Consider the following 57,671-nt stretch of genomic DNA (forward strand, 5'->3'; position numbering starts at 1 on the left):
ACCTTAGAATACAACACAGGCTCCGGTTGGGTTGCAGTGCCAAACGATGGTGTGGTGACCGTGCCAGCAGGGCAAACTGAGTTTGATGTGCGTATTGCTTCCATTGATGACGCTGTTTATGAAGGCCCTGAAGATTTCAGCGTGACAGTAACCGGCATTGGTGCAGTGCAAGGCAGCGATACCGGTACGGCAACGATTATTGATAATGATGCTCCTCCTTCTATTTCAAATGTTGTGAATGCAGTTGTTTCGGAAGAAGGTTTAGCTAATGGTATCCCTGATAATACAGGAGCACCTTCAGACACCACTAACTCCGCAAGTTTCTCAGGAACATTCACAGTTGCCGATCCAGACACGGCGAATGTTTCAGTGGTATTGGCAGGCCCTAACAACCTAACATCAGGAGGGGAGCCTATATCGTGGACGTGGGACAACAGTACTCAAACGCTGACTGCGAAAACTGCTCACCTGAGCGTTGTTGCTACCGTTGTGCTGAGCGAGCTTTCAGCTTCAGGTCAAGGCTCTTGGGACTATACTATTACTCTGTTTGAGCCACTTGATCATCCTGTTAATGATGTGGAAGACATCATCAACTTTGATTTACAGATTTCTGTAAGTGATGGACAAACAACAACATCTCAAAGCTTAAATGTGGCCGTTGAAGATGATTGCCCATACGTGCCTGTTGTTGTTCAACCCGTCGATGTGTCGCTTACTGGTGCACCTAACGTTCTGACAGGGCGCATAGATTTTGCAGGAAGTGAGGCAGATGCAACCAGTCGAACATTTGGGGACGTTGTTGTGACTGCAAACGGTTTTGTGTCTGACGAATCTGTGATGCTGGGAACAGCTGAAATCAATCAATCATCAGAAGGGATTGGCGTTAAAAGTTCTGGTAACAACGGCTTCCAATTAGAAAACGAAGTCGATTATCGATTCGCGGGTAATGAGGGTGTATCAGAGCAGTTAATCATAGACTTAGGCAATAAAGTTGCTTACGGAGCAGAAATAGAATTTGAGAAAATGTTTGGTGGTGAACTTGAGAAAGGAATCGCATCTTTTTATAGAGATGGTGTATTAATTGCTCAGCAATCGTTCAGCTCTGACGCAAGCAGTGGTGATTACGCGGCAAATTTCAATGTTCAACAGGGAGGCTTTGATAAAATCATCCTCGAGGCGACCAGTAATGGCAATGGCCCGGATACTGAAGACAACAGTGACTTTACCGTTAAATCAATAACCTTTACAGGTGCGTACTCTGGCGTGCCAATTGCTAGTGCGGATGGGAACCTCGGTGCTGTATATGGAGCTGATGGCCCTGGTTCTATAGTCTTAAATGGAGGTGAGGCTGGTTTAGAGACTCTAGATGGTAAAGACGTGTTGATATACGTCGATCCACAAAACTCTAATAGACTGATTGCAGAGGCTGATGGAGAGCTTGCATTCGAAGTTCAACTTACACCTAGCACTGGAAAATGGGAGTTCTTCCAATACTTGCCTTTGACCTCACCTTATGGCGATGGGGATATCGATTTTAACTACACTATTACTGATAATGATGGCGACAGTAAAACGGGGTACTTTTCTGTCAACCCTTACGCCCCACCAATCGTAGAAGGTGTAACTCTAAACGTTTCTGAGGAAGGCTTAAGCAACGCCATTGCTGATGACTCTGCTCTAAACGGCTTTGATGACACAACTGACTCGAGTACTGATGTAGAACAATTGACGCTGGGTCAAACCGTTGATTCTGTTACGCTCAGTGAACCATCTACAGCTCTTACTAGTAACGGTATCTCTGTAACGTGGACGTTATCAAATAACGACCAAATGCTTATCGGTTCAGCGAACGGTGAAGAGGTTATCAAAATATCAGTCAATGATACTGGAGTGGTATCTACGGAGCTTCTTGGTCCGATTGATCACTCCAACCCATCTGGAGAAGACACCTTAAATATTGAGGTGCCTGTGCTTGTCTCGAATGCTCGTGGTCTTACTAACTCCACAACGGTCAACGTTATTGTGGAAGATGACTCACCAGATTCTGCATCTATTATTCACGATGTAGTTGCAGAAACTAAAGAAAGTGCCAACGTTCAGCTCATAATGGATGTCTCGGGTTCTATGCGAACGGATAATCGCTTGCAGATAATGAAAGATTCAGCAACTCAGTTATTGAATCAATATGAGTCTATCGGTCAAACGCGAGTTCAAATTATTACTTATAGCAGTACAGCATCCACTTACGCTATAGGTGCTGCGACGTGGCTGACGGTCGAGGAGGCCAAAGCGTATATTGATACGCTAACTGCGGGTGGCGCGACTAACTATAACAACGCGCTAAATGAAGCAAAACAGTCATGGGATGATGTAGGTAAGTTAACCAGTGCGTCGAATGTTAGTTACTTCTTGTCAGATGGTCAGCCAAACCCTGCGTCATCATTTATAAACGACGCTCGCGAGCAGAGTTGGATTGATCACCTAACCGATCCTGATAATCAGATAACAGCCCTAGCGTATGGTATGGGCGTTAATCTTATGCCGGAGCAATTAGATCGCGTAGCATATGATGGCTTTTTGAATCAAGACCTTGATGGTGTTGTGGTTCCTGACGTAACTCAATTACCTCCGGTTATGTTGCAGTCAGTGATTCAACCTGTTGGGGGGAACTTGATGTATACCACTTCTCCAGATACAGGTATTGGTGCAGATGGTGGTTATATTAGCGAAATAGAACATGACGGTGTCACTTATTCGTTTGATGGTTCAGACCTAATAGTAACTGACAATAACGATGGTATTTCGCATGCATTTGACGACACAACGATGCAGCTTACTATCTATATCGACAGCAAACATACTCTGGAAATCGACTTAAACGACGGTGCGTATGCATTTTATGGTGCGGTGGGTGATACAGTTGAAACGTTAGACTTCGATTATGTATTGACGGATAACGATGGTGATCAAAGTGAGAACACCCTGCAATTCGTTATTGATGAAAACGGAGGAGTAAATGCTTCAAGTAATGGCTCTGCAAATATTATTGAAGCTGAAGTGGACGTAAGTCATGACATCTTGATCGGTAATGATAACGAGGCAGATGTCTTTAAATGGGTCAACGACTCCTTGGATACAGGAACAGATCTAATTAGAGGTTTTGAGAGAGATTTGGACACCTTAGATCTGAGTGAAGTCGTTGAAGATGCAGGGCACAATACGATAGAAGAACTTCTCAATAGTATTGACTTGAACATTGATGGCGATGACTTATCTCTAGAAATAACCCATAACGATGGAAACTCAATTCAAACTATCGTAATAGAAAACGGGGCGACAGAGTTTAGTGATTTAATCGTGGGAAATGCGGACTTTGAGAGAGATGTGTTATCCGCACTAACTAAGGTTAACTTAGAGCCATAATGAAAAAGGGCCAGTAGGCCCTTTTCTTCTGCTTTGTCTTACTTATTCGTAGCCTAAAGCACTTTACATGCAAAACCTTTTAAGTAGAAACCTTCTGGATATGCGGTATCGGTTGGGTGGTCAGCGGCTTGTTCAAAACGCTCCACAAACTTTACTTGGCGGTTAGCATCTACGGCTGCATCAGCGATGATTTTCTGGAACAGAACTTGATCCATCAAGCCAGAGCACGAGTAGGTTAGTAGCGTGCCGCCCGGTTTTAGAATTTGCATTGCTAGCATGTTGATGTCTTTGTAACCACGACATGCGCCGTTTAGTTGTGCTTTGCTCTCTGCGAACTTCGGTGGGTCCATGATCACAACATCGAACTGAGTTCCTTGATCACGATACTCACGAAGCAGCTTAAACACGTCTGCATTTAGGAACACGGCACGCTTCTTCGAAATATCAAACTCGTTTAGCTCTGCGTTGAATTTTGCGGTATCTAAAGCAGGTTGCGACACGTCAGCGTTAATCACACGCTTTGCATCACCTTTTAGAGCGTAAAGTCCGAAGCCACCTGTGTAAGAGAAGCAGTTAAGAACTTCTTTGCCTTTCATATATTTCATCGCTTGCTGGCGACTATCACGTTGATCTAGGTAGAAACCTGTTTTGTGTCCGCCAACGATATCTACACTAATCTTTACGCCATTTTCTTCGATGACGACCGATTTAGGTGGCTCTTCGCCGTGCAAAACGCCCGTGCTCTCTTTTAAACCTTCTTTTTTACGAACGGCCACGTCAGAGCGCTCGTACACATTACAATCAGGGAAGCTCTCAACCAGAGCGTCAACAATAGCCTGCTTATTGTGTTCTGCGCCAGCACTGAGAAGTTGGCACACAAAGAAATTTTGGTAACGGTCGATCGTAACGCCTGGTAAGCCGTCAGACTCTGCTGCGATAAGGCGATAACCCGTAAGGCCATCACGTTCGATAATGTCTTCACGAAGAAGTTGTGCGTCTTTAAGTCGTTTAACGAAAAACGCGGTGTCGATTTCTTCTTTATCAAAACTCCAAATACGAGCACGAATTTGTGAAGCTGGCGAATATGCCGCCTTAGCTAGCCATTTACCGTCGTGAGTGAATACATCAACCGTTTCGCCAAGAGCAGGTTCGCCCTCAACTTTGTTGATGCCTCGAGAGAAGATCCAAGGGTGCTTGCGCTTGACCGATTTCTCACGACCTTTAACCAAATAGATAGCAGCTGTCATTTCATTTGCTCTTGTTGAATTTTGAAAGGGGCGTATTGTCCGGGATGTTGAGGGCAAAAGCAATATCCCTCAACAATCCAGTCATTTGCTAAACGGTCGGTATCGTTAGTCATTATCGTCGGCATAGCTGTTAGCTGGCATAAAAAAGGGCCACTTGCGTGACCCTGATAAACTGATATTTGCTTATGCTCTCAAACCTGTGAGGAGAGATTCCATCGTATCGCTTTGCTTACGCAACTGCTCGACGTTTTGCGAGGTCGTGCTGATCATATTGCACACATTATCTGCTTGAACTCGGATTTCTTCGACACTTGCGGCGATGTTATCTGCAACGACACCTTGTTCCTCAGCTGCAGTCGCAATTTGAATACTGCTGTCTGAGATGGTTTGGTTTTTATCGGCAAGCGAGCCAATCTCTTGGTTTACTTCTGCCATCAGGTTTTGACCTTCGTTGGCATTGTTTACCGTAACTTCCATAAGTTTGGTGAGGGACTGGCTGTTACGCTGTAACGATTCAATCATCGCTTGGATTTCAACGGTTGCTTGCTGAGTACGGCCTGCAAGAGCACGGACTTCATCAGCAACAACCGCAAAGCCACGACCTTGTTCACCTGCACGAGCCGCTTCAATTGCAGCGTTCAAGGCGAGTAGGTTAGTTTGCTCAGAGATACCGTTGATGGTTGTCACAACTTCATCAATTTGCGCTGCATTTGCATCTAGCTCTTCAACCGCTTGAGAAGCAGATTGAATCTCATTCGACAGATTTGAAATCGAGTGAAGCGTGTTTTCGACTTTCACTTGGCCTGATTGAGCCACACTACGTGCATCATCCGTCTGTGTGCTTGAGTCGTGAGCCAGTGTCGCAACTTCACGAATCGTTGACGCCATCTGCTCCGTTGCACTTGCAAGAGAGTTGAGGTGTTCTTGTTGCGTCGCAGAAATTTCAGAACTGTGGTGAATCGATTGGTTCAAGTCTGAGCTGATTTGCTGCATAAGAGCGACAGACTCTTGGATGGATTGAACCATTTTTTGTTCACGCTCCGCGACTTTATCAATCGTGATGGCGATTTCACTGAACTCATCACGGACAGGGAAGAAATTCATCCGCGCGGTTAGGTCGCCATCAGCAAGCGTGTTTAGCGCCTTGTTCATGGTGAACATTGCGCCACCGATGAACGTCATGATGTAGTAAACCCCTAACGCGAGAACAAACAAGCTCACGCAGATGATGCTCACTTGAGTCATTGATAGGGCAGTCCACAGAGAAAGATCATGATTCGCAACCAAACTGAATGCGCCATTCAATACCGATACAGATTGTGATCCTGTACCAATAGAGACCGTCTCTGAACCCGCAATAAGGTTGGCTACTTGAGCTTGAGAAAGATTACCAGCCTCTATCAGCCCTTTCATGAGCATCAACTCTTCCTGATACATACCTGAGATCAGAGAATTAGCCGCGCTATTGAGGACGAGAGTAAGAATGACTAGAGCAAGAAGAGGGAGAATGAAGAGCAAGTAGAACTTTTCTTGAATCTTTAAGTGAATGAGATACTTATCAATCCAGCGGAAAGGAATTTCTTTCATAATTATTATAACCATACGAAAACCCACTATCCTTAGTGGGGTGAATAAGACAAAACGAATATATCACTCAATAATCAGATGCGGTACAAAGATGAACGTAAAGTGTGAGAGATTTATAGTTAAAGGTCACGTTCAAGGGGTTGGCTTTCGTTACCATACTTCGCACCAAGGTTTAAAGCTTGGTTTAACGGGCTACGCGAAGAACTTGAACAATGGCGATGTAGAAGTGATGGCTTGTGGGCCTAAAGAGAAAATTGACCAGTTTTGTGAATGGTTACAAGAAGGTCCGCGGACGGCGACAGTAGAAAGCGTTACGCGAGAGAGCGTATCGTACAAACCATTCCGCGGATTTAAAATTCTATAATATTACAGGCACTTAGCTGGTTTAGGTAAACCTGCTAGCTTTGTTGCTTGTTTTGCTGGGCCTTTTTTGAACAGCTTGAACAAATATTTGCTGTTGCCTTTTTCTGGGCCGTGCGCCTTTTCCATTGCTTTGACAAGCATTCGCACTGCTGGAGAGGTATTAAACTCTTCATAAAAGTCGCGCACAAAATGCACAACTTCTAAATGAGCATCAGTAAGTTCGATGTCTTCTTCTTTTGCTAAAAGCTCAATCATGCCTTCTTCCCACTGAGTATGATCCAGTAGATAGCCTTGAGCATCAGTTTCAATTTCTTTGCCGTTGTAAACGAACATAACGTCTTATCCGTTAAGTGAACATGGATGTTTATAGATTAGCGCACACGTTAGGAAGTTCTCAACAAAAGAATCCTGAAGTCGTACTGAGCGAAGCAAAAGCATACAAAGTAGCAGGGCTTTAATGGATGCTGATGATGTGTCCAAAACTCACTACTATGCAGAAAAATAATAAATTATTCAGCTTGTTAAAAAATTTACCGGGGTAATACCAAGACATTTGCATTTGTATTCGGGTTTATTCATTTTCATTATCGTTTTTTGATAGTCAGCTGTCTAATTAATGAAATTTTGTTTAAGGATGAGTCGGTTACGACGTTGTGTTTATTCCTTTGGGTCGATATTCTCTGGGTTTGATAACCGACCTGTGCTCAGGTTAGAAGCAACACTCATGACAAGGAGTCAGTCATGTCGACACAACGTTACATTGAGATTAATGACAACGTAAAATCCACTTGGTCTATTGAGCGTATTTGGAAGCTTGCAGAATCCTTACCCGTAGAAGAAATTTCCATTGATGACATTAAAGGTCCGAATGAGGTGACCTGGTTTAGTGATGAAGGGCCGCAGCCAACCTGTCGTGAAATCGCGAAACATTGCCAACGCATTAACAATGCCGATGTATCGTATCCCGTGATCTTAACTAGTGACTACCGAGTCTTTGATGGTATGCACCGAATCGCCAAGCAAATCATGTTAGGAGAGGAAACGATCAAAGTGAGACGCTTTAGAGAAAATCCAGAAGCAGACGAAGTTATCGAGTTGTCTGTAGAGCAGGCGTAATACACTGAATTGCACACAAAGAAAAAGCCCGAAGGAATTACCTTCGGGCTTTTTGATTTTACTTAACGAGAAACGATTAATCGTCGTTCATGATGCCTAGAATGCTTAGTAGGCTAGTGAACAAGTTAAGGATGTTTAGGTACATCGAAATTGTTGCACTGATGTAGTTTGTTTCTTCGCCACGAACGATACGACTTGTATCGAATAGGATGAAACCAGAGAACACGAGTGCAGAAACACTGCTGATTACTAGGTGAGCCATTGTTGAACCAACGAAGATGTTAATCAGCGCTGCAACGATCACAATGATCAAACCTGCCATCAGGAAGTTGCGCATGAAAGAGAAATCTTTCTTGCTTGAAATGGTGTAAGCCGATAGGCCAAGGAACACCATACCAGTCAAACCTAGAGCTTGAGCAATGATAGTAGGACCGTTTGGAATTGATGCGTAGTAGTTAAGCATTGGACCTAAAGCACCACCCATTAGAGTCGTGAAAACGAATGTCCAAACGATACCAGATGATGAGTTGATTGCCTTTGGCATAACAAAGAACAAAATACCAATCGCGGCAAGCTGCATCACAATCGCCATGATTGGTGAAATTTGCATTGCCATAGTCGCGACTGCTGCGATAGCACTGGTCATCAGTGTCATCGACAGTAGGAAGTAAGTGTTTTTCAGTACTTTGTTAGTTTCAAGTGTATTAGGAACACTTGTTGAACGAGTAAACATTGGACTGTTCATAATTATCCTCAATAAGGGAGTTTACTATTGGTACATTTATGGGGCTGAAAGTTCAAAAAATCAAGCCCTTTCCATGCATATCCTAGATAAAATGATAATGGAAATAAGATGTTATGTATGTGGCAACTTGTAACACAATATTACCACCAAGAATTTTTGCGTTGATGCTCACAATGATTGGTGATGTAAATGACAAAAAGCACTGACTTCATTCGAAATCAGTGCTTTTAAAGCGTTATCTGCGTTGATGATTAATGATGCAGGATTTGCGCTAAGAAGTTTTGCGTGCGATCCGATTGAGGATTCTCAAAGAAGTCGACCGGGTTGTTCTCTTCTATGATTTCTCCTGCGTCCATAAATATCACGCGATCGGCGACTTCTTTAGCAAAGCCCATTTCATGGGTTACACACAGCATGGTCATGCCTTCTTCCGCCAATTCGACCATAACGTCCAACACTTCACGCACCATTTCAGGGTCGAGCGCAGAGGTTGGCTCATCAAACAGCATGACTTTAGGACTCATACACAATGAACGGGCAATCGCTACACGCTGTTGCTGACCACCAGATAACTGACCTGGGTATTTATCGGCTTGGTCTGGGATTTTAACGCGTTTGAGATATTTCATCGCAACCGCTTCTGCTTCCTCTTTCGGCATCTTTTTCACCCAAATAGGTGCAAGTGTGCAGTTTTCCAAAACCGTTAAGTGTGGAAAGAGGTTGAAGTGTTGGAAGCACATTCCGACTTCACGTCGCACTGCTTCGATGTTTTTCAAGTCTTCCGTAAGCTCTGTCCCAGAAACAAAAATGCTGCCTGCTTGATGTTCTTCAAGGCGATTGATACAGCGAATCATGGTCGATTTCCCTGAACCTGAAGGGCCACAGATAACGATTTTTTCGCCGCGCTTAACGTCGAGGTTAATATTTTTTAGTACGTGAAACTCACCATACCATTTATTCATGTCCTTCAATTGGATCATGTAGTCTTGTTGTTGCGTCATAATACGTCCTTGATCTTGATGAGTTATCGTTTGTGACCGGTATGAAGTTTGTTTTCAAGCCATATCGAATAGCGCGACATGCCAAAACAAAATACCCAAAACACTAACGCGACAAATACATAACTTTCTGTAGCAAAACCTAACCATTCAGGGTCGGTGTTTGCTGCTTGCCCTATACCGAGTACGTCAAACATGCCAATGATGAGTACTAAACTGGTGTCTTTAAACAAACCGATGAAGGTGTTCACGATAGAAGGAATAGTAATCTTTAGCGCCTGTGGCAAGATAATCAGCCCAGTCTTTTTCCAGTAACTTAACCCAAGCGCATCAGCGGCTTCATATTGACCTTTCGGAATGGCTTGTAGACCACCGCGTACCACTTCTGCCATGTAAGCGGAGGCAAACATAACCACACCGATAAGGGCGCGAATCAGTTTATCTGTCTCTGAACCTTCAGACATAAATAATGGAAGCATAACCGAAGCCATGAACAAAACCGTAATCAGCGGAACGCCACGCCAAACTTCAATGTAGACGGTACAAATGCTGCGAATGATCGGCATCTCTGAACGTCTACCAAGCGCAAGCACCACACCAATTGGCAATGAAACTACGATACCAACTAGCGCAATAATGAGCGTAACGAGTAGTCCACCCCACTTGTGTGTATCTACCACTTCTAGTCCAAAGACACCCCCGTATAACAGTCCAGCGATGATGAATGGGTAGATGTTTACGAAGAAAAGCCAAATCCACATCCGTTTCGGTGTCTTCTCATACGCGAGTAAAACAGTAAATATGGCTAATGTGATATAGAACAGGCGAGGGCGCCATAGTTCGGACTCTGGATAAAAACCATACATGAACTGCTCCCAGCGCACGCTGATAAATACCCAGCAAGCACCATCTCGGCTACAGTCGTCACGCGTTGAGCCAATCCAGTCTGCGTTAATAAACGCCCAATCCACGATATACCATATTGCAGTTACGACAATATACGCAAGAATGACAGTAACAATGGAATTGATAGGGCCATTAAATAGATTTTTCCGCATCCAACCAACGAAGCCTACAGTATTGGCGGGTGGCGGGAGATCCGGTTGAAATTGATGAGTACTCATATTATCTCTCCACCAGCGCGACTTTACGGTTATACAAGTTCATTAATGCAGACGTAATCAGACTTAATGTCAAGTACACGCCCATCGTCATCGCAATGATCTCAATCGCTTGTCCCGTTTGGTTCAGGGTAGTACCAGCAAACACAGAGACAAGATCTGGGTAACCAATCGCCATCGCTAACGATGAGTTTTTGGTGAGGTTGAGATATTGACTGGTTAAAGGTGGAATAATAATTCGTAACGCTTGAGGAATGACAACAAGCTTTAAAGTTTTCGAGCGTGGTAAGCCTAGCGACATCGCTGCTTCGGTTTGACCATGGCTAACCGCATTAATACCAGAGCGCACAATCTCAGCAATGAAAGAAGCTGTATAAACACTCAATGCCAAAAGTAGCGCAGCCAATTCAGGAATAATGCTAATACCACCTCGGAAGTTAAACCCTTTTAGTTCAGGATAATTCAGTGAAATTGGCATACCAGCAAGGAAGTACACAACCAATGGAAGGCCAACAACTAAACCCAAAACTATTCTTCCCATTGGGGTTTGTTGCCCAGTGAGACGTTGCTTATTATTCGCCCATACATTAATTAATAAGCTTGCGATTACCCCGAAGATTAACGCGGCAATAACGTAGCTACTGCCAGGTTCCATAGTCGGTGCAGGGAAATATAAGCCACGAACGTTCAGGAAAATAGCTTCACCAAGACTTAAGCTTTGGCGTGGTGAGGGTAATGCTTGAAGAACAGCGAAATACCAGAAGAATATTTGCAGAAGAAGGGGGATATTTCGGAAAGTTTCGATATAAACTGCCGCTAAACGACTAACTAACCAGTTAGAAGAAAGGCGGGCAACCCCCATGGTAAAGCCAATCACAGTAGCCAGAATAATACCTAATACAGAGACTAACGCCGTATTAAGAAGGCCGATGATAAATGTTCTACCGTAAGAGTACGTTTCATCGTATTCAATTAATGTTAACCCAATACCAAACCCGGCTTCTTGATTCAGAAAACCGAAGCCCGTTGCAATACCACGAGCATCTAAGTTATTGAGAGCGTTGTTTACAATCGTGTAAAAGAAAAATACCAGTGCAGCAATGGCAATGATCTGGAAAATAGCAGAACGAAAGGCAGGATTATAAATCAGGCTCTTGCTTCCGCTTGGTTTGGACATCGTACTTGGCGATGCATCTTGTGTCGGTTTCATACAGCGATAACCTCAAACCTTAGTTATAGATATCGGCCTGTATAAAGAAGTTTCGTCCTTGCTGGCTAAAGAATAACGCTCTCATGTCTAGCGGCTTACGAACCTTTAAAGCCGTTCCACAAAGCGAGCGCTTTTCGCCATCCAATGAGCGATCCTTACTCATACAGTGAGATATAATCAAGAAAAAGGGCGGCATGAACCGCCCTGATTAACTCTTTCTATCGGATTGGTGGCGCGTACATAAAGCCGCCTGCATTCCATAGCGCATTAACGCCACGAGAGATTTCTAATGGCGAACCAGTACCGACTGTACGTTCGAAGCTTTCACCATAGTTACCAACTTGTTTGATAACCTGGTAGCCCCAATCGTCACGGATACCCAACCCTTTGCCTTTAGGGCCATCAACACCGAGGATACGTTTGATGTTTGGATCTGTTGACTTCAGCATTTCATCCGCATTCTTCGAACTAATACCGTATTCTTCAGCGTTAATCATCGCAGACAATGTCCACTTAGCGATGTTAAACCATTGATCATCGCCTTGACGAACGACTGGACCTAGTGGCTCTTTAGAGATGATTTCTGGAAGAACGGCCGCAGAGGACGGATCTTTCAAATTCAAACGCAGTGCATAAAGGCCAGATTGGTCAGTTGTTAATACGTCACAGCGTCCCGCATCAAAACCTTTCGAAGTTTGCGCAGCTGTGTCGAATACCACGGGTTTGTACGCCATGCCTTGGTTGCGGAAATAATCTGCAAGGTTTAGCTCGGTTGTTGTACCTGATTGAACACACACCGACGCACCATCAAGCTCTTTAGCACTTGAGATACCAAGTTCCTTCTTCACCATAAAACCTTGACCGTCGTAGTAGTTCACACCTACGAAGTTTAGGCCCAGTGCAGTGTCACGGTGGAGAGTCCAGGTCGTGTTACGGGAAAGCACATCAATCTCACCAGATTGAAGCGCAGTGAAACGTTCTTTTGCGGTTAGGGGTACATATTTAACTTTCGTTTTATCCCCAAGAACGGCTGCAGCCAGTGCTTGGCAATATTCTACGTCGATACCTTCCCATTCGCCTTTTGAGTTAGGGTTAGAGAAACCAGGTAGACCGGTACTTACGCCACAAGTAAGAAAGCCTTGTTTTGTGACTTTGTCCAGAGTAGTGTCTGCTGCTTGAGCTGATGTTGCCATCATCGCAGTAGAAGCCGCTACGACGGAAGCAAGAACTGTGAGTTTATTTGCCATTTGTATCCTTCCTGTATGATCCATGTTTAATCAGGAGTGACCTGAAATAACGTGTCCAATTCGTTAGAGTTATCGTCCTACGTGATTGATTTTCGAAGAAACGGCATTCGATAGATCAACCAGTTATAAGCGTAGGAAAGGATCTGTTAATTCTCAAATATATAATTTAAATGAAGTTTTGAGAGAACTTACAAAGTGCCTTGAGATTTAGAATGACGAAATGTTAATTGTTTGTAAATAGTGCAATTCATGGACAATTTGGTGCATCAGAACAATCAATAGAAGAGTGAACAATACAAAAGAATAAAAAGTTGTTATTAAAACTGTCATTAGCTGAGCAAGGTGAAGTTCAGTAAAAATTCAAACAAAAATTATTTGTGATACCGAAACAGGGTGATGAGCTTGCCCCATTTTTGGTAGCATGGTCTACAACAGCTAATTAGAGTAATCATGGATTGAAATGCGATATTTTCCTCTGTTCTTAGATTTAATTAATAAACCCGTTCTCGTCGTGGGTGGCGGTGAGGTGGCAAGCCGAAAGGTGGAAGCGTTGCTAAAGGCTGGGGCGGATGTGACTATCGTTTCTCCGACGTTGGTTGATTTTCTGTCTAAGCTTGCTTCTGAGCGTCAACTGCGCTGGGTACAACGTTTCTATTCGAGTGACATTGTCACTAAAAGCTTTGTTCAAGTGTGGGCGACGACAGACAATCCTGAGCTAAATCACCAAGTGTACAAAGATGCCAAAGAGCTAGGCATCTTGGTTAACGTTGTGGATGATAAGCCTTATTGTGATTTCATCACGCCGTCAATGATTAATCGTGGCCGCATCCAAATCGCTATCTCTAGTGGTGGAGCTTCGCCAGTTTTAATTCGAAACATCCGTGAAAAGCTTGAATCGATACTGCCACAAAACATGGGGTTGATGGCGGATTTTGCTAACTCAAAGCGAAACTCAATTAAAGAGGCGCTGCCTAGCGTCGATTTACGCCGCAAGTTTTGGGAGCAATTCTTCTCGAATCCCGAGGTGGAAAACGCGCGAGATAATCGTGAGTTAGAAGCAATTTACCAAGCGACCATGGCAACACCCTTAGATGAAAAGGGAAGTTGTACTTGGGTTCATGTTGGGAAAGATGTTGAGATGTTGCCAATAAAAGCCGTACGCTATATGCAACAAGCGGAGCTGGCTCTGTACTCAACTCGATGTGAAGCGAATGTGTTAGAACTAATACGCAGAGATGCAGAAAGAGAAGCTTTCTCGAGCGCTGCTGAGCTTTCGGATATGCTGGCCAAGGCTAAAGCTGAAAAGCTTCGAATTTGCGTGTTCATACCACAAGGAACGAGCGAATTCGTATTGCTGCAAGGGCAGGACTTGGTTATCTAGCAATGCCAAATGCTAAAAGTGGATACGTAGTTCGTTACACAAAAGCCAATAAAAAACGCCAGCGGATTATGCGCTGGCGTTTTTATTTACTTCTCAGATTGATTAATCACGGAAGTTGTTAAACTGGAATGGGATACCCATCTCTGCTTCACGAATCGCTGCCATTGTCGCTTGCAGGTCGTCGCGTTTCTTACCAGTAACACGTACTTTGTCGCCTTGAATAGAAGCTTGTACTTTTAACTTTGCGTCTTTGATAAGTTTCACTACTTTTTTCGCCGTTGGAGTATCAATACCTTGACGGAAAAGCAGAGTTTGGTGCCAGTTTTTACCAGTAACGTCTGGGTCTTGTGCATCCATTGCGTTCGCGTCAATGTTACGCTTCGCTAAGTGGCCGCGTAAAATGTCGCGCATTTGCTTAAGTTGGAAGTCACCTTCCGCAGACATTTTTACGTTTTCTTCTACTAGCTCAAAGCTCGCATTTACGTTGCGGAAATCGAAACGAGTAGACAATTCACGGTTAGCGTTATCAACGGCGTTACGTAGTTCAACCGTATCGATTTCAGAAACAATATCAAACGATGGCATGAAGATTCCTTGATTATTTTGTTATAGGGACTTTCGGGACTTAACAGCGCTTGCCAGCATATCTAGCATTGTAGCAGTGTCTTCCCAACCTAGGCATGGATCTGTAATAGACTGACCATACGTTAGGTTATTGATGTCAGTCATTGGCTGATTGCCTTCAAGAATAAAGCTTTCAGCCATGATACCCGCAATACGAGTGCTGCCTGACTTAATTTGGTTACAAATGTCTTGAGCTACGTCGATTTGTTTTCTGTGTTGCTTCTGACAGTTTGCATGGCTGAAATCCACAACCAAACGTTGTGGCAATCCAAACTCAGCTAAAGCATCACATGCTTGTTTGACTGATGCTTCATCAAAGTTAGGGCCTTTTTCTCCACCGCGCAGAATAATATGACCGTAAGGGTTGCCACTTGTGCGGTAAACCGTCATTCGACCGTTCTTATCTGGCGAGTAGAAGTAATGCGATGCTTTCGATGCGCGAATTGCATCAATTGCAATTTTTACGTTGCCATTTGTGCCATTTTTGAAACCAACTGGGCAAGATAGTGCCGACGCCATTTCACGGTGAATTTGTGATTCCGTTGTGCGAGCACCAATCGCGCCCCAAGTGATCAAATCCGCGATGTATTGACCAGTGATCATATCAAGAAACTCAGTAGCAGTCGCAAGACCAAGCTTGTTGATATCCAGTAGTAGTTTACGAGCTTTATGAAGACCAGCTTCAAGTGCGTAAGAACCATCTAGGTTAGGGTCCGTAATCAAACCTTTCCAACCAACTACTGTACGAGGCTTTTCAAAGTAAGTACGCATCACGATAAATAGCTCGTCTTTGTACTTGTCTTGGATTTCACTCAGGCGAGTGGCGTAATCAATGGCAGCTTCAGTGTCGTGAACAGAACACGGACCTACAATCGCAAGAAGGCGATCGTCTTCACCCGATAAAATGTTTTCAATCTGACGACGAGATTGAGCGATACGGTCTGCAACGTCATCCGTAATAGGATGTACACTACCTAGCTCTGCTGGGGTAGGCATTGGACCCAAAGGCTGGGTTCTCAATTCATCTGTTTTTATAGGCATGTTATAGCTTTATTCTCTATTGCGAAGGGGTAAAGATAACGGAATTACAGGCAGGAATAAACCGTTTCACGGGAATCTTCGCCAGGAAATACCGAATTGTATACAAAGGTGTAGGTATTCATTTAAATGACTTATGTATAAATGACAAAACTTGATCATTAAATCAATATATATACATTTGAATTTATAACCATTTTATCTATCTCGCTGTAAGGTAATCTAAGTAACTGCGATAAACTTCATACCTCACGGGTGACGCCGTCACTTCATGAGGGTTAAATAACTCGTGAGATCGAGCTTTTGTTAACATTTCTTTGACATCTATTTCTTTCGTTGATTAACTGGTCTGACTAGATTGGTAAGGAGACCAAAAATGTTATCAGCTCTACGTCGTGCGAATTTGTATCTAAATCTGTTTGGCTTTTCGAAAGTGCCGCTGATTTGGCTTTGCCACCCTAAAATCATTGCGATAGATAGCAAGCATGTTGAGGTTCGTATCCCATTGCGCAGAAGAACGAAGAACCACCTGAATAGCATGTATTTCGGCGCTTTAGCCGTTGGCGCTGATGTTGCTGGTGGTTTTCTTGCTATGAGTAAAGCGCAAGAAAAGGGAGAAGCGATCTCGCTAGCATTTAAAGGTGTGAAAGCCGAGTTTTTAAAGCGCCCGGAAGCCGATGTGCACTTTGTTTGTAACGATGGTCATGTCATTGATGAGATGCTCGAGCACACCTTGGCAACGGGTGAACGAGTAAATCGTGACGTAAAAATTGTCGCGCTGTGTCCTAACTTACATGGTGACGAGCCAATGGCTGAATTTTCGCTTACTCTTTCGATAAAAAAAGCAGCCCAACAAAGAAAAGAGGCTGCCTAGTGGTTTGTGGCTCGTTTGTTTAAAGGCGTTGGCTTAATTGAGTTCAATCTTCTCGATAGAGACGATTTTGGAGCGATTTAAGACCACTTTCCAGCGGTAATAAACAGGCTCATCGGTGTGGTTGTCCTCTTTGACAATCACATTGAGCAAATGACGTTTCTCTACTGACTCTTTGGTTACTTGACCTTCATTTAAACGGTAAACTCGGTTTGAGCTTTTATCCATCAAGCGGATGATAGGGCGCAAACTGATGTTCAATGTTTCTCTCGTTTGTTCGTAACCACTCAAGAAAAGAGAGGTCGCCATTTCGGTTTTCTCGTGATAATGAAGAATCTGCTCTTCACGTTGAACGACGCGTTTTTTACGTATTCTTTGAATCTTATCCGGCAAGCTACTTAAGGTACGATAATCGAGCCACTCCAATTTTTTGCCAACCACTTTTTTCGTCGTTGGATCAACGTACTTCTTACGCCATTTTGGTTTGCCTTTACGGATCCATCGCCACATGGCATCGCGTAAATCATCTTTAAAGATTTCTCGTAAAGCGTAAATAAAAGACATCGCGATAATGAATGAGGCAGAAATTTCCCCCAGATAATCGCGAGCGAGAATCACGGTCGAGGTCACGACAACCATCACTAAACCGGTTGCAATACCTTTGATAGCGCGCTTAATGTTGTTACCCATCGATATGGTTTCTTCACGAAGCACGATAGGGTGTTCAATCAATCGCCTTAGCAAGCGCATTTTGTTAGATAGGCGAGTAACGTCTTCAACGACTCTTGATGAGTTGTATTTGTTGAGTTTACGATGGGCTTGCTCTTTCTCACATAGCGTGATCAGACGCTTTTTGATCGTGCCATAGTCGCCTTCACGTGGTAGATGGGCCACCAGTGACAGGAACTTTTGCTCGGTATACCAAGACAGATAGTTATCGATGTTAACGTAGTAGCGTTTTAAGTTCTCTTCATAAGGAATAGAACGCCGCAAGCGCTTTAAGATCTCAAGCGTGAGCTCGATAACTTCGTCCACTTCATCTTCCGTTACGGAGTTGTTCTCATGCTTGTTTAAACTTGCTACCGCTTTGTCTAGCGCGATAACGTATTGGTAAGCGAACAAACTCAAACTTACTCGGTATTGCTGATTCGACAGGCGTCCACGTTTGGCAAGTCGACTGTGTACTAGCGGAAGAAGGATTTCAGTACTGTAATAAGATCGTTGCTGTGTGATTGAGGTGTAATAAAATTCGGATTCACTGATGATATCGGCGTTTAAACCAAGCTCACCAGGTATAAAAAAGTAAATATCTAGGTCGACACTTTTGCTCTTTGCGAGTGCATGACTGATTTTTAATGTTATTGAGTCTTGTTTATCGACGGTGACCAAAGAAAGCTCCTGACTTTGCTAAAGCATTCTTAACTTATGCGTTCCGTTGAGCAGGTAAGTATAAGAGTGCTAAAAGAGTGACTGGGGCATATAGCTGAACGACAACAGCATAACAGAGCACTATGCTTTTCTCTCTGATTTTCTTGTTAGTTTAGGTATAATTCCACGTAAATTTAAAAAGAGACAAAATCAATGATTAAAATTGGTCAAATTAACAGCTTAGAAGTCATTAAAAAGGCTGATTTTGGCGTATTTCTGGATGGCGATGATTACGGTTCTGTTCTACTACCTAGTAAGTATGTACCAGAGGGTACTGAAATTGGTGAGCATGTAGACGTATTTCTGTACTTCGATTCAGAAAGCCAACTTGCTGCGACCATTGAAAGACCAATTGCCCAAGTGGGTGAATGGGGTTTAATGAAGATTGAGGGTGTGAATGCGACAGGTGCTTTTGTAAATTGGGGCATCAAAGAAAAGGACTTACTGATTCCTTTTAGTGAGCAACGCACTCGCTTCTCTGCCGGACAAACCATTTTAGTGTATGTTTATACCGACAAAGCGTCAGGTCGCATTGTTGGTACGACTAAGTTCAATAAATGGTTAGATAAAACTCCAGCGAATTATGAAGTTAACGAGCAAGTTGATTTGATCATCGCAGAGCGTAGTCAACTTGGTTATAAAGCTATCGTTAATGGTAAGCATTGGGGCATGATTTTCCCATCGGATGTTTTTGGTAAGCTTTACATCGGTAAAAAGCTGAAAGGCTTTATTAAGCACATTCGTGAAGATGGCAAAATCGACCTTGCTCTACAAAAAGTCGGTGTGGCGAAAATGGACGATCTTTCTAGTAAGATCCTTGACTTGCTAGAGAAGAAAGGCGGATTTTTGCCTTTGAATGACAAGTCTTCTCCTGAAGCGATTTTTGATGCTTTCCGCACAAGTAAAGGGACTTATAAAAAGACCATCGGTGGCTTATACAAGCAGGGTAAAATTGTCATTGAGAAAGACGGTATTCGTCTAGCGTAGTCCAAACTCACGTATAGTGGAACTACAGCCAAAAAAACGGCCCAAACTTTTCCTTTTTTTGGGCCTAGGGGAAACGGCTCCGCAGAGCCTGCGCTAAACTTGTCCAACAATAATTTTGTTGGTGAACATAGAGAGAAATGCCACATCAAAGCATTACTTTGATACAACTAGTTTAGTACAGCGTGTCCGGATCGCTAGCGAGCCCACTTGCTTTCATACTTACGAATTAAAAAGCCATCGCAAATACGATGGCTTTTCATTTATTTATGGTTCGTTACGTCTTTTAAAATAAGTTCTTATCTCGTACTAATTCGCGAGGGAGACCATTCTTTATTCGGTTGCTTACCCACTTGCCAAGGCCAATAACTGCGCCTTGATAGGTGACAAGCACTTCGCCTTTACCTGTTTTCATTCCCTCAGGAATGGTTTGTGGGCGAACATCACGCCCCATGTACCATTCGCGCGCTTCTTCAATACTGAGTTCAATGGCGTTGCTTTCAGAACCTGTCGCCAGGGCAGTCGCGACTTGGTGTTGCCAACGGTAGCCATTTTTATGGGCTTCCGCGATCTTTATACCCATACGGGAGAAGCGTAATTCGCCGATCATCGGTTCTAAAGCATTAGGGAATAACCAGACATCTTTATCGCGAAGCCATACAGAACTGTCATTTGGAAGTTTAATACCTAACGCGCTTTGGAGTTGTTGAGCAATTTCTGTCGATTCTTTTTTTGAAGTTTTAGCAAAGGGGAATTTCCCCATGCGCTTTTTGACTTCTGGCGCCTCAACAGCAGCCAGTTTGCGAATTCTTGCAACAAAGAACCCTTCACAGTCGTAGACCTGCGGGAAAATATGCAAAAAGCCTTCTTCAGTTAGAGCTGCCTCTGCGTTCTCAAACAAGTTCTCAAGGCTTTCAAACTCTACAGCATCCCCAAAGGTTTCTTTCAAGTGATGACAAACTTGTTGGTTTTCTTCTGTACTGAGCGTACATGTTGAGTAAACCATCACACCACCGGGCTTTAATGCATGGAAGGTGCTTTCAATAAGATCTTTCTGCGTGTCAGCGATGTCGAGTACGGAAGCTTGCGTCCAGTTTTTCATCGCATCTTCGTCTTTGCGAACGGTGCCTTCTCCAGAGCAAGGCGCGTCGAGCAAAACCGCATCAAATTGTTCTGGTAGCCAACCGCCAAAAACGCGTCCATCGAAGTTACTTAGTGCGGCGTTACGTACCCCACAACGTTCCACATTAGCGTGCAGTACTTTTACACGACTTGCGGCGTATTCATTGGCCACAAGTACACCTTCGTTGTTCATTAAAGCTGCAATTTGAGTGGTTTTTGAGCCTGGAGCGGCTGCGGTATCTAACACGGCATCGTAAGATTCATCATTCATAAACAGAGCAGATACCGGCATCATCGAACTGGCTTCTTGAATGTAGAATAAGCCAGACATGTGTTCTGCTGTGTTGCCTAATGGTACAACTGACTCGTCCGCTTCAATCCAAAACCCCGTGTCACACCAAGGCACAGGAGAAAGCTTCCAGCCTTTTGTTTCTGCTCGTTCTAAAAACGCTTCAACGCTGATCTTCAACGTATTAACTCGAATACTCTTGCGCAGTGGCTTTTGGCACGATGCGATAAAGTCTTCCATGTTGAGGTGAGCTGGAAGGATAGTTTGGATTTTTTCCAGAAACGCGTCTGGGATGTAAACATTAGGATGCAATGTGGGATCTCGTTTGCAGAATTTGTGGCAAATAATATACGAAAGCGAAGCAGAAACGAATAGTGACAAGGGCCGAGCAATAAAAAAGAGCAGCGATTGCTGCTCTTTTAAGGTACTCAAACTTCAATTGTACCTGAATTGAGCTTTATTCTACGGCTTAGGAATCGCAGTACGCCATTGAGTCCAACCTTCTTCAGCTTGTGGATACAAAAAGAAAGATTGCCCACTTTTTGCCGCTGGTGGAATAGTCGATTGCTCTGGCGTTGAAAACGCAATTCCTCCGCGAACTAAACTATCAAATGTGCCTGCTTTGATGTTCGCGCCAGTAAGCCCGATGGAGACATCTACTCCTGAAACATTCCAAAACACGCTGTTTTGACGAACGAGGTAAGCATATTCAGGCTGTATTTTGATAGTCGTGACGATGCGATCAGCAAATTCTCCTAGGCTTACGTCGGTCACTTGGCCAACTTCCATCTGGCGGTAAAGAATAGGGGTACCGACTTGTACTGAGCCTCTTTGTTCACTTTGTAACGTAAACATGATTCCATGCACGCGTTCTGAACTATTTTCTAACTGAAAATCAAATTTGGCTTTACCTTTACCTGGTTCAACACTGATGGATTTCGACACCAACGCTCCGAGGTTTTTAACGCCACCTAAACCAATTTCTGGTTCAGTTAGCCAAAAATGTGAACCTTCAACTGCAATGTTTTCTACGTATTCAGGTAGGATTCTTGCAGTGACTTCAACCATGTTACGACGAAAATTCGGTACAACCAGAGTGATTTCACCAACTTTAACACCTTGATATTCAATCGGCATTCCTTTAGCAATCTCTTGCGAACCGTCGGTTTCTAAAGCAATGACGCGCCCAAACTTGCGAGCGGTTTTTTGATCAGAATACAGCTTCCAGTTTTCTCCGATTTTGTTTTCAACGCCTGGTACGGAGTCAAAAGCGATGCCACCTTCGATTAACGATTTTAAAGGGTGCGCTTTCACACTAACTCCGGCTAATGATGCATCTATCTCGATCCCTGAACGATTCCAAAAAACGGTTTGTGGCGTTACAAGATAAGCGAAGCGGTTTTCGATGGTAGCCTTAATTAGTACTCCGCCATCAACTAGTTGGAAATCGGAGACGTTACCAACTGGAAGATTACGATAGAGTAGAGGACTGCCTTTGGAAATCGGCGGCAATTCAGAAGCAAATAGTGTTAGCGCCCTAGAGCCACTTTGATTGTACTGCGCCAATTCAGCCAATGATTCATTTTGGAACAGCTGATACTCTTTTTGAATATCCTGCTTGCCTTCGCTCACAAAACTAATTGACCCGGTTAACAACTGCTTTGCTGGAGGAACGGTAACGCTGAGCCCGGATTCAGTTAACTCTGCTGATGCACTGCCGGTTACATAAAAACGATTGTTTGATTTGATCAGATGTTTGTATTCATGGTCAATCAATACATCCATAAATACTTCGTGTTGTGATTTTTTATCTTCCTTAACTAGGCCCACTTTGATGATTGAACCAACAACGATGCCTTTATAAAGTACATTGGCACCGCTATCTAGGCCAAACGAATTGTCGGACACCAACCGAATCGCGATGGACTTTTCTTGCTGTTGGTTAAACACGTTTTTACGAATGGCAGTAAAGCGGCGAGAGCGTTCACCCGCGCCCGGCACGATCGTTAAGAAGTTTCCTCGCACTAAATTAGCAATGTTTTCAACACCAGAAAGGGACACTTTTGCTTCTTCTAAAACAAATCGAGTACCTGTCGTCAGCATGTCACTAAAAGCGGGTTGAATTGCCGCTGACGCCAATATCACTTCTCGGCCTTCGGAAAGGCTCAAGTCCGTAACTTGGCCAATTTCGATTCCGCGATACATAATTGGAGCGCCTTCTCCGCTGATCTTGCTGTCATCAGGTAGGACGATTTTAACCGCGATGCCTCGACCAGCAGTTTTCAAATCTTTATACAAACGGAACTCGGTGTTCTCTTCTACAGGCTCACCATCATCCGGAGAGTCGACGGCGATGGCGCCACCTAGTAAGGCACTCATGCTTTCTAGTCTTACATCGACACCTTCAAAACCGATGCTGGCACCAATTCCACTGACGTTCCAGAATCGACTGCGGTTGTTAATGATATGTCGGTATTGATCCTGAATGTTGGCTTGAATAGTGATAGATTTTGCATCTTCATCTAGCTGGTAACTGTACACTTCACCGATTGGGATTTTCTTATAAACAATTTGAGAGCCAACCGATACACCACCTAAATCACGGCTTTTGAGCTTAATATTCAAACCTTGAGAAACGCGTAAATCTGTTGGGGCAGAGTCTAACGCATGGAATGTTGTCTCAAACTCTTGACCATCTCCGGGTTGAATCGAGATGTAGTTACCTGAGACGAGCGCATCCAGTCCGGAAACTCCCGTTAGGCTAGCTGTTGGTTTTACTAACCAAAAGCGTGTTTTATCGTTCAGTAACTTTGCAGCTTCAGGATAGATATCAGCATCGACATAAATACTGCCGAGATCTTCGGTGAGGTTAATGTCTCTTACCATGCCGACTTCTAATCCTTGGTAACGGATAGTGGTTCGGCCGGCGACAAGACCAGCGGCATCAGAAAAATAGATTTGCACTCGTTGTCCTGCATCGTGTATCGACTTCACAACAAGCCAGCCAGCTAAGACCATGGTCAAAATTGGCAACAGCCAAAGAGGAGATATGCCTTTACTCCGCTTTACATCTGGTACGTATGACGTTTGAGAACTGTTCTGATCACTCATTCATTGACTCTTTTTCTGATTGTTTTGGGCTTGTTTGGTCCCAGATTAGCCTTGGATCAATACTTTCTGCTGCAAGCATGGTCAATACAACGACAACACCAAATGCTACCGCGCCATATCCTGGTGTGAAATCCAGTATCTGACCACGATCGACTAACGTCATCATGATAGAAATAACAAACAAATCCATCACAGACCATTTACCGATCCATTTAACAACAAAGTAAACCATCATTCGTTGTCTCTTAAACACCGAACGTTTGAATTGGATGCAAAGCATGATGTAGGCGAGCCCAAGTATTTTAATCACCGGGACAACGATACTGGCAACAAAAATGATCGCAGCGATTCCATACATGCCGCTTTTTACTAAACCAGCCACGCCTGAAAAAATAGTGTCCTCCAAACGCTTACCATTGGTAAGCAAGATGGAAATAGGGATCAGGTTAGCAGGGAAGATGGCGACCGTTGCTGCGATGAGGTAAGCCCATGTTTTCTGGATGGAGTTTGGCTTGCGATGATATAACTCGTGATGACAACGCTGGCAATGGTCACCTTCAGGTTGGGACAAGTGGCATTCATGGCAATGCACATCTTTATGCTCAAAAGCATATAAACTTTCTGGTTTCCAAGCTTCCCAATAACGACGCACGCTGATTCTTGAAACTAACAAAACGGTAAATATCTGCAAAAGAACCAGACCAATTAACCCTGGACCGACGAAAATGTCGGAATAATCTTGGAGTTTAAAACAGGAAATGGCGATGCTAACTAAGAACACATCTAACATAACCCAATGCTTCAAATGTTGAATTAGCCACAGTGAGATACGAAGCCCACGGAACCATCGTTGATGTAAAGAAATATGCGCCGTTACCACTGAAACACAAACCGTCAGTGGCGCAAGAGAGCTACAAAATAGAATGAGCAATGAAAGAAGAACAAATCCTTCTTCCATCAATGTGATCATCCCTGAAGGTAGGGTTGCCGGAATCATCACACCAAAGAGTCGGATGCTAATAAAGTTAAAAAAGTGCGATGGAATAAATAGTAGGATGCAGGTTATCGCGACGGCTAGATTACCAGAGAGGCTAGGGCTACCTCCGCGATATAATTGTGTACCACAACGAGGGCAGTGTGCATTTTTGCCATGGGGTAAGTCGACGATGTCGACAGGCAATTCACAACCTTGGCACAGACGTACGTTATTGGATTGCATGGCGTGCTTAGACAGAGAGGTCATAACGACCTCTCTAGCTTGAACGATTTAAGCGTGGGACTGTATGCCCCCATATAAGGTTTGATATAAGCCTTCTTGCTCAACTAACTCACCATGAGTACCAGTTTGCGTCACTTTCCCATCTTCAAGCACGTAGATCAAATCGGCTTGTTTAACAGCGGATAGTCGGTGCGCAACGATTAATGTTGTTCTACCACGTAAGAACTCGGTCAGTGCTTTGTGTAAAGCCGCTTCAGTAGCGGTATCTAACGCAGACGTGGCTTCGTCTAAAATAACAAATTGAGGATTACTCAGCACCATTCTAGCAATGGCAAGCCGTTGTCGTTGACCTCCTGACAAACGAATGCCATTACGACCAACTTGAGTATCCAAGCCGTGGTTAAGTTGAGAAATTACATCTTGCAGCTGAGCCACTTCAAGCGCACGCCAAAGTGACATTTCGTCAAAATTACCACCAAGCGTTAGATTATGCCTCAAGGTGTCGTTAAATAGTATAGGTTGCTGTAATACCACGGCAATTTTGTCGCGAATTACTTCAAAGCCAATATCTTCTGTTAATTCATCATTAAAGCGAATGCTACCGGAGTTTTGACGGTAAACCCCAATAAGTAATTGTATCAAGGTCGACTTACCACCGCCGCTTGCACCAACTAACGCCACTTTCTTTCCTGCCGGCATATGTAAAGAAAGATTATCTAGGACTTTGTTTTCATTATTGTAAGAGAAATTAATGTTTTCTACTTTAACGTCAACTTCTCTACCTTCTTTGAAAGGATTTACCTTAGGAACCGGTCTCTGCTCTTCTTCTAACTCTAATAAGTCGTTGATGCGTTTTAATGCGGCTTTAGCGCTGTACCAAGAAAACTGAATCCCAAGCAACTCTTGAACAGGAGACAGCATGAACCATAGGTAACCAAAAACGGCAAATATTTGGCCAATAGTAAGGTCACTGAACATGACCATTAACATTGCGACAGCTCTGAATAATTCAAAGCCGATCAAAAAGAGAAGGAAAGAAACGCGACCAGCCGCTTCAGATTGCCAAGCATACTTGTCTGCATCAACGCGAACTTGGTTCGCACTGTCTTTGAGTTGTTGGAGGAATTCTCGCTCTTTATTGGCTGCGCGTAGTTGGTAGATTCCATCTAATGTTTCAACCAAACGGTTTTGGAAAATTTCAAAAGAATGATTTTCCTTCCGTTTCAGATGTTTAACCATACTGCCTAGTTTACGTGAGAAGTAAATGACAATAGGGTTAACTAACAGGATAAACAGACCAAGTCGCCAATCGAGCCAAAGTAGAACGATAGCAGTACCAATAACAGTCAGAAAACTGATAACGAATTTTGCTAACGTAGAACCAATAAATTTATCAATGGTCTCAATGTCAGTGATAAGGTGTGCGTTGATTCCTCCGCTACCTTTGGTTTCGTATTGTCGGATGCTGATACGGCCGAGTTTGTCGATCATTTTACTGCGCATCTCAAACGTGATGGTTTTTGAAACAAGCGTAAATTGTCGGCTTTGAAGGATATTTAATCCTTGGCTCGCAGCTCGCATAAGAACAACCAAGAACAGGGTGAAGAAAATATAGCCTGTCGGAGTGTGCCACGCTTCAGGGAGAATGGCATTCATGGCATCTAAGCCTTTTGCAGGTTGGTCCAATAAGACCTCATCAACCATCAAAGGCATGAGGAGGGGAATTGGAACACTAATCAAGGTTGCAAGCACCGCTATCAAGTTCGCTATGATCAGCTTGGACTTGTGCTTTTTTACTTGTGTTATCAACCAAGAACGGCTAATAGTGTCATTTTTCAGAAGCATTGTAATTGAGAATAAGTCCTATTATAAAGTAGGGCTGCATTTTAGCGCCATACATTGAGAATGGAAGCTTTTATAGTAAGTAGGAAGTTAATATGAACTTAGAACAATACCAAAGACTAACCAAACAAGCTGTTGCTCTAATTGAGTCTGAACCAGACTTTATTGCGAACCTAGCAAACTTGAGCTCATTGCTTTTCATGGAACTTGACGATCTTAACTGGGCAGGCTTTTACCTAACAAAAGGTGAAGAGCTTGTTCTTGGTCCGTTCCAAGGAAAACCAGCTTGTGTTCGTATCCCAATGGGTCGAGGCGTCTGCGGTACTGCTGCACAAACTAATACTATACAAAGAGTATACGACGTTCACGAATTTGAGGGGCATATTGCGTGCGATGCAGCGAGCAATTCAGAAATTGTGATTCCATTTTCTATTAATGGAAAGGTGGTTGGTGTACTTGATATTGATAGTCCAAGTATTGGCCGATTTAATGAAACAGACGAAGAAGGTCTCACTCATTTCATGGTTGAAGTAGAAAAGCTGCTTAATTCACACGCGAACGACGCATAAATTAGCCTTCGAGTGTGGTTTTTCCTTGGCATGTCACTATAATACGAGAATATTTTTTCTTAATGCTCGCGGAAATCCGCTCAAATCAGGACCCCTCATGACTGAAAAGTTAAAAAACAGCAAAGAAGTTATTGCATATATTGCTGAATGTTTCCCTAAGTGCTTTACTTTAGAAGGTGAAGCAAAACCTCTGAAAATTGGTATTTTTCAAGATCTTGCGGAACGTCTAAATGAAGACGAAAAAGTAAGCAAAACACAGCTTCGTGCAGCGTTAAGACAGTACACTTCATCATGGCGTTACCTACACGGTGTAAAACCAGGTGCAGTACGTGTAGACCTAGATGGCAACCCTTGTGGTGAGCTAGAAGAAGAGCACGTTGAACACGCGAAAGCGACACTTGCAGAAAGCAAGGCGAAAGTTCAGGCTCGTCGTAAAGAACAAGCACAAAAAGCTCGTGAAGAGGGTAAGGCGAAAGCGAAACCTGCGGCTAAAAAGCCTCAACAGCCTCGTCGTACTAATAAACCAAAAGTACAAAAACCAACTAAGCCTGTAGAAACGCGCGCTCTAAATGCTGATGAAATCACAGTAGGTAACGCAGTTAACGTGAACATGGGCAAAGGAAACATGGCAGCGACCATTGTTGAAATCAATAAGGATGATGTACGTGTTCAACTTGCTAACGGCCTACAAATGGTTGTGAAAGCGGAGCACTTGCGCGCATAAAGGAGATACTCCTACGCATGAATTGCCGTTCAAAAGTGACCCTGATTGCTGCTAGCTTATGGCTAGCAGCATCAGCTCAGGCTCTTGAAGCCAAACTACATAAAGATGACTTGCCAGTTCTTTCTCCTGAAGTTCAGCATGAAACAGCTAGCAAACGAGTCACCTCGCGATTTACCCGCTCTCATTATAAGCACTTCAGCCTCAATGATGATTTCTCTAAAGCGATCTTTGAACGCTATGTAGAGTTGCTTGATTACAATAGAAATATTTTCACTCAAGCAGACATCGACTCATTTAAAAATTGGTCAGTCGAGCTTGATGATCAGCTTAAATCGGGCAACAACCAAATTGCTTTTGATGTTTACAACCTCTCAATGCAGAAGCGTTTCGATCGCTTTGCTTATGCGTTAACTCTACTCGATGAAGAGATCAAGTTTGATACCGATGACGAGATAGAGTTAGACCGCTCTGAGGCCGCATGGCCAAAAGACGAAGCAGAGCTTAACGAGTTGTGGCGCAAGCGTGTGAAATATGACGCGTTAAATCTGAAACTGACTGGCAAAGAGTGGCCAGAGATTAAAGAAGTTTTAGAGAAGCGTTATAACAACGCGATGAAGCGCATCACACAGACCAACAATGAAGACGCATTTCAGTTGTATATGAATGCCTTCGCGCGACAGGTTGACCCTCATACAAGCTACCTTTCTCCACGTAATGCCGAGCAATTCCAATCGGAAATGAACCTTTCTCTAGAAGGCATCGGTGCCGTTTTGCAAATGACAGACGATTACACAGTAATTCGTTCACTTGTTGTTGGCGGTCCGGCGTCGAAGAGTAAGCAACTTGGTGAAGGGGACCGAATCACTGGTGTTGGACAAGACGGTGAAGAAATTGTCGACGTGATCGGTTGGCGTCTGGATGATGTTGTTCAGTTAATCAAAGGCCCGAAAGGCACAAAGGTTAATCTACAGATCTTGCCAGAAGGTAACGATGCGAAGAGTTACATTGTCACAATTGTTCGTGACAAAGTTCGCTTAGAAGATCGTGCGGTTAAGTCAGAAATCATCGAAAAAGACGGTAAGAAGATTGGTATTTTAGAAGTACCAAGTTTCTACGTCGGCTTATCGAAAGACACCGATAAATTACTAGCTGAGTTGAAAACCAAAAACGTTGACGGCGTAATCGTTGATCTACGTAACAATGGTGGTGGTGCGCTAACAGAAGCGACGGCATTGACAGGTTTATTCATTAAAGAAGGCCCTGTAGTTCAAGTTCGTGACAGCTATGGCCGCATCAAGGTGAATGCCGATACCGATGGAAAAGTGAGTTATGATGGCCCATTGACGGTATTGATTAACCGCTACAGTGCTTCAGCATCTGAAATTTTTGCAGCGGCAATGCAAGATTATAATCGTGCAATCATCTTAGGTGAAAACTCTTTCGGTAAAGGTACAGTTCAGCAACATCGTTCACTGAATCATATTTATGATCTGTTCGATAAAGAGCTAGGTTATGTTCAGTACACGATTCAGAAATTTTATCGTATTGACGGTGGAAGTACGCAAAATCGTGGTGTTGCACCAGATATTTCGTACCCAACGCCAATTGAGGCTTCTGAAACTGGTGAAAGTGTTGAAGACAATGCTTTACCTTGGGATCAGATTGATAAAGCACAATATCAAACGTTTCCAAGTAACGACGCCTTAGTTGAAAAACTTACTGCTCTTCATAACAAGCGTATTTCTGATGAGATGGAGTTCCGCTTTATCAATGAAGACATCGAGAAATATCGTAAAGAAAAAGACGATAATACTTTGTCTTTGAACGAAAAAGTTCGTAAAGCTGAATCGGATAAAGCGGAAGCCCTTCGATTACAACGCATAAATGAACGTCAAGTTGCTTTGGGTAAAAAAGCATTCAAAACATTGGATGACATACCAAAAGACTACGAGGCTCCTGATGTTTATTTAGATGAGTCTGTCGCGATTATGGTCGATCTACTTAAGCAGGAAAATCAGTCATAATAACTGGCAATTTAGAATAAAAAGAGTGAGTCTTTCAGATTCACTCTTTTTTTATGCCTTTTTGTCTTCCGCTGTCTCGATATCGAGCAAGATATTCGCTTATTTTCCCCCAATAATTTACGTGATCTACATCTAAAATTTCGCGAAAGTGAGGACTACTGGCTAAGCTAAAAGAAAACGATAAGGATGCCGATATGAAGTGGTTCTTTATTTTACTTAGCTTTTGCTGCTTTAGTGTGTTTGGTGGAGAAAACACCAGAGAAGATGAATTAAGTCACTTTGACACGCCGTTTCTCATCGGAGACTGGTATTTAATGAACCCAAACCCCGAAGAGTCGGCTGAAAACTTTCGCGCGATCAAACTCTCATTAGGTTCTGACTACAGCTTTTCTATTGATATTCAAAAGAAAGACTATTCCGTTGACCATTGGGAAGGGCTGTATAACGCAAATGAAGACACCATCGTTCTTGGTTTAAACACCGACGAGCCTCAAATTTATGCCTATCGCAACAACCATAATACGCTTGATCTTAATGGTGTAACATTCACTAAGGGATTATCCAATTCACTTGCAGGTATTTGGTCTAGCTCTCACGTATCTGGCGACGGTCTTGTGGCAAACAACATTAATCAGATGGATTTGATACTTCAACCTGATTTCGTGTTCATGTTTAGGGTTTCGAACGAAGAAGGGGATGAGGCCATCAAACAAGGTGTGTTTTACACAGAAGATGAGTTTCTGGTTCTGTTGTATGAAAATGGCGAGCATGGAACCACGTATAAGCTCAACAAGAATGAGCTAACGATCGAAGATTCCAATGGTGATATGTACGCCGTACTCAATAGAGTTACGCCATGATGCCTTTAACATGCGCCAAATTACGCGTGCGTACGGTAAGTCATTAATGTTGTTTAAATGTTAATCAAAAAACGGAGCTAGAGCACTAAAAGCTCCGTTTTTTGATGGAAAGACTTGTATTCTGATACCACAACCCCTACAAATAGCTTATATAGTGATACCAGAACTGCATTTTTGATCATGCAGTCTGGTATTTTTGTTGTTCGACATACAAGGATTTATGCTCATGTCTCAAGCTCCCCAGGCCAAATATCGTAAAGATTATAAAGAGCCATCTCATGCGATTACTGATATCGATCTTACTTTTGATCTATATGACAATGACACAATCGTTACGGCGATATCAAAAGTTGCTCAAAAAAGCGATACAACAACGCTAGAACTCGATGGCGAAGGGCTTGAGCTACGCGCTGTAAAAGTAAATGGTGAGGATTGGGCTCATCACGAGGTGAAGGAGTCATCGCTGGTACTGACCGATCTTCCATCCGAGTTTGAACTTGAAATCGTCACCAAAATTGATCCTGAAGCGAATACAGCACTCGAAGGTTTGTACAAATCAGGCGGCGCATTTTGTACTCAGTGTGAGGCTGAGGGCTTCCGCCGTATCACGTACTATCTAGACCGTCCGGATGTTCTAGCAAAATACACAACAAAAGTGATCGCAGATAAAGCGGCTTACCCATATTTGCTGAGCAATGGTAACCGAATTGCAGAAGGTGATGCAGAGAACGGTCGTCATTGGGTTCAATGGCAGGATCCGCATCCAAAACCAGCTTACTTGTTCGCCCTTGTTGCAGGCGACTTTGATGTATTGCGTGACAAATATACAACGATGTCAGGTCGCAGTGTTGATTTAGAAATCTTTGTTGATAAAGGTAACTTAGATCGTGCAGGTCATGCGATGACATCTTTGATCAACTCGATGAAGTGGGATGAGGAACGCTTTGGCCTGGAATACGATCTGGATATTTACATGATCGTTGCTGTTGATTTCTTCAACATGGGTGCAATGGAAAACAAAGGCTTGAACATTTTTAACTCAAAATATGTGCTGGCGAACGATCAAACTGCGACAGATCGTGACTATTTAGGTATCGAAGCTGTGATCGGTCATGAGTACTTCCACAACTGGACTGGCAACCGTGTCACTTGTCGTGACTGGTTCCAACTAAGTCTAAAAGAAGGCTTAACCGTATTCCGTGACCAAGAATTCTCTTCTGACTTAGGTTCTCGTGCTGATAACCGTATTGATAACGTACGTATTATTCGTGGTCCTCAATTTGCGGAAGATGCAAGCCCAATGTCTCACCCGATTCGTCCTGACAAAGTCATTGAGATGAATAACTTCTACACGCTAACGGTGTATGAAAAGGGCAGCGAAGTTATTCGCATGTACCATACACTCCTTGGCGAAGAGGGCTTCCAAAAAGGAATGAAACTTTATTTTGAACGTCACGATGGTACCGCCGCGACGTGTGAAGACTTTGTTTCTGCAATGGAAGATGCCACCGGTGTTGATTTAAAACAGTTCCGTTTGTGGTACAGCCAATCGGGTACACCAACGCTACGCGTAAATAGCGAATACAACGCTGATGCAAAAACTTACGCACTAACGGTAGAGCAATTTACGGAGCCGACGCAAGACCAAACAGAAAAACAAGCGCTGCATATTCCGTTCGATATCGAGTTGTATGATTCGAAAGGTCGAGTTATCCCACTGGTGATTAACGGTGAATCTGTTCATAACGTGCTGGATATTAAACAAGATAAGCAAACGTTCGTATTTGAAAATGTCGAAGAACAGCCAGTGCCATCTTTGTTGCGTGAATTCTCGGCACCAGTCAAATTAGAATACGATTACAGCGATGACGAGTTAGTCTTCTTGATGAAGCACGCAACGAACGATTTTGCTCGATGGGACGCTAGCCAAATGCTATTGGCTAAATACATTCGTCAGAATGTGAAAAATGTTCAAGCGGGACAAGAAGTATCGCTTTCTGAAGGTGTGATAGATGCTTTCCGCGGTGTGCTGTTGGATGAAACGCTTGAGCCAGCTTTCATTGCTCAAGTTTTCTCTATGCCTTCAATCAATGAGATTACTGGTTGGTACCAACAAATTGATATCGATGCCGTAGACAAAGTGCTAAACAGCATTACAGTGTCACTTTCTAAGGAATTAGAAGATGAGCTAAGTGCGACTTATCACACGCTTAAGCAAACAGAGTATACGATCGACCATGCTGCTATTGGCAAGCGTGCTTTACGTAACCGTTGCCTACAATACCTAGCACATACGGCAAAAGGTAATGATTTAGTCAACGCACAATACGCATCTGCAAATAACATGACAGATACGATTGCTGCGATGAGTGCTGCAAATAACGCTCAGCTCGAGTGTCGTGAAGCACTTATGGCTGATTATAGCGATAAATGGAAGCACGATGGTTTGGTTATGGATAAGTGGTTTGCACTTCAAGGTAGCAATCCTGCAGAGGATGCTCTTGAAAAAGTAAAAGCAACCATGAACCACGAAGCATTTAGTTTGAAAAATCCGAACCGTACGCGCAGCTTAATTGGCTCGTTCTTAAGTGCGAACCCTGTACGTTTCCATGATAAATCCGGTGTAGGTTACCAGTTTGCCGGTGAAATTCTTCGCCAACTAAATGATTCGAACCCACAAGTAGCTTCTCGAATGATTGATCCTTTGCTTAAGTTCCGTAAATACGATGAAGCTCGCCAAGCAATGATTCGTGCAGAACTTGAAAAGCTCAAAGCAATGGATAATCTTGCTAAAGATCTATTCGAAAAAGTGACTAAAGCACTAGACGAATAGTAAACAACACAATAGGGTGGTCATTAAGACCACCTTATTTGTTTATGTCACTTAGTTTTCACTTCATGAACTATTACTACTTCAATCTCAACATTTCATATCAAACGTTTTTATCTCATTATTCTGGTGCGGCAAGTGTTGTTCAAGTTGTCACACACAACGGTTTGCGTTTGCAGTTACCCGCCGCGAGATTTAGACCATTTCTTAGTCAATTGGGCGTTAGAGGCCAGTTTAGACTAACAACTGACCAAAATAATAAGTTTCTTAAGTTAGAAACTCTGTGATGTATTGTATTTGCAGAGAGTTAAATAGGAATCTTAGTCACAGAATCGGACATTTCACCTCTTACCACTACGATTAGTTGTTAAACATTTGTAATTATGCTTTTACAATGGGCACATGCATTACCTATGCTTAGTTTCTAAGGTAACAACCTAGCTACTAAGTCCCCCTACAAAACAACAATTCTAATGTGGAGTGTGAATATGACCGCGCGTGAAAATGTAGTGCCGGTTCTGCTTGAAAAGGTTTACCAACTGATTCAAGACAAACTCGAGCTTTCTCACCAAACGCTTGTAACTAAACTTGCTCAACACTTATTCAGTAACATTGCTGATGATGATCTAATTCAGCGAAACGAATCCGACCTTTATGGTGCTGTCGTTAGCCTTTGGCACCATATCAATGAAAAAAAACCAGAAGAGATTTCGGTTCGAGTATTTAACCCGACCGTAAGTCGTCAAGGCTGGCAATCCACACACACAATCGTAGAAATTGTTGTTCCAGATAGTCCATTCTTAGTGGACTCAGTCAAAATGGCTTTAGCACGTTTGGATCTTGTTTGTCACCTAATGTTGAATAACCCAACACAGATTCAGCGTGATAAAAAAGGCCAAGTTACAGACGTAAACGGTGAGGGTGGTGTTCTTCAATCACTTTTCCACATAGAGGTAGACCGCCTTACTAGTAAAGACGAGATGCAAGCGCTTAAAGAAGAGCTGTTAAGAATTCTATCTGATACTCGCTTAGTCGTTGATGACTGGAAGCAGATGGTTGATAAGCTTAAGTTTGTTACTGATGAACTTGAGAAAAATAAAGATCGTGTTTCTATTCAAACTGATCGTATGGATGAAACGATCGCATTTCTTCGTTGGCTAGAAGATCATAACTTTACCTTTATGGGTTATAAAGATTATGACTTAAAAGAGGTCAATGGTGATACCGAACTTGTTCCTGCTAAAGAAAAAGGACTAGGTCTGTTTGCTGATGACAAGCGCGTGCGTAGCGTCAAGCTCTCTGAATTATCAGATTCAGCGCGATTAGAAGCGAAAAAACCATACGCTCTGATCATCACCAAAGGTAACAAAGCATCTCGTATCCACCGTCCAGCTTATACTGATTACATCGGTATTAAAAAGTTTGATAAAAACGGTAAAGTAATAGGTGAGCATCGCTTTACTGGTTTATATACCTCCGCTGTTTACAACCAAGCGGTACAAAGTATTCCTCTGATCCGTGAAAAAGTTGACCGTATCCTTGAAGCAAGTGGATACCGTCACGGATCATACTCATACAAAGCATTGCACAATATCTTAGAAAACTACCCACGCGACGAGTTGCTTCAAGCTAATGAAGAAGAGCTGCTTGAGGTGGGAATGGGTGTTGTACAAATGCAAGATCGTGACTTGCTGCGTTTGTTTGTTCGTAAAGACCCATTTGGTCGCTTCTTCAGTTGCATGGTTTATGTCACTAAAGATCGTTACAACACAGAATTGCGTCGTCAAACTCAACGCATTCTTAAGCAGTACTTTGGTTGCGAGCAAGAGGTTGAATTTACAACGTACTTCTCAGAAAGCCCACTAGCGAGAACACATTACATTGTTCGTGTAGACAATAACAACATTGACGTAGACGTGAAAAAGATCGAGCAAAATCTAATGGAAGTTTCTACCTCTTGGGATGACAGACTAAAAGAATCCATCATTGCTAACTTTGGTGAAAGTAAAGGCCTTCCTCTTTCAAAAGAATATATGAGTGCGTTCCCTCGCTCATACAAAGAGGACATGATGCCAGGTTCTGCGGTTGCAGATATCGAGCGCTTAGAAGCGTTAAGTGATGATAATAAACTTGGCATGTTGTTCTACCGACCTCAAGAAGAGGGTGCAGATTCCAAAGCTGTCCGCTTAAAGTTATACCATCGCGATGAACCAATTCACCTTTCTGACGTAATGCCGATGTTGGAAAACCTTGGTTTGCGTGTGATTGGCGAATCGCCATATGAGATCGAGAAAAACAACGGGCAGACTTTCTGGATCCTTGACTTCTCTATGCTGCATAAGAGCGAGAAAACCGTTGACCTTCGTGAAGCTCGTGATCGTTTCCAACAAGCATTTGCTGCCATTTGGGCGGGTAATCTTGAAAGTGATGGTTTCAACCGATTGTTATTAGGTGCGTCGTTATCTGGCCGTGAGATTTCCATTCTTCGTGCTTACGCACGATACATGCGCCAAGTAGGCTTCCCATTCAGTCAGCAGTACATCGAAGACACGCTAAGCCACTACCCAGACTTAGCGACAGGTCTAGTCAAGCTGTTCACCAAGCGATTTGATCCGAAACACAAAGGCAGCGAGAAAGGCCAAAACGATCTAATTAAAAAGCTAACAGAGCAGTTGGATCGTGTAGAGAGCTTGGATGATGATCGTATTATTCGTCGTTATATTGAAATGATCATGGCGACGCTTCGTACCAACTACTACCAAGTAGACGAGAATAAGCAGCCTAAGCCTTGGTTATCTTTGAAAATGAAGCCAAGCGATATTCCTGAGATTCCGCAGCCTGTACCTGCATTCGAGATCTTTGTTTACGCACCAGATATTGAAGGTGTTCACCTTCGTGGTGGAAAAGTGGCTCGTGGTGGTTTGCGTTGGTCAGATCGTCAAGAAGACTTCCGTACGGAGATTCTTGGCTTAGTAAAAGCGCAACAGGTTAAGAACACTGTAATTGTACCAGTGGGTGCAAAAGGCGGCTTCGTTTGTAAACGCCAGCCATCTCTCACCACTCGTGATGAAATTTTTGCGGAAGGTCAGCGTTGTTACAAACGCTTTATCCGTGCACTGCTTGATGTGTCAGATAACATCATTGAAGGAGAAGTAGTACCACCACAAAACGTTGTTCGTCACGATGAAGATGACCCATACCTAGTAGTGGCTGCCGATAAAGGCACAGCAACCTTCTCAGATTTGGCAAACTCTGTTTCTGCAGAATACAACTTCTGGCTAGGTGACGCATTCGCTTCAGGTGGTTCAAACGGTTACGATCACAAAGCAATGGGTATCACCGCAAAAGGTGGTTGGGAATCTGTTAAGCGTCATTTCCGTGAAATGGGCATCAACTGTCAGACCACTGATTTTACTGCAATCGGTGTAGGTGATATGGCAGGTGACGTGTTCGGTAACGGTATGCTGTTATCGAAGCATATTCGATTGCAAGCTGCGTTTAACCACATGCACATCTTTATTGATCCAAATCCAGATTCAGCCAGCAGCTGGGAAGAGCGTAACCGCTTGTTTAATCTGCCAAGATCAAGCTGGGAAGATTACAACAAAGACTTGATCTCTCAAGGTGGTGGCATCTTCTCTCGTCGATCAAAATCGATCCAGTTGACGCCAGAAATTCAGAAAATGTTAGGTACGAAGAAAGCATCTTTAGCGCCTAACGATCTGATAAAGATGATCTTGAAAATGAAAGTCGATCTTCTTTGGAATGGTGGTATCGGCACTTACGTTAAATCATCGACAGAAACTCATACAGATGTTGGTGACCGTGCTAACGACATGCTGCGCATTGACGGCCGTGACTTAAGAGCCAAAGTGGTTGGCGAAGGTGGTAACCTGGGTATGACTCAGCTTGGTCGTATCGAATACGCACTAACTGGCGGTCGAGTGAACACGGACTTCGTTGATAACGTAGGTGGCGTTGACTGTTCGGATAATGAAGTCAACATCAAGATCTTCCTCAATGGACTGGTTTCAAATGGCGATCTTACGGTTAAGCAACGTAACCAAATTCTAGAGTCTATGGAAGACGAAGTGGGTGAAATTGTCTTGGATGATGCTTACCGTCAGTCGGAGTCGATCTCTGTTACTGAACAGCAAGGTGTTGGCATTGTTAAGGAGCAAATTCGATTCATCCACACTATGGAGAAAGCAGGGTACTTGGACCGTGCTCTCGAATACATTCCTGATGATGAAACGCTAATCGAGCGTGAAAAACAGGGACTAGGTCTGACTCGCCCTGAGCTATCAGTGTTAGTTGCCTACGGTAAAATGGTACTTAAACAGCAACTTGTTACGGATGAAATCGCAAATGATGAATTCCATGCAAAACAACTTGTTGAATATTTCCCAAGTGCGTTACGACGTAACTATAAAGATCAAATGGTTAATCACCCACTGCGAGCTGAAATTATCGCTACAGCATTGGCTAACCAGATGGTTAATGAAATGGGCTGTAACTTCGTTACTCGTTTGCAAGAAGAAACTGGTGCAAGTGTTGTCGATATTGCCAATGCTTACAGTGCGGCTAGAGAAATCTTTGATTTAGAAGAAATCCTCAAGCAAACTCGCAAACTTGATAACGTTGCGACAGCGCAAGCTCAATACGAAATTATGTTTTACGTGCGCCGAGCACTGCGTCGAATTGCACGCTGGTTGCTTCGTAACCGTAGCGGCAAATGCACGGTCGGTGAGTTGATTGCTATCTACAAGCAAGATGTCAATGTTATCACTGAAACCCTAGACACTATGTTAGTTGAGTCTGAAGTTGAAGAACACAATGAGTTGGCTCAAGGTTGGATAGAGAAAGGGGTTGAAGAGAAACTCGCTCACCAAGTTGCCCGTTTATCAAGCTTACAATCTGCACTGGATATTTCATCAGTAGCAAGTGAAACAGGTAAAACGGTTGAGCAAGCATCGAAACTCTACTTTAACTTGGGTGACCGTTTATCGTTGCATTGGTTCTTGAAGCAAATTAATAGCCAAGCCGTTGATAACAACTGGCAAGCACTTGCAAGAGCGGCATTCCGTGAAGATCTGGACTGGCAACAACGTCAACTTACCGCTCAGGTACTGACTTGTGGCTGCTCAACCGAAGAGCTTGACGTGATGGCTGCGTTAGAAGATTGGATTGAAACTAACGAGCAATCGTTGCACCGCTGGGAGAGTATCTTAAACGAGTTCAAAGTTGGCTCAGTACACGAATTTGCTAAGTTCTCTGTAGCACTTCGAGAGCTAGTACTTTTAAACCTCAACTGCTCATCGAAAGAGTAGTGGAATAATCAAGTCATAAGTAAAAGCCTCGTTATTTAACGGGGCTTTTTATTATCTATTATTCACATTTGGAACGAAAATAGTTACATTGTCACATTGAATTGAAATTAAAACAGAGTGAAATCGATTGCTTTTAAGCGGTTAGTTACGATTTTTATCGCAGAAACTTGATTGTAATTGTTTGTTTTATATTTAAAAATCTTATAAAGATATAGGTTTTTACTTATTACGTTCATTTTCATTGAATTACGATGAAAAACGGTAAATAATATTGTCCCGTTTATACGGGGCTTTTTTCTTTCGGAGGCACAATGCTTTACCGTCTAGCCAGAACTGGCTTTTTCCAACTCGATGCCGAGAAGGCACATGATCTTGCAATCAAGAACTTCCAACGCTTTAACGGCACACCACTTGATCTCTTTTACCGCCAACAGTTACCAACTCGTCCAGTTGAGTGTATGGGTCTAACATTCCGTAACCCTGTTGGTCTTGCGGCTGGTTTAGATAAAAACGGCGAATGTATTGAAGCATTTGATGCCATGGGCTTTGGCTTTGTCGAAGTCGGCACTGTAACGCCACGACCACAACCAGGTAATGATAAACCACGCTTATTCCGTTTAGTGGAAGCAGAAGGGATCATCAACCGCATGGGCTTTAATAACCTAGGCGTTGATAATTTGATCGAGAATGTTAAACGAGCAAAATTCAATTGTGTTCTCGGAATTAATATCGGTAAAAATAAAGATACGCCAATTGAGAAAGGGGCAGAGGACTACCTGATTTGTATGGAAAAAGTGTATGAGTATGCTGGCTATATTGCAGTAAACATCTCATCGCCAAACACTCCAGGTCTTCGTTCACTTCAATATGGTGAAGCGCTTGATGAACTGCTTTCCGAATTAAAAGCGAAACAAGCGGAGTTATCAGAGAAGTACAACAAGTATGTCCCGTTAGCATTAAAGATTGCGCCAGATTTAAGTGACGATGAAATCTGCCAAATCTGCGATTCTTTATTGAAAAACAATATAGATGGTGTGATCGCGACTAACACAACTTTGGATCGCACGATCGTAGAAGGGATGAGACACGCCAATGAGGCAGGTGGCTTGAGTGGTCGCCCTGTGCAATCACGCTCTACGGAGGTCGTACGTAAGCTTCATGAAGAGCTTGGAGACAAACTTCCAATTATCGGTGTTGGTGGTGTAGATTCCTATGTTGCAGCCAAAGAAAAGATCATGGCAGGCGCTAAACTTGTTCAAGTCTACACTGGCTTTATTTACCACGGCCCAGGTCTCGTACGTGATATTGTTAAGAATCTTTAACATATACATCAAAAACTACTGAAAAATCAGTACCTGTTACATAAAAAAGAGGACTTTGTTTCCTCTTTTTTTTTATCCGTTCGTTTGTAGAATTTAAAAATCACGAGTAGGTAATTAAGCGTCTTACCTCTTTACCACTGATTTAACTAGTCAAGAGAGAACGGAATAATGCTTAAACCCAGCGACAAATGGAATTGGTATTTTGACGAGCAAAAAGCTTGCTTAATGCTGGATCTGGGGGAGGAAATGATTTTCCAAACCAATCTATCCCGAAAATTGTTGGTTAACTGTGCCTTCTCAAACAGTGAATTTACCGTTGATGACGCCAGCGCATTTCAAACGTTTAATGAGCGCATTCGCTGTCTCGATATCAGTGAATATCGCCAAGCTGAATTAACACTGTATTGTGTTGCTGCAAAGCGTTTTCATAAACCTGTACAGCCTAAGAGCTGGTTCTTCGATGCACAGTCCTCTGATTATGAACCTCAAGAAGGGGACATGGTCTTTCTCACAAATCAATATTCTGATGGTATGTTCATCGTTCTAGAACCAGGCGAAACATCGAGCTTATGTGCTTATGTTAACCAAGAAGCCTTTGTTCTTGATGGCAATAAGGCGCTTCAATTTGGGCAGCCGATTAAAGTAATGCATGATCGCATGGCTTGTGCAAACCACCTCTTTGCAATGACCCCTATGGCAATGGTGGGTTAAAGCGGTTTAATTTTTCTTTATTTCGTTCCTTTGTTTGCCTTAATCGACCTTAGTGGGTCGATTTTTTTTTGTCCTTTCCTCTGACATTCCAATCCGAAAGACCATGAAACTGTTTGTTTTCTATGCATGCAAACATGAAGCCGGTCACTTTTATTTTACTTATTTCAATTTGATTACTCCTTTAATTAGGCAACCTAGCGCCTAAAACAACCCTATTTATTCCCCTATAAAGGGTATTTGTAAGTAATTTACATCAATCAATCCTCTCTGGTATATACCAAGATGAGCGTAAATAAGTATTCACTTCTTCTAAAGGAAAGAAAATACGTTCATGAATGAAAAACATTCAAACTAAAGATGTTGAAAGTTTTAGATCATTTGAGTGGTGATGATTTGAACTAACGGGTGGGAAAATACCTTTAAAAACGAGGCATTGATCGTAAAGTCAGGTATAATTGAAGCCATTTTTTATCAGCGAAAGAACACTATGAATCAATATCTCGCGGTAACTTCAAATGGCATGGAAAATTTGCTTGTTGAAGAACTGACTAAACTAGGCATTGAAAATGCGAAACCAGTACAGGCAGGCGTAAAATTTAAAGCGACAAACGAACAGGTTTATCGCTGTTGTTTGTGGAGCCGTTTAGCGTCTCGATTTGTACGTGTTTTATCTGAGTTTACGTGTAACAACGACATGGACTTGTATCTATCCACTTCCACTATTAACTGGGTTAACCAATTTCATAGCTCTAAACGCTTTGTTGTGGACTTTAACGGCACAAACCGTGAGATTAGAAATAGCCAATACGGGGCTATGAAGGTCAAAGATGGCATCGTAGATTGCTTTGAGAATAAAGGCTTGCCACGTCCTAATATCAGCAAAGAACGCCCAGATATTCGTATTCACGTTCGTTTGCATAAAGATAAAGCGTTGCTTGGGGTAGACATGGTAGGTAGTGGTCTTCATCAGCGTGGTTATCGACCAGAATCGGGTCGTGCGCCATTACGTGAAACGCTTGCTTCTGCGATTATCATGCGTTGTGGCTGGGATGGGCATCAACCATTACTCGATCCAATGTGTGGTTCTGGTACTTTGCTTATTGAAGCGGCAATGATGGCAGCCAACATGGCACCTGGCGTTAAGCGAAAACAATGGGGCTTCGAAGTTTTGGAAGACTTTGAACCGGAGATCTGGGCTGAGATTAAATCAGAGGCTAATGTTCAAGCTAGGCGGGGTGTCAAGAAAGTTGACGCTAAGTTTTTTGGATTCGATAACGACCCCAAAGTATTAAAAGTTGCTCAAGAAAACGCCCGCAGAGCAGGTGTTGAAGAGTTGATTGAGTTTGCGCAAGGTGATGCTGCAACTATTACTCGTCCCGCAGGATTTGAACACGGTGTTATCGTTTCAAACCCACCTTACGGTGAGCGTCTAGGAACGGAGCCGGGGCTGATTGCGCTCTATACCGCATTCGGTGGACAGCTAAAATCTGAGTTTGGCGGATGTAAAGCATCTATCTTCTCTAGCTCAGACGAGCTCTTGAGTTGCCTTCGTATGCGCGCTGATAAACAGTTTAAATTGAACAATGGTGCGTTACCGTGTCACCAAAAGAACTACAGCATTGCCGAGCGCAACGCTGATGAAGTTAAAGGTGCAGATACTAACATTCAAATCGCACCAGACTTCTCAAACCGTTTGAAGAAAAACATTGGCAAGATTGGCAAGTGGGCGCGTAAAGAGAAATTAGACTGCTATCGTATCTACGATGCAGACCTTCCAGAATACAACGTAGCGATCGACGTGTACGGCGATCAAATTGTGATTCAAGAGTACGCAGCACCTAAGAACATCCCTGAAGAAAAAGCCAAGCGTCGTCTAACGGACATTATCCGTGCGACGATTCAGGTGACCGGTGTTGAAGCGAACAAAGTTGTACTGAAAGTTCGTGAGAAGCAGAAAGGTCGAAGCCAGTACCAAAAATTAGGTCAGGTATCAGAGACGCTCGAAGTAAACGAGTACGGTGTGAAGCTGATCGTGAACCTTCATGACTACCTAGACACAGGCCTGTTCTTGGATCATAAGATCACTCGTCGTCGTCTTGGCGAAATGGCACAGGGTAAAGATTTCCTTAACTTGTTTGCTTACACTGGCAGTGCAACAGTGCACGCTGCAGTTGGTGGTGCGCGGTCCACTACAACTGTCGATATGTCAAACACCTACTTGAATTGGGCGAAAGACAATATGCAGCTTAATGGCTGTGTAGGGCGCCAACATAAATATGAACAAGCGGACTGTTTGCAATGGCTAGAAAACGCAAAAGGTGAATACGACTTGATCTTTATTGACCCACCTACGTTCTCTAACTCTAAGCGTATGGAAACATCATTCGATGTACAACGTGACCACATTAAGCTAATGAAGAACCTCAAACGTTTACTGAGAAGTGAAGGCACAATCGTATTTTCAAATAACAAACGTCACTTCAAAATGGATGAAGAATCACTCGCTGAATTGGGTTTGAAGGCTCAGAATATTTCTTCTCAAACGTTACCATTAGATTTTGCGCGTAATAAACAGATTCATAACTGTTGGCTAGTAACGCACGCGTAGTATAAACAAAAGGATTAATACGTGCTGATATTGTATAGCACGGAGGGATGCCATCTTTGTGAGATGGCATTTGCTCTAGTAGACCAAGTCGGTTTGGCCGAGCAAACAGATATCATCGATATTGCGTTCGATGATGTACTATTTTCTCGTTACGGCGTCACAATACCCGTCTTAAAATATCAAGATTCTGAGTTGAACTGGCCGTTTGACTTAGAACAACTCACACATTGGTTGGATAATAATGGCATTACTTACCATTCATAACGCACAACTTGCATTTGGTGACCACCCATTGCTAGATAAAGCGGAGTTCGCTCTTCAAGAAAACGAACGCGTTTGTTTAGTTGGTCGTAACGGAGCAGGTAAGTCCACGTTAATGAAAGTGCTTGCCGGCGACATTTTGTTGGATGATGGCAAGATTCAAATAACTCAAGACGTAGTAGTTTCTCGGCTTGAACAAGATCCACCGCGCAATCAAGAGGGTACGGTTTACGAATACGTATCTGGCGGTTTGGCTGAAATCGGCGAACAATTGAAGATCTATCACGATCTTCTCGATCTTGTTGCTCAAGACCCAAGTGAGAAGAACATTAACCGTTTGGCGAAAGTTCAAGAGCAGCTTGATCATTCTAATGCTTGGCGCTTTGATGACCGTGTTAACAACGTACTTGGCGCTTTAAAACTAAGCCCAGAAACCAAACTGACCGATCTATCCGGTGGCTGGCAACGTAAAGCTGCTTTAGCTCGTGCTCTGGTTTGTGATCCTGATGTATTGCTTCTTGATGAACCAACAAACCATCTCGATGTGACAACGATCGAATGGTTAGAGAACTTCTTAAAAGACTTCAAAGGCTCGATCATCTTTATTTCTCACGACCGTGCATTCATCAAGTCGATGGCGACACGCATCGTTGACTTAGATCGCGGTCAATTAGCTTCTTTCCCTGGTAATTACGAACAGTATTTGAATGACAAAGAAGAAATGCTTCGCGTCGAAGAAATGCAAAATGCTGAGTTCGATAAGAAACTAGCTCAGGAAGAAGTGTGGATTCGTCAAGGCATTAAAGCACGTCGTACTCGTAATGAAGGCCGTGTTCGAGCCCTTAAAAAACTTCGTGAAGAGCGTCGTGACCGCCGTGAAGTTCAAGGTAAAGTTAACCTAAATATCGATGATGCTTCTCGTTCAGGTAAGATTGTATTTGAAGCAGAAAATGTATCTTTTGCTTACGAAGGCAAGACAATTGTCGACGACTTTAGCTTTAACATCATGCGTGGTGACCGTATTGCACTTATCGGACCAAATGGCTGCGGTAAGAGTACGGTACTTAAATTGCTATTGGGGCAATTGGAAGCGCAGTCTGGTCGTTTACACTGCGGAACAAAATTAGAAGTCGCGTACTTTGATCAGTACCGAGAGATTTTGGATCCAGAAAAGACAGTGATCGATAACTTAGCGGATGGGAAACAAGAAGTAATGGTTGGGGGACGTCAGCGTCATGCGCTGAGTTATCTTCAAGACTTCTTATTTGCACCTAAGCGCGCCAGAACCCCGGTTAAGGCACTTTCTGGTGGTGAGAAAAACCGATTATTGCTAGCCCGTATCTTGTTGAAACCAAACAACTTACTTATTCTTGATGAACCAACTAACGATTTGGATATCGAAACGTTGGAACTTTTAGAAGAAATGCTTGCCAATTATCAGGGTACATTATTGTTAGTGAGTCACGACCGTGAGTTCGTAGACAACACAGTAACAACCAGCTGGATTTTTGAGGGTAACGGTATAATCGAAGAGTTCGTTGGTGGTTATCATGATGCTAAACAGCAGCGTGACCAAGTTCTTGCTTCGCGCAGTCAGGTTGAAAAACCAACGAAGAAAGAGAAAGTGGTTGAGGAAACTCCCAAAACTACGCAACCTAAGAACAATTCGAAGAAGTTATCGTATAAGCTGCAAAGAGAATTAGAGGCTCTACCAGCTAAACTTGAACAATTAGAGTCGGATATCGAGAGCCTTCAGGAGCAAGTGAACGATCCAGAGTTCTTTGCTAAACCTGTAGAGCAAACTCAGCCGGTATTGGAACAGCTTGCTGCATTAGAGCAGGAGTTGGAAATCGCATTCGAGAGATGGGAAGAACTCGAAGCAATGCAACAGGATAGTTAAGAATTCAATGAATTGTAGTAATAAATTCAAATTGACCGCCATTGCAATGATGGTTGGTACCACAATGAACGCACAGGCGGCATTGTATCAAGTTGTTGAGGTTTCACCTCAGGATCATGGTTCAAACGGTGACTACCAAACGGCTTACGGGGTTGCAATTCAACAGGGCAATGCAGGTACAGATCCTTCAACAGGTTCACCTTTCGCTCTAGGCTGCTTTGATGCAGCAGCAAACTGCACGCCAGAGCAGTTTAAACTTGCAATGGAAACTCGCACTACACCGATTTCAGCGACACAAGCCGTGGATGGGAACAGCTATCGTGAAGAAATCCCATTCGGATTAGACGCTGGCTTTTATTACATCCAAGAACTCAAAGACTTTGAGCGTTACTGTTACAACCAGCTTCGCTATTCCACCTGTGACTCATGGGCTTCAGTAAACTGGACGCCGTGGAATAAAGAACGTAGTAAAGACTTTACTTCTAATGCGTTAGCGTTCATAGAAGAAGATTCTGCTGCTTATAAAAATGAATATAACAATGTTATCAACCAGCTTACCGAGGGTGGTGCAGCTGTCGGTAATCAGAGTAAAGTTAGCACAGAAAATACTTCTACATTAGAAACACGAAATACCGTAGTTGCACCAGTAGAGCCAAATATTCTTACTGGCGATAATGACGCAAGTGTTGTGCAAAGCCATGCTTGGAGCACAGACGGCATTTTTACTGTTGGCAGTGTTTCTCGAACAGCAAGCAATACCAATGGATCTCACCACACATCAAAAGCAGCGATTTGGGATCAAAGCGGAACCGTCAGTGAATTGGCTTGGCCTAGTGGCACATCTAAAGATGGAGAAAGGTTAGCTCAAGGGAGCATGCGTGATCTTGTCACTGATGGAACAACGGTCTATGGCGTAGGTTACAACACTTACAGTGATGATAACTACCTGAATGCGACTGTTTTTGTCGGAACTCTAGAAGCCGAAGGTAGCGTTGAAAACGCAACTTGGAAAAATAAAGTTGTTGTAGGAGCTAGACAGCGCGAAGGTGATGATACGGTTCATACAAACTCACGCTTAACCGACGTTAACTCTAATTTTGTTGCTATTGGTGAAGCGAAACGTTCGGGCGGATACTTAATGCCAACGGGCTCTGCTCCGAATCGTCTCTTTATCGTAGATGATGTTCGTAAGGATTCTATTAGCGCTTTTTACCCAACTACTGGCATTTTCTTTAGCGGTGCGGGCGGTAAGATGGGCGGTATCAACTCTTACAATGAAATCGTCGGGCAACTTGATGCGGAAACGACTCGTGAAGACGATGGCAAGCCACGTCGTAAGCGCGGTTTTATCTATCCATATAGCGTAGGTGGCGAGACTAGTGAACGTGCTGCAACATTATTCAATGGAAAAGCTTGGTTCCTAGACAGTTTGACTAATGGCGGTGATTACTCTGAACAAAACAATCAGTTCCGTATTATCGACGCAACTGATATCAATGATGCAGGTGTGATCTCTGGTACTGCTATGAAATGTGCAGGTGGTTATAGCACAACAGCAAACAATGCGACATGTAGCTCTGAAGAGCAAATTGTAGCAGTCAAACTAGTACCTATTGCTGACGCAACTAAGGACGACATCGTATCTCGAAGCATTGACTCAACGACGACAGAGCGTCAAGGTGCAGGCCTTGGTTGGTTAGCTTTGACCATGCTTGGATTGTTTGGGTTCCGTAGAAAATAGTTAAAAATCGTCAGTAATTTTTAAATCAAGCAGAGGCTCACACATTTGAGTCTCTGCTTTTTTTATGCCTTGAGAAATTGCCTACTTTGATCGATTCTTATAAGTGGAGTCATAAAAACTCCATCAAAGTTTCACAATAACAGCTGTACGTTAGTAAATGGACCTGTATGAGGAATTAACTATGAAGAGACAAAAGCGTGATCGCCTAGAACGAGCTCAATCTCAAGGCTACAAAGCTGGGTTGAATGGAAGGTCTCAAGAGGCTTGCCCATATCAACAAGTTGATGCTCGGTCGTATTGGTTAGGTGGTTGGCGTGATGCCAGAGATGAAAGACAATCTGGTCTCTACAAATAAACTCTCCACATACAAAAAGAAGGATTCGAAAGGGCTCTACGGAGCCTTTTCTACATTATAGGGACATAGGGAAGTAGGTTAACACTCGACAACAAAAAGGCTCCTAAATAGGAGCCTTAATAAATCGATTAAAATCGTGATTAGAAGCTTGAAGTGTCTTGGAACAAGCCAACTTTCAAATCTTTTGCTACGTAGATTTCTTTGCCGTCCACACATACACGACCGTCGGCCAAACCCATCACAAGTTTACGGTTTACAACGCGTTTCATGTGGATTTCGTACGTCACTTTTTTCGCTGTTGGCAGGATCTGACCTGTAAACTTCACTTCGCCAACACCCAGAGCACGACCTTTTCCTTTGCCACCAACCCAGCCAAGGAAGAAACCAACAAGTTGCCACATCGCATCAAGGCCAAGACAACCCGGCATTACTGGGTCGCCAGGGAAGTGGCAGTCAAAGAACCACAAATCTGGAGTAATATCCAATTCCGCCAAGATCAAACCTTTACCAAAATCGCCTTCAGTCTCAGACATTTTAGTAACACGATCCATCATTAGCATGTTTGGCGCAGGAAGCTGAGGGTAACCAGGCCCAAACAGTTCGCCTTGGCTAGAAGCAAGTAGATCGTCACGGTTATAAGAATCACGTTTGTTTTGCATTATCAATTACTCCAATTTTTGATAGCTGCATCTTAGTGAACACGTGTACGCTAAACAACTCCGATCAGTACTAGACAAACCAGTTTTTGATGCGCTGCACAAATCCTTCTGGATGCTCATGTCTTTCAAAGTTTTCAATACGTTCCGCTATTTTGCCAATAATGCTATCGTCTTCACCTCTAAAAGGTTTATTCATTACAATCGGAATAGCTTCATCTACGGTAGAAACGGACCAAATATGGAACTCACCATTTTTAATGCTTTCTATTACATCTTTATGTAATGCAAGGTGTTTAAGGTTTGATTTTGGCATCACAACACCTTGATTTCCTGTAAAACCTTGATGTTTACAAACCTGATAAAAACCTTCAATTTTTTCGTTCAAGCCACCGACGGCTTGCACTCGACCAAACTGATCAACAGCCCCTGTAACCGCAACTTGTTGATTAATTGGAGATTCAGATAAAGCACTCACCAAGCAACAAAGTTCTGCAAGAGATGCGCTGTCACCATCAACTTCACTATAAGACTGTTCAAATACGATGGAGGCAGAGTAAGGCAGTGGTTCATCCAGTTTCAGAGCAGAGCTCAAGAAAGCTTGCATAATCATCATGCCTTTTGCATGTAGATTGCCTCCAAGTTCAGCTTTGCGCTCAACATCGGAAACATCGCCATCACCAAAATGAATTACACAAGATATTCGTGCAGGCTCACCATAGCTGACAGGGTGCCCAGCCATATCAATAACGGTTAGGCCATTGATTTGACCAACTTGTTCCCCAGTTGTCTCAATGATGACTTGTCCATCTAAAATATCGTACACGGCACGCTGAGGAAGGTAAGATTCTCGGTAATACTTGTCGTCAATCGCTTTATCTAACGACTTGTAATCTAATGCGTGACCATCACTGAACTGGCTGGCAAGCGTTAGAAGTTGAGAGTGCCACATTACTCCTAAAGGCAGATAATGTTGATCTTCAGTAAATCTCATACCGGCTAGCAACAATCTTCTAAAACCACATTCAGTTAAGTGAGGCAGTTGATATTGAGAACAAATCCAGTTCACTAAACCAAAATAATCTGTCAAATTCTGCTCTGACAGATGAATATCTTCTTCAACTTCCGTATACATGGCAAAGCCAGAACAGAAGTCGTCATCGATGTATTCTAGCTCTGCTAACTGACTTCTTTCTCCTGTTACAATCAGTTTTACATCATAAGCTTTAGCTTGCGGTACTGAAGTAGGTAAACGAGTAGGGCTTAGGTTCAGTGGCTCGATAAGGTTTTGTTGAATTGCAGACTTTATATTTGGCCAAAGTCCTGGGTTAGCCAAAATTAGATTAGCCGGTACAATTAAGTAACCGTTATCTGCCTGTGAAATTAAGCCAGGTTGGAAGGCAATATCACCACTTAAATCGACACTGTAACGGTCAAATAAGCGTTTGGCATCAAGTGATTCCGACAAAACTATCGCAGCGTTAGACTGGCTCTGAAGAGCTTTACTGATGAACTCTCTATAGACAGAATTATCTACGCAGTTAATGAGTAGTACTCGCGTCAATCCGGAAATTTTTGAAAAACGAGATATCGTTGCCGACATTCTCGGTTGGAGATCAGTAAAAGACTTCTTTGGTAACGAAGGTGCAGACTTTAAAAGTGCTTCGTACTGCTCAAGTGAAGGTGTTACGTCTTGCCAATTAAGTTGGTTCATTAAAATTCATCGTAATTCAATCTTGCCGACATTATAACGAAACGGACTATAACACCCTAGCACCAATTTGGTTTGCTCTCGGCATTCAACTCTCAATGAACAATACTTAGACAAATGAGTGATCAACATCGATACTTCTAAGAGTTTTATTTGCCCAAGTAAACCATCTGGGTTACGCTGTCACTAGGTTATGTTTATGGGTCGGAACAAATGAAATATCAGCAGCTTGAGAATCTAGAATGTGGGTGGAAATGGAAGTATCTCATCAAAAAATGGAAAGATGGTGAAGCGATTACCCGACATATTGATACAAGCGAAGCAGATGCAGCGGTCGCAGAACTAAAACGCCTTGAACACGAGCCTACACTTGTCTTGGCTTGGATAGAAAACCACATGTCAGAAGAGTTAGATAATAAACTCAAGCAGGCTATCCGAGCGAAACGGAAACGTCACTTCAATGCAGAGCAAGTCCATACAAAGAAGAAATCCATTGATTTAGATTACCGAGTTTGGGAAAAGCTTTCTAGTAGAGCGAATGAACTTGGTTGTACGTTATCTGACGCAATTGAATATTTGCTTTCCGAAGCGTCGAGAAGTGAAAAAGCGAGTCAAAAAGTTACCTCAATTAAAGAGGATTTGAGTAAATTGCTATCTAGCTAGGATAGGGAGTGCCAAATGTTATATGTAATCTTAATTGCAGCCATCGTGATCTTTTGGTTGATCGCAGTCGATAGGCCGGTGTTAAAAGTAAAGTTCGATAATGGCCATATTAGTAACGTAAAAGGGCATCTACCTCCTTCTTTCAAACACAACTTACAGGATATTAGTGAGCATAACCCGTTTACTGGTGAAATGAAGGTGTATAGCCAACGAACAGGAATGCGCTTAAGCTTTTCCAAGGGCACTCCCAAAAAAGTTCAACAGAGGATTCGTAACGTTTTTCCGCACCAGGGCTTCAAAGCAAACAAAGGCAAGAAGCGCGCTTAATTACATATCAGTTACTTCATCATGTTAAATGGGACGCAATGTGGCGTCCCATTTTCGTATCTACAGAAAAATTACTTATCATCGAACAATCAACAACATAAACGGACCAAAACGATGAGATACGTTGTAACTTTAATGATATTGATCTTTGCAAGTAATTCAGTTTTTGCTGACGATTCAGAAACGAACCTGTTGGCTAAAAAGATTAAGACTAAGCTTCAAAAGAAAGTAGACAATAAGTTTGATAGCTATCAAGGTTATTGTGACGTCATGATAGAAATGGAGCACAAAAGTAAAAACGCAGTAATAAAAAGAGTAACCAGTAGTGGTGACCAAAAAGTGTGTAGGTACGTTAAGTCCAACTTGAAGAAAGGAAAACGCTATCGTTACAAATTCCCCGAAAAGTACATTCGCCTCCATATAACCACAGGCTTATAAATGTTTCAGAACGCCTTGATTAAGAGCGAGTGAACTGAGCTCGTGATTTTTGGCAGATTCCGTTGCGGAGCGATTAGAGCGTTGAGCTGATTTTTGCTGTTGTACGAGGCGAGTATGAAAGGCTTTTTTGTTTGGTAGTGCTTAAGTTAGTAATCGTGATGCCATTGAATGGCAAATTCAGTGAGTTGGCCATCATCACCATACATAGATTGATTCAGGTACTTACGGAAGAACACGCCAGTAAGTCGAGGACTAAGCGCGCATCAATTTTCAATAAGAGATTTGATTTGCTTCGTAAGCATAACCACAAACCAAACTAGCGATTGCAAGTCCACAGGAACCTCGGTTAAAGCCTCAAAAGCAAACAATGTTGTTAATCTTAGGAGGACATTTTAAAGTAGCTAAAACCGGACATTATTGCTTTGAGACCCCACCCCTTGGTGCGCATTATATGTGTTATGTTAAATTGCTTATTGCTGTACGCTAAATGTTGTCTGAGTATGCTCCTATTCCCCTGCAGATTTTAAATTTAAGGGCCTTACTGTGAGCATTAAACATAATCGTTATTTACCATAAAATACTTAATATAGATCTTAATAATCTATCGATTGTTAAGATCTATATTAACGCCTTTTTACTTATTGAAATGACTGTATAGCTTCAAAGATATCTTGTCTTCTAACTGGCTTGGAAATGAATCCGTCCATACCGGCATCCAGGCATTTATCTCTATCGCTTTCTAGCGCATGTGCAGTTAACGCTATAATTGGGGTCCTGAGACCTTTATCTCGAATAAGTCTTGTTGCGGTAATTCCATCCATCACTGGCATCGAGACATCCATGAGAATCAAATCGATTAAATCCTCATTCTCTTCTAAAAATGTTAATGCCTCTGCTCCATGGCTTGCGATATGAACATTATGGCCAAGCTTATTTAAGATAAGCTTTATTACGAACTGATTCGATTCGGTATCTTCTACGACGAGAAGTTCCATTGCTTTTGTCGGTTGATTGGTTTCGATTCTAACTGGACGATTTTGATTACAACGAGTCAAAACTGGAATCGAAATCGTAAAGGTTGAACCAACATGCTCATCACTTTTAACGGCAATCTTTCCACGCATCATTTCGACTAAATGCTTGGTTATTGCGAGCCCCAGTCCTGTACCACCGAAGCGTCTCGTGATGGAACGGTCTCCTTGATGAAATGCCGTAAACAAGTGCTCTTGCTTTGCTTTAGATATACCAATTCCAGTGTCAGATATTGAGATCACAAGTTCAGCATCTTGCTCAGATACAGAAACTTTTACTTCACCTTCGTCTGTAAACTTTATTGCATTCCCTATTAGATTAAACAGAATTTGAGATAACCGCGTGGAGTCAATCCAAAATTGTTTGTCATTAGTGACAGTACAGTTGAGCTTGAATTTAAGATTTTTCTTCTTAGCTATTTGTTTTTGCTGAGAAATAACAAAAGTGACAGTGTCTCTTAAGTTAATCCATTGTTCATTGAGCTGAAAGCGACCTGACTCGATTTTAGAAAGATCAAGAATGTCACTGATTATCGCGAGAAGTAACTCTGCAGAGCACTCCATTTGGCTCAAAGCATCAATTTGTTCTTCTGACAAGGTTGATTGCTTCAGTATATCTAGCATTCCAAGAACGGAATTTAAAGGGGTTCTTATTTCATGACTCATCATCGCTAAGAACTCCGACTTAGACCGGTTCGCAAGCTCTGCTTCTTCTCTTGCTTTAGCGAGCTGAGTTGTTCTTACTTCAACGATACGTTGTAACTTCTCTTTGGTCTCGATATCAATGACCGCCCTTTCAATTAAGGGACGAAACCGCCTCAAGGTTTCCTTATTCTCTATGCTAAAGTGCCCTTTCTGAGCTCCAATAAGTAGGATTACGGTTTGCGTTACTTCTGAACGTATACCAGTTAAAACGACCGAGTTTACATGGCTTTTTATAAAGCTGTTTAAGTTAACAAACTCAGCGAGTTTATCTGGCTCGAACAGTAGAATGCATTCACCATTGAGAGCTCTTTGATAGGTGTTACCGTGTAACCAGGATACATTATCAAATACGCTATTAGTTGATATCAATGTCTTGAAGGGATATCGTTCACCATCACGAGTCAGTACAATAAAATCATCGAAGCTGATGTACTTTTTGAGGACATTGTTTAATCCCGTAAATATCTCATGCCGATTCTTTGCCTCACTCATCGCAGATATCGCGGAAAGAATGGCCTTGTTTTCATCAGCGAGTAGTCGTTCTCTTTGTCTAGCCTGCTTTAGCTCAACTAACGCTTCTTGAAGCGCTTCCTGTTGATATATGTCTAAGTATTTATCTTTCATAAGGTTTATGGAATATAGCCGATGAAATCATCAGGTTTCCATGTCCATTCTCACCACCAATAAATCTACCTTGCTCGCCGAAAGTAAAAGGGCAAATAAAAGGCAAATGTTCTAGTTCTTGGTTAATTTGTTCACAAACGCTATTCATGTCTTGCATTAAGTGCAACATGGGACCTGCGCAAAAGATATTTATCACTCCAATTTTTCGAGACTCTTCTAATTTTTGGTTAAAAGCGGCATTGACGACTTTTGCAGCGCGCGCAACGAGATGCTCACGACTTCCTTTCATTAATGTGAGCTCGTCACCCTCTTCTATTCGTGTAAACAACTCGATTCCACCATCTGGCGTCTCACGGATCGGATGGGATAACTTGTAATATGGGCGATCATAGAGATGACCTGCGATCCGCCCTAATGGATAAGCACTCGAGTTTGTAAACAGCATATTATCTTTACCTACTTGGTTATCCTGGTGATTTGTCCACCTTCTATAAACATTGAGCGCAGGTTCATTATCAATTTCAAGTAAGCATCTATCGTTGGTCTTGGTTGCAACACCTTTGATATTAGTTGGTGTATGCCCAGCGCTGAAAGCGATATCAACAGGTTGAGAGGAGTAAAAGAGAGTTAAGCTTAAACCTGAAGTTTGAGAGCCTTGGGCGGTTATCACAGACCATTTCCCAGCGATGTTATTATCAGCGGCCGAACCACCAATAATTGGAATTAGAGTTCCAAATCTTTCATCTATAGACGCAATGATTGATTCCTCTTGCCCTGGTGTAGCATGAAGTAGAATTAAGTTTGGTACCTCTCCTACACGGTTTGCGTTCTCAAGGGCCATATCCAAAGCCTTGGTGACGCTGTCACCTGAGTTGTGATTAGAAATACCAGTACCATAAGCATGAGGACCTGTATCATAAACAGCAAGTGCCGCAATTACTGGTCCTGTATGAAAGCCCTGATCTGTCATTACGGCTTGACATGAACTGGCGCCATGAAAAGGCACACCAGGAAAATGCGCAAGAAACGCTTCTCGAATCAACTCGAAATTGTATTCTTCCGTGTAGTAACACATCACGTAAGACAAGTTCTGTTGTGTCAATTCGGACCTGAGCGTTTTTATCGCTGAGTCTTCATCTTTAATATGAGTAAAAACTGATTGGCAATGCATACGATTTTATAATTGGATATCACTCTGCTGTTATACCATTCCAACCAATTTTCTCTAGGTAAGAAGGTGTTAATTTCATTAATAAGTTACGATTATCTCGTGATAGATCGTATTTATAATTGAACTACAACAATGTTTTCACCTTTTTTAAAGGTGATTTTTTTCGATTCAGGCATGATGTCCCATTCTACTGACTTATGCTTTTCGTTGAGATTGATAAAATTACCAGATTGATTTAGATCAATTTTTAGAGTGCTACTTTCTGTCGTTTCGAGCGAAATTCCCATTGAGTCACGATTAATCGTGATTATTTCTCCTTCAATTGTTACATCGCATCGTTCTTTTTGTGAACAGTCAACGCTATTAACACTCTCGTGTGTAAAGGTACGCCAGAAAAATGCGCCTATTAAAACACCGAGCATGATTAAGATTTGTGCAAGTCGCGCCTTTGTTAACTTTTGTGCAGGCATAATTACTAATATCCTTGTTACAAACTTCAAACTTTTTAAATAAAAAATGATTTCCAGAGGTCCAGTAAGGTTACTACCCTGTCATTGAATTGTTAATTCAAGTATAGTGTCACGCTGAAAATGCCACTTTTTATTAAAGTCAGCAATGGAAATAAGGTGATGATAACACTTGAATTCTAGAGTTTACTTGGGTGGTGTTACGACGCAAGTCGTGTTGGAAGTAAAAGTGTAGTTAATTAGAAATTGGAAGCATGCAAATGAGCCAAGTAAAGCAGCTTGAACAAAACTACAACTATACAGTCGTTCGCCAATTTACCCTTGTGACCATTTTATGGGGCATAGTTGGTATGGCTGTTGGTGTTTTGATTGCCGCTCAATTAGTTTGGCCACAGCTAAACTTTGATACGCCGTGGTTGACGTACAGTCGCTTACGTCCACTGCATACTAATGCGGTAATTTTTGCGTTTGGTACCAGTGCTCTGTTCGCAACGTCTTATTATGTTGTACAGCGCACATGTCAAACACGTCTTTTTGGTGGCCCACTCGTTGCCTTCACCTTTTGGGGTTGGCAAGCAATCATCCTGGCAGCAGCCATTACTTTGCCTCTCGGTTTAACATCGGGTAAAGAGTATGCTGAGCTAGAATGGCCTATTGATATCGCAATTGCGCTAGTATGGGTATCATATGCGGTGGTGTTCTTCGGCACACTAGTGAAGCGAAACACGTCACATATTTATGTGGCAAACTGGTTCTTCGGTGCCTTTATTATCACAGTAGCAGTACTTCACATCGTGAACAGCATGGCTATTCCTGTGTCACTTGGTAAATCTTACTCGATTTACTCGGGCGCAGTGGATGCGATGGTTCAGTGGTGGTATGGACACAATGCGGTAGGTTTCCTACTGACCGCTGGTTTCCTAGGTATGATGTACTACTTCGTTCCTAAACAAGCTGAACGTCCTGTTTATTCTTACCGTCTATCTATCGTTCACTTCTGGGCACTTATTTCTCTATATATTTGGGCAGGCCCTCACCACCTTCATTATACAGCGCTACCAGACTGGACTCAGTCTCTAGGTATGGTTATGTCGCTGGTTCTATTTGCTCCTTCTTGGGGTGGTATGATCAACGGTATTATGACGTTATCTGGTGCATGGCATAAGCTTCGTTATGACCCTATCCTACGTTTCCTAATCGTTTCACTGTCGTTCTACGGTATGTCTACCTTTGAAGGCCCGATGATGTCGATTAAGACGGTTAACGCACTTTCTCACTACACAGACTGGACCATTGGTCACGTTCACTCTGGTGCGTTAGGTTGGGTTGCGATGGTTTCTATCGGCTCTGTATATCACTTGGTACCTCGCCTATTTGGCCAAGAGCGTATGTACTCTGTTGGTCTAGTTAATGTGCATTTCTGGCTAGCAACAATCGGTACCGTTCTTTACATCGTTGCGATGTGGATCTCTGGTGTAATGCAAGGTCTTATGTGGCGCGCGGTTAACTCTGACGGTACGCTAACTTACAGTTTTGTTGAATCTGTAGAAGCGTCTTATCCGTTCTACTTTGTACGTTTCCTAGGCGGATTTATCTTCCTATCTGGTATGTTCCTAATGGCATACAACACGTACAAAACGGTAAGTGCACCTAAAGAAAGCCTAAAAGCTATCCCAC

Annotated in this window: 44 protein-coding genes (1 of these 44 running past the window's edge); 24 read left to right on the plus strand and 20 right to left on the minus strand. The window is 42.8% G+C overall.

Features of this window, described 5'->3' with window-relative positions; genetic code table 11:
• On the plus strand, window positions 1-3,423 hold a 3,423-nt coding region (locus tag R7P69_RS12915; protein WP_318121608.1), incomplete at its 5' end, for a VWA domain-containing protein.
• 53 nt (window positions 3,424-3,476) lie between these two features.
• On the opposite strand, the gene R7P69_RS12920 is transcribed toward R7P69_RS12915, so the two are convergent.
• A complete protein-coding gene (locus tag R7P69_RS12920) occupies window positions 3,477-4,670 on the minus strand; it encodes a class I SAM-dependent methyltransferase (protein ID WP_053307112.1) in 1,194 nt (397 codons plus the stop codon).
• A 183-nt stretch (window positions 4,671-4,853) separates the two neighbouring features.
• Window positions 4,854-6,257 carry a methyl-accepting chemotaxis protein gene (locus tag R7P69_RS12925; RefSeq protein WP_238951932.1) on the minus strand — a complete coding sequence of 468 codons (1,404 nt, stop codon included), beginning with the start codon at window positions 6,255-6,257 and terminating at the stop codon, window positions 4,854-4,856.
• Window positions 6,258-6,348: 91 nt separating this feature from the next.
• Between R7P69_RS12925 and yccX the strand changes: the two genes are divergently transcribed.
• On the plus strand, window positions 6,349-6,621 hold the full coding sequence (gene yccX, locus R7P69_RS12930) for an acylphosphatase (RefSeq protein WP_005486991.1): 273 nt from the start codon (window positions 6,349-6,351) through the stop codon (window positions 6,619-6,621).
• A 2-nt stretch (window positions 6,622-6,623) separates the two neighbouring features.
• On the opposite strand, the gene R7P69_RS12935 is transcribed toward yccX, so the two are convergent.
• Window positions 6,624-6,953: a TusE/DsrC/DsvC family sulfur relay protein gene (locus R7P69_RS12935; protein WP_005377396.1), complete on the minus strand. Its 330-nt coding sequence runs from the start codon at window positions 6,951-6,953 to the stop codon at window positions 6,624-6,626.
• A 408-nt stretch (window positions 6,954-7,361) separates the two neighbouring features.
• Between R7P69_RS12935 and R7P69_RS12940 the strand changes: the two genes are divergently transcribed.
• Window positions 7,362-7,736, plus strand: a complete 375-nt coding sequence (locus R7P69_RS12940; protein WP_005490570.1) for a chromosome partitioning protein ParB — start codon at window positions 7,362-7,364, stop codon at window positions 7,734-7,736.
• A gap of 76 nt (window positions 7,737-7,812) precedes the next feature.
• Here the strand turns inward: R7P69_RS12940 and R7P69_RS12945 are convergent, their stop codons facing one another.
• The 5 genes from R7P69_RS12945 to R7P69_RS12965 all read right to left on the minus strand — a co-directional run bounded on the left by R7P69_RS12945 (window position 7,813) and on the right by R7P69_RS12965 (window position 13,057).
• Entirely contained in the window at window positions 7,813-8,481 is a 669-nt protein-coding gene (locus R7P69_RS12945) for a Bax inhibitor-1/YccA family protein (protein ID WP_005494926.1), read from the minus strand.
• A gap of 251 nt (window positions 8,482-8,732) precedes the next feature.
• Window positions 8,733-9,482, minus strand: coding sequence for an amino acid ABC transporter ATP-binding protein (locus tag R7P69_RS12950; RefSeq protein WP_238951931.1), 750 nt, complete (start codon window positions 9,480-9,482; stop codon window positions 8,733-8,735).
• A 23-nt stretch (window positions 9,483-9,505) separates the two neighbouring features.
• Window positions 9,506-10,603 (minus strand): amino acid ABC transporter permease, encoded by a 1,098-nt coding sequence (locus R7P69_RS12955; RefSeq protein WP_005389988.1) that lies wholly within the window; start codon window positions 10,601-10,603, stop codon window positions 9,506-9,508.
• A 1-nt stretch (window position 10,604) separates the two neighbouring features.
• Window positions 10,605-11,810, minus strand: a complete 1,206-nt coding sequence (locus R7P69_RS12960; protein WP_005377402.1) for an amino acid ABC transporter permease — start codon at window positions 11,808-11,810, stop codon at window positions 10,605-10,607.
• A 218-nt stretch (window positions 11,811-12,028) separates the two neighbouring features.
• The gene (locus R7P69_RS12965; protein ID WP_005377403.1) at window positions 12,029-13,057 is read right to left on the minus strand and encodes an amino acid ABC transporter substrate-binding protein; all 1,029 of its coding nucleotides are present in this window, start codon (window positions 13,055-13,057) and stop codon (window positions 12,029-12,031) included.
• A gap of 460 nt (window positions 13,058-13,517) precedes the next feature.
• On the opposite strand from R7P69_RS12965, the gene R7P69_RS12970 reads away from it, so the two are divergent.
• Window positions 13,518-14,438, plus strand: a complete 921-nt coding sequence (locus R7P69_RS12970) for a bifunctional precorrin-2 dehydrogenase/sirohydrochlorin ferrochelatase (RefSeq protein WP_238951930.1) — start codon at window positions 13,518-13,520, stop codon at window positions 14,436-14,438.
• A gap of 102 nt (window positions 14,439-14,540) precedes the next feature.
• On the opposite strand, the gene R7P69_RS12975 is transcribed toward R7P69_RS12970, so the two are convergent.
• Both R7P69_RS12975 and R7P69_RS12980 read right to left on the minus strand, forming a co-directional pair.
• Window positions 14,541-15,023, minus strand: a complete 483-nt coding sequence (locus tag R7P69_RS12975) for a YajQ family cyclic di-GMP-binding protein (protein ID WP_005377415.1) — start codon at window positions 15,021-15,023, stop codon at window positions 14,541-14,543.
• Between the two features lie 21 nt (window positions 15,024-15,044).
• Window positions 15,045-16,103, minus strand: a complete 1,059-nt coding sequence (locus tag R7P69_RS12980) for a 3-deoxy-7-phosphoheptulonate synthase (protein ID WP_005390197.1) — start codon at window positions 16,101-16,103, stop codon at window positions 15,045-15,047.
• Window positions 16,104-16,476: 373 nt separating this feature from the next.
• Here R7P69_RS12980 and R7P69_RS12985 point away from each other — a divergent pair, with 373 nt between their 5' ends.
• Window positions 16,477-16,974: a DUF4442 domain-containing protein gene (locus R7P69_RS12985; RefSeq protein ID WP_005377418.1), complete on the plus strand. Its 498-nt coding sequence runs from the start codon at window positions 16,477-16,479 to the stop codon at window positions 16,972-16,974.
• Window positions 16,975-17,007: 33 nt separating this feature from the next.
• Here the strand turns inward: R7P69_RS12985 and R7P69_RS12990 are convergent, their stop codons facing one another.
• A complete protein-coding gene (locus tag R7P69_RS12990; protein ID WP_005377421.1) occupies window positions 17,008-18,360 on the minus strand; it encodes a hypothetical protein in 1,353 nt (450 codons plus the stop codon).
• A gap of 192 nt (window positions 18,361-18,552) precedes the next feature.
• On the opposite strand from R7P69_RS12990, the gene R7P69_RS12995 reads away from it, so the two are divergent.
• Entirely contained in the window at window positions 18,553-19,386 is an 834-nt protein-coding gene (locus R7P69_RS12995) for a S1 RNA-binding domain-containing protein (protein WP_017633794.1), read from the plus strand.
• A 283-nt stretch (window positions 19,387-19,669) separates the two neighbouring features.
• Here the strand turns inward: R7P69_RS12995 and rsmF are convergent, their stop codons facing one another.
• The 4 genes from rsmF to R7P69_RS13015 all read right to left on the minus strand — a co-directional run bounded on the left by rsmF (window position 19,670) and on the right by R7P69_RS13015 (window position 26,969).
• The gene (gene rsmF / locus R7P69_RS13000; RefSeq protein WP_238951929.1) at window positions 19,670-21,106 is read right to left on the minus strand and encodes a 16S rRNA (cytosine(1407)-C(5))-methyltransferase RsmF; all 1,437 of its coding nucleotides are present in this window, start codon (window positions 21,104-21,106) and stop codon (window positions 19,670-19,672) included.
• 150 nt (window positions 21,107-21,256) lie between these two features.
• Window positions 21,257-23,905, minus strand: a complete 2,649-nt coding sequence (locus tag R7P69_RS13005) for an MlaD family protein (protein ID WP_017634276.1) — start codon at window positions 23,903-23,905, stop codon at window positions 21,257-21,259.
• Window positions 23,898-25,148 carry a paraquat-inducible protein A gene (locus R7P69_RS13010; protein WP_213909945.1) on the minus strand — a complete coding sequence of 417 codons (1,251 nt, stop codon included), beginning with the start codon at window positions 25,146-25,148 and terminating at the stop codon, window positions 23,898-23,900. The genes R7P69_RS13005 and R7P69_RS13010 overlap by 8 nt, the downstream gene beginning before the upstream one ends.
• A 24-nt stretch (window positions 25,149-25,172) precedes the next feature.
• A complete protein-coding gene (locus tag R7P69_RS13015; protein WP_017634277.1) occupies window positions 25,173-26,969 on the minus strand; it encodes an ABC transporter ATP-binding protein in 1,797 nt (598 codons plus the stop codon).
• A 92-nt stretch (window positions 26,970-27,061) separates the two neighbouring features.
• Here R7P69_RS13015 and R7P69_RS13020 point away from each other — a divergent pair, with 92 nt between their 5' ends.
• The 14 genes from R7P69_RS13020 to rmf all read left to right on the plus strand — a co-directional run bounded on the left by R7P69_RS13020 (window position 27,062) and on the right by rmf (window position 48,201).
• Window positions 27,062-27,535, plus strand: a complete 474-nt coding sequence (locus tag R7P69_RS13020) for a GAF domain-containing protein (RefSeq protein ID WP_005377433.1) — start codon at window positions 27,062-27,064, stop codon at window positions 27,533-27,535.
• A gap of 97 nt (window positions 27,536-27,632) precedes the next feature.
• A complete protein-coding gene (gene proQ, locus R7P69_RS13025) occupies window positions 27,633-28,259 on the plus strand; it encodes an RNA chaperone ProQ (RefSeq protein ID WP_005377435.1) in 627 nt (208 codons plus the stop codon).
• 17 nt (window positions 28,260-28,276) lie between these two features.
• Complete coding sequence (prc, locus tag R7P69_RS13030; protein WP_017634279.1) at window positions 28,277-30,283, plus strand: carboxy terminal-processing peptidase; 2,007 nt, start codon at window positions 28,277-28,279, stop codon at window positions 30,281-30,283.
• 194 nt (window positions 30,284-30,477) lie between these two features.
• Window positions 30,478-31,143 carry a hypothetical protein gene (locus tag R7P69_RS13035; protein WP_033905322.1) on the plus strand — a complete coding sequence of 222 codons (666 nt, stop codon included), beginning with the start codon at window positions 30,478-30,480 and terminating at the stop codon, window positions 31,141-31,143.
• A gap of 226 nt (window positions 31,144-31,369) precedes the next feature.
• A complete protein-coding gene (gene pepN, locus R7P69_RS13040; protein ID WP_238951928.1) occupies window positions 31,370-33,976 on the plus strand; it encodes an aminopeptidase N in 2,607 nt (868 codons plus the stop codon).
• Window positions 33,977-34,041: 65 nt separating this feature from the next.
• Window positions 34,042-34,260: a DUF2835 domain-containing protein gene (locus R7P69_RS13045; protein ID WP_005377440.1), complete on the plus strand. Its 219-nt coding sequence runs from the start codon at window positions 34,042-34,044 to the stop codon at window positions 34,258-34,260.
• A gap of 201 nt (window positions 34,261-34,461) precedes the next feature.
• A complete protein-coding gene (locus tag R7P69_RS13050) occupies window positions 34,462-39,303 on the plus strand; it encodes an NAD-glutamate dehydrogenase (protein ID WP_064368429.1) in 4,842 nt (1,613 codons plus the stop codon).
• Between the two features lie 311 nt (window positions 39,304-39,614).
• Window positions 39,615-40,625 carry a quinone-dependent dihydroorotate dehydrogenase gene (pyrD, locus tag R7P69_RS13055; RefSeq protein WP_005377443.1) on the plus strand — a complete coding sequence of 337 codons (1,011 nt, stop codon included), beginning with the start codon at window positions 39,615-39,617 and terminating at the stop codon, window positions 40,623-40,625.
• A gap of 168 nt (window positions 40,626-40,793) precedes the next feature.
• A complete protein-coding gene (locus R7P69_RS13060) occupies window positions 40,794-41,336 on the plus strand; it encodes a cell division protein ZapC (protein WP_005377444.1) in 543 nt (180 codons plus the stop codon).
• Between the two features lie 487 nt (window positions 41,337-41,823).
• Window positions 41,824-43,944: a bifunctional 23S rRNA (guanine(2069)-N(7))-methyltransferase RlmK/23S rRNA (guanine(2445)-N(2))-methyltransferase RlmL gene (rlmKL, locus tag R7P69_RS13065; protein ID WP_238951927.1), complete on the plus strand. Its 2,121-nt coding sequence runs from the start codon at window positions 41,824-41,826 to the stop codon at window positions 43,942-43,944.
• A 21-nt stretch (window positions 43,945-43,965) separates the two neighbouring features.
• A complete protein-coding gene (locus tag R7P69_RS13070) occupies window positions 43,966-44,208 on the plus strand; it encodes a glutaredoxin family protein (RefSeq protein ID WP_017821808.1) in 243 nt (80 codons plus the stop codon).
• Window positions 44,186-46,105, plus strand: coding sequence for an ABC transporter ATP-binding protein (locus R7P69_RS13075; RefSeq protein ID WP_137282029.1), 1,920 nt, complete (start codon window positions 44,186-44,188; stop codon window positions 46,103-46,105). The genes R7P69_RS13070 and R7P69_RS13075 overlap by 23 nt, the downstream gene beginning before the upstream one ends.
• Window positions 46,106-46,112: 7 nt before the next feature.
• Window positions 46,113-47,846 carry a DUF3466 family protein gene (locus R7P69_RS13080; protein WP_017634284.1) on the plus strand — a complete coding sequence of 578 codons (1,734 nt, stop codon included), beginning with the start codon at window positions 46,113-46,115 and terminating at the stop codon, window positions 47,844-47,846.
• A 181-nt stretch (window positions 47,847-48,027) separates the two neighbouring features.
• Window positions 48,028-48,201 carry a ribosome modulation factor gene (gene rmf / locus R7P69_RS13085; RefSeq protein ID WP_005377453.1) on the plus strand — a complete coding sequence of 58 codons (174 nt, stop codon included), beginning with the start codon at window positions 48,028-48,030 and terminating at the stop codon, window positions 48,199-48,201.
• A 140-nt stretch (window positions 48,202-48,341) separates the two neighbouring features.
• Here rmf and fabA read toward each other — a convergent pair whose 3' ends face one another.
• Both fabA and R7P69_RS13095 read right to left on the minus strand, forming a co-directional pair.
• Window positions 48,342-48,860, minus strand: coding sequence for a bifunctional 3-hydroxydecanoyl-ACP dehydratase/trans-2-decenoyl-ACP isomerase (fabA, locus tag R7P69_RS13090; protein WP_005390081.1), 519 nt, complete (start codon window positions 48,858-48,860; stop codon window positions 48,342-48,344).
• Window positions 48,861-48,930: 70 nt separating this feature from the next.
• Entirely contained in the window at window positions 48,931-50,571 is a 1,641-nt protein-coding gene (locus R7P69_RS13095; RefSeq protein WP_005390083.1) for a S16 family serine protease, read from the minus strand.
• Window positions 50,572-50,781: 210 nt separating this feature from the next.
• On the opposite strand from R7P69_RS13095, the gene matP reads away from it, so the two are divergent.
• The 3 genes from matP to R7P69_RS13110 all read left to right on the plus strand — a co-directional run bounded on the left by matP (window position 50,782) and on the right by R7P69_RS13110 (window position 51,996).
• Entirely contained in the window at window positions 50,782-51,231 is a 450-nt protein-coding gene (matP, locus tag R7P69_RS13100; protein ID WP_005396497.1) for a macrodomain Ter protein MatP, read from the plus strand.
• 15 nt (window positions 51,232-51,246) lie between these two features.
• Window positions 51,247-51,558 carry a DUF3634 family protein gene (locus tag R7P69_RS13105; protein WP_238951926.1) on the plus strand — a complete coding sequence of 104 codons (312 nt, stop codon included), beginning with the start codon at window positions 51,247-51,249 and terminating at the stop codon, window positions 51,556-51,558.
• A 114-nt stretch (window positions 51,559-51,672) separates the two neighbouring features.
• The gene (locus tag R7P69_RS13110; RefSeq protein WP_031778962.1) at window positions 51,673-51,996 is read left to right on the plus strand and encodes a hypothetical protein; all 324 of its coding nucleotides are present in this window, start codon (window positions 51,673-51,675) and stop codon (window positions 51,994-51,996) included.
• Between the two features lie 638 nt (window positions 51,997-52,634).
• Here the strand turns inward: R7P69_RS13110 and R7P69_RS13115 are convergent.
• The 3 genes from R7P69_RS13115 to R7P69_RS13125 all read right to left on the minus strand — a co-directional run bounded on the left by R7P69_RS13115 (window position 52,635) and on the right by R7P69_RS13125 (window position 55,997).
• Window positions 52,635-54,356: an ATP-binding protein gene (locus R7P69_RS13115; RefSeq protein ID WP_054574154.1), complete on the minus strand. Its 1,722-nt coding sequence runs from the start codon at window positions 54,354-54,356 to the stop codon at window positions 52,635-52,637.
• A complete protein-coding gene (locus R7P69_RS13120) occupies window positions 54,346-55,527 on the minus strand; it encodes an FIST signal transduction protein (RefSeq protein ID WP_017634895.1) in 1,182 nt (393 codons plus the stop codon). Before R7P69_RS13120 ends, R7P69_RS13115 begins: the two co-directional genes overlap by 11 nt.
• 113 nt (window positions 55,528-55,640) lie before the next feature.
• Window positions 55,641-55,997, minus strand: a complete 357-nt coding sequence (locus R7P69_RS13125; RefSeq protein ID WP_238951925.1) for a hypothetical protein — start codon at window positions 55,995-55,997, stop codon at window positions 55,641-55,643.
• A gap of 257 nt (window positions 55,998-56,254) precedes the next feature.
• Here R7P69_RS13125 and ccoN point away from each other — a divergent pair, with 257 nt between their 5' ends.
• On the plus strand, window positions 56,255-57,671 hold the 5' portion of the coding sequence (ccoN, locus tag R7P69_RS13130; protein WP_005396488.1) for a cytochrome-c oxidase, cbb3-type subunit I. Its footprint extends 11 nt past the window's final position; the window shows 1,417 of its 1,428 coding nt (coding positions 1-1,417); its start codon is at window positions 56,255-56,257; its stop codon lies off the right edge, out of view.

The organism is Vibrio sp. 661, assembly GCF_033339315.1.
Classification (GTDB): Bacteria; Pseudomonadota; Gammaproteobacteria; order Enterobacterales; family Vibrionaceae; genus Vibrio; species Vibrio alginolyticus.

Excerpts from the sequence above, each read along its gene's own strand:
- R7P69_RS13105 (WP_238951926.1), top strand. The coding sequence starts at position 51,247 with ATGTTATATGTAATCTTAATTGCAGCCATCGTGATCTTTTGGTTGATC.
- R7P69_RS12975 (WP_005377415.1), bottom strand. The coding sequence starts at position 15,023 with ATGCCATCGTTTGATATTGTTTCTGAAATCGATACGGTTGAACTACGT.
- R7P69_RS13115 (WP_054574154.1), bottom strand. The coding sequence starts at position 54,356 with ATGAAAGATAAATACTTAGACATATATCAACAGGAAGCGCTTCAAGAA.
- R7P69_RS12925 (WP_238951932.1), bottom strand. The coding sequence starts at position 6,257 with ATGAAAGAAATTCCTTTCCGCTGGATTGATAAGTATCTCATTCACTTA.
- R7P69_RS13050 (WP_064368429.1), top strand. The coding sequence starts at position 34,462 with ATGACCGCGCGTGAAAATGTAGTGCCGGTTCTGCTTGAAAAGGTTTAC.
- pepN (WP_238951928.1), top strand. The coding sequence starts at position 31,370 with ATGTCTCAAGCTCCCCAGGCCAAATATCGTAAAGATTATAAAGAGCCA.
- R7P69_RS12920 (WP_053307112.1), bottom strand. The coding sequence starts at position 4,670 with ATGACAGCTGCTATCTATTTGGTTAAAGGTCGTGAGAAATCGGTCAAG.
- R7P69_RS12970 (WP_238951930.1), top strand. The coding sequence starts at position 13,518 with ATGCGATATTTTCCTCTGTTCTTAGATTTAATTAATAAACCCGTTCTC.
- R7P69_RS13125 (WP_238951925.1), bottom strand. The coding sequence starts at position 55,997 with ATGCCTGCACAAAAGTTAACAAAGGCGCGACTTGCACAAATCTTAATC.
- R7P69_RS12985 (WP_005377418.1), top strand. The coding sequence starts at position 16,477 with ATGTTATCAGCTCTACGTCGTGCGAATTTGTATCTAAATCTGTTTGGC.
- R7P69_RS13045 (WP_005377440.1), top strand. The coding sequence starts at position 34,042 with ATGAACTATTACTACTTCAATCTCAACATTTCATATCAAACGTTTTTA.
- prc (WP_017634279.1), top strand. The coding sequence starts at position 28,277 with ATGAATTGCCGTTCAAAAGTGACCCTGATTGCTGCTAGCTTATGGCTA.
- R7P69_RS12965 (WP_005377403.1), bottom strand. The coding sequence starts at position 13,057 with ATGGCAAATAAACTCACAGTTCTTGCTTCCGTCGTAGCGGCTTCTACT.
- R7P69_RS13080 (WP_017634284.1), top strand. The coding sequence starts at position 46,113 with ATGAATTGTAGTAATAAATTCAAATTGACCGCCATTGCAATGATGGTT.
- R7P69_RS13010 (WP_213909945.1), bottom strand. The coding sequence starts at position 25,148 with ATGACCTCTCTGTCTAAGCACGCCATGCAATCCAATAACGTACGTCTG.
- R7P69_RS13020 (WP_005377433.1), top strand. The coding sequence starts at position 27,062 with ATGAACTTAGAACAATACCAAAGACTAACCAAACAAGCTGTTGCTCTA.
- R7P69_RS13005 (WP_017634276.1), bottom strand. The coding sequence starts at position 23,905 with ATGAGTGATCAGAACAGTTCTCAAACGTCATACGTACCAGATGTAAAG.
- R7P69_RS13015 (WP_017634277.1), bottom strand. The coding sequence starts at position 26,969 with ATGCTTCTGAAAAATGACACTATTAGCCGTTCTTGGTTGATAACACAA.
- fabA (WP_005390081.1), bottom strand. The coding sequence starts at position 48,860 with ATGCAAAACAAACGTGATTCTTATAACCGTGACGATCTACTTGCTTCT.
- yccX (WP_005486991.1), top strand. The coding sequence starts at position 6,349 with ATGAACGTAAAGTGTGAGAGATTTATAGTTAAAGGTCACGTTCAAGGG.
- R7P69_RS12960 (WP_005377402.1), bottom strand. The coding sequence starts at position 11,810 with ATGAAACCGACACAAGATGCATCGCCAAGTACGATGTCCAAACCAAGC.
- R7P69_RS13120 (WP_017634895.1), bottom strand. The coding sequence starts at position 55,527 with ATGCATTGCCAATCAGTTTTTACTCATATTAAAGATGAAGACTCAGCG.
- rmf (WP_005377453.1), top strand. The coding sequence starts at position 48,028 with ATGAAGAGACAAAAGCGTGATCGCCTAGAACGAGCTCAATCTCAAGGC.
- pyrD (WP_005377443.1), top strand. The coding sequence starts at position 39,615 with ATGCTTTACCGTCTAGCCAGAACTGGCTTTTTCCAACTCGATGCCGAG.
- R7P69_RS12940 (WP_005490570.1), top strand. The coding sequence starts at position 7,362 with ATGTCGACACAACGTTACATTGAGATTAATGACAACGTAAAATCCACT.
- proQ (WP_005377435.1), top strand. The coding sequence starts at position 27,633 with ATGACTGAAAAGTTAAAAAACAGCAAAGAAGTTATTGCATATATTGCT.
- R7P69_RS12955 (WP_005389988.1), bottom strand. The coding sequence starts at position 10,603 with ATGAGTACTCATCAATTTCAACCGGATCTCCCGCCACCCGCCAATACT.
- R7P69_RS12945 (WP_005494926.1), bottom strand. The coding sequence starts at position 8,481 with ATGAACAGTCCAATGTTTACTCGTTCAACAAGTGTTCCTAATACACTT.
- R7P69_RS12995 (WP_017633794.1), top strand. The coding sequence starts at position 18,553 with ATGATTAAAATTGGTCAAATTAACAGCTTAGAAGTCATTAAAAAGGCT.
- R7P69_RS13075 (WP_137282029.1), top strand. The coding sequence starts at position 44,186 with ATGGCATTACTTACCATTCATAACGCACAACTTGCATTTGGTGACCAC.
- R7P69_RS12950 (WP_238951931.1), bottom strand. The coding sequence starts at position 9,482 with ATGACGCAACAACAAGACTACATGATCCAATTGAAGGACATGAATAAA.
- R7P69_RS12980 (WP_005390197.1), bottom strand. The coding sequence starts at position 16,103 with ATGCCTATAAAAACAGATGAATTGAGAACCCAGCCTTTGGGTCCAATG.
- R7P69_RS13060 (WP_005377444.1), top strand. The coding sequence starts at position 40,794 with ATGCTTAAACCCAGCGACAAATGGAATTGGTATTTTGACGAGCAAAAA.
- R7P69_RS13110 (WP_031778962.1), top strand. The coding sequence starts at position 51,673 with ATGAGATACGTTGTAACTTTAATGATATTGATCTTTGCAAGTAATTCA.
- rlmKL (WP_238951927.1), top strand. The coding sequence starts at position 41,824 with ATGAATCAATATCTCGCGGTAACTTCAAATGGCATGGAAAATTTGCTT.
- R7P69_RS12935 (WP_005377396.1), bottom strand. The coding sequence starts at position 6,953 with ATGTTCGTTTACAACGGCAAAGAAATTGAAACTGATGCTCAAGGCTAT.
- R7P69_RS13095 (WP_005390083.1), bottom strand. The coding sequence starts at position 50,571 with ATGAACCAACTTAATTGGCAAGACGTAACACCTTCACTTGAGCAGTAC.
- R7P69_RS13035 (WP_033905322.1), top strand. The coding sequence starts at position 30,478 with ATGAAGTGGTTCTTTATTTTACTTAGCTTTTGCTGCTTTAGTGTGTTT.
- matP (WP_005396497.1), top strand. The coding sequence starts at position 50,782 with ATGAAATATCAGCAGCTTGAGAATCTAGAATGTGGGTGGAAATGGAAG.